Annotated in this window: 58 protein-coding genes, 1 tRNA gene, 1 other RNA gene and 1 riboswitch (1 of these 61 running past the window's edge); of the genes, 21 read left to right on the top strand and 39 right to left on the bottom strand. The window is 40.1% G+C overall.

Annotation, left to right across the window (positions count from 1 at the left end; all coding sequences use genetic code 11):
* Together KO530_RS19605 and KO530_RS19600 are read right to left on the bottom strand one after the other, a co-directional pair.
* Positions 1–412 carry the beginning of a glycoside hydrolase family 43 protein gene (locus KO530_RS19605; protein ID WP_216050144.1) on the bottom strand. It extends 668 nt beyond the left edge of the window, so 412 of the gene's 1,080 nt are visible here — the first part of the coding sequence; the start codon lies at positions 410–412; its stop codon lies beyond the left edge, outside the window.
* Positions 413–480: 68 nt separating this feature from the next.
* A complete protein-coding gene (locus KO530_RS19600) occupies positions 481–1,830 on the bottom strand; it encodes an MFS transporter (protein WP_216050143.1) in 1,350 nt (449 codons plus the stop codon).
* A 364-nt stretch (positions 1,831–2,194) separates the two neighbouring features.
* Here KO530_RS19600 and KO530_RS19595 point away from each other — a divergent pair, with 364 nt between their 5' ends.
* Positions 2,195–2,923, top strand: a complete 729-nt coding sequence (locus KO530_RS19595; RefSeq protein ID WP_216050142.1) for an NUDIX hydrolase — start codon at positions 2,195–2,197, stop codon at positions 2,921–2,923.
* A 156-nt stretch (positions 2,924–3,079) separates the two neighbouring features.
* On the opposite strand, the gene KO530_RS19590 is transcribed toward KO530_RS19595, so the two are convergent.
* Positions 3,080–3,673 (bottom strand): nucleotidyl transferase AbiEii/AbiGii toxin family protein, encoded by a 594-nt coding sequence (locus KO530_RS19590; RefSeq protein WP_216050141.1) that lies wholly within the window; start codon positions 3,671–3,673, stop codon positions 3,080–3,082.
* A gap of 8 nt (positions 3,674–3,681) precedes the next feature.
* Positions 3,682–4,518, bottom strand: a complete 837-nt coding sequence (locus KO530_RS19585; RefSeq protein WP_216050140.1) for a type IV toxin-antitoxin system AbiEi family antitoxin — start codon at positions 4,516–4,518, stop codon at positions 3,682–3,684.
* A 984-nt stretch (positions 4,519–5,502) separates the two neighbouring features.
* On the opposite strand from KO530_RS19585, the gene KO530_RS19580 reads away from it, so the two are divergent.
* The 9 genes from KO530_RS19580 to KO530_RS19540 all read left to right on the top strand — a co-directional run bounded on the left by KO530_RS19580 (position 5,503) and on the right by KO530_RS19540 (position 8,447).
* Positions 5,503–5,769: a helix-turn-helix transcriptional regulator gene (locus KO530_RS19580; RefSeq protein ID WP_216050139.1), complete on the top strand. Its 267-nt coding sequence runs from the start codon at positions 5,503–5,505 to the stop codon at positions 5,767–5,769.
* Between the two features lie 179 nt (positions 5,770–5,948).
* Positions 5,949–6,488, top strand: a complete 540-nt coding sequence (locus KO530_RS19575) for a hypothetical protein (protein WP_216050138.1) — start codon at positions 5,949–5,951, stop codon at positions 6,486–6,488.
* Positions 6,489–6,582: 94 nt separating this feature from the next.
* A complete protein-coding gene (locus tag KO530_RS19570) occupies positions 6,583–6,747 on the top strand; it encodes a hypothetical protein (protein WP_216050137.1) in 165 nt (54 codons plus the stop codon).
* Positions 6,748–6,782: 35 nt separating this feature from the next.
* Positions 6,783–6,947, top strand: coding sequence for a hypothetical protein (locus KO530_RS19565; RefSeq protein WP_216050136.1), 165 nt, complete (start codon positions 6,783–6,785; stop codon positions 6,945–6,947).
* Between the two features lie 37 nt (positions 6,948–6,984).
* A complete protein-coding gene (locus KO530_RS19560) occupies positions 6,985–7,149 on the top strand; it encodes a hypothetical protein (protein WP_216050136.1) in 165 nt (54 codons plus the stop codon).
* 37 nt (positions 7,150–7,186) lie between these two features.
* Positions 7,187–7,351: a hypothetical protein gene (locus KO530_RS19555; RefSeq protein WP_216050136.1), complete on the top strand. Its 165-nt coding sequence runs from the start codon at positions 7,187–7,189 to the stop codon at positions 7,349–7,351.
* A gap of 37 nt (positions 7,352–7,388) precedes the next feature.
* Positions 7,389–7,553: a hypothetical protein gene (locus tag KO530_RS19550; protein WP_216050136.1), complete on the top strand. Its 165-nt coding sequence runs from the start codon at positions 7,389–7,391 to the stop codon at positions 7,551–7,553.
* Between the two features lie 37 nt (positions 7,554–7,590).
* Positions 7,591–7,755, top strand: coding sequence for a hypothetical protein (locus KO530_RS19545; protein WP_216050135.1), 165 nt, complete (start codon positions 7,591–7,593; stop codon positions 7,753–7,755).
* Positions 7,756–8,189: 434 nt separating this feature from the next.
* Positions 8,190–8,447: a helix-turn-helix transcriptional regulator gene (locus tag KO530_RS19540; protein WP_216050134.1), complete on the top strand. Its 258-nt coding sequence runs from the start codon at positions 8,190–8,192 to the stop codon at positions 8,445–8,447.
* A 12-nt stretch (positions 8,448–8,459) separates the two neighbouring features.
* On the opposite strand, the gene rimI is transcribed toward KO530_RS19540, so the two are convergent.
* The 7 genes from rimI to KO530_RS19505 form a co-directional block, all read right to left on the bottom strand.
* Positions 8,460–8,909 (bottom strand): ribosomal protein S18-alanine N-acetyltransferase, encoded by a 450-nt coding sequence (rimI, locus tag KO530_RS19535; protein WP_216050133.1) that lies wholly within the window; start codon positions 8,907–8,909, stop codon positions 8,460–8,462.
* A gap of 6 nt (positions 8,910–8,915) precedes the next feature.
* Positions 8,916–9,413 carry a hypothetical protein gene (locus KO530_RS19530; protein ID WP_216050132.1) on the bottom strand — a complete coding sequence of 166 codons (498 nt, stop codon included), beginning with the start codon at positions 9,411–9,413 and terminating at the stop codon, positions 8,916–8,918.
* A gap of 22 nt (positions 9,414–9,435) precedes the next feature.
* Positions 9,436–9,512 (bottom strand) — tRNA-Trp (locus KO530_RS19525).
* An 88-nt stretch (positions 9,513–9,600) separates the two neighbouring features.
* On the bottom strand, positions 9,601–10,404 hold the full coding sequence (locus tag KO530_RS19520) for a phosphotransferase (RefSeq protein WP_216050131.1): 804 nt from the start codon (positions 10,402–10,404) through the stop codon (positions 9,601–9,603).
* A gap of 56 nt (positions 10,405–10,460) precedes the next feature.
* Positions 10,461–11,090 carry a nicotinamide riboside transporter PnuC gene (gene pnuC / locus KO530_RS19515; RefSeq protein WP_216050130.1) on the bottom strand — a complete coding sequence of 210 codons (630 nt, stop codon included), beginning with the start codon at positions 11,088–11,090 and terminating at the stop codon, positions 10,461–10,463.
* On the bottom strand, positions 11,090–11,347 hold the full coding sequence (locus KO530_RS19510; RefSeq protein ID WP_216050129.1) for a YkoF family thiamine/hydroxymethylpyrimidine-binding protein: 258 nt from the start codon (positions 11,345–11,347) through the stop codon (positions 11,090–11,092). The genes pnuC and KO530_RS19510 overlap by 1 nt, the downstream gene beginning before the upstream one ends.
* Before the next feature lie 18 nt (positions 11,348–11,365).
* The gene (locus KO530_RS19505; protein WP_216050128.1) at positions 11,366–13,429 is read right to left on the bottom strand and encodes a TonB-dependent receptor; all 2,064 of its coding nucleotides are present in this window, start codon (positions 13,427–13,429) and stop codon (positions 11,366–11,368) included.
* A 60-nt stretch (positions 13,430–13,489) separates the two neighbouring features.
* Positions 13,490–13,588, bottom strand: a riboswitch (TPP riboswitch).
* 314 nt (positions 13,589–13,902) lie between these two features.
* Here KO530_RS19505 and KO530_RS19500 point away from each other — a divergent pair.
* Positions 13,903–15,051: an iron-containing alcohol dehydrogenase gene (locus KO530_RS19500; protein WP_216050127.1), complete on the top strand. Its 1,149-nt coding sequence runs from the start codon at positions 13,903–13,905 to the stop codon at positions 15,049–15,051.
* A gap of 80 nt (positions 15,052–15,131) precedes the next feature.
* On the opposite strand, the gene KO530_RS19495 is transcribed toward KO530_RS19500, so the two are convergent.
* A complete protein-coding gene (locus KO530_RS19495; protein WP_216050126.1) occupies positions 15,132–15,548 on the bottom strand; it encodes an acyl-CoA thioesterase in 417 nt (138 codons plus the stop codon).
* Between the two features lie 69 nt (positions 15,549–15,617).
* Between KO530_RS19495 and KO530_RS19490 the strand changes: the two genes are divergently transcribed.
* The gene (locus tag KO530_RS19490) at positions 15,618–17,789 is read left to right on the top strand and encodes a GNAT family N-acetyltransferase (RefSeq protein ID WP_216050125.1); all 2,172 of its coding nucleotides are present in this window, start codon (positions 15,618–15,620) and stop codon (positions 17,787–17,789) included.
* Positions 17,790–18,108: 319 nt separating this feature from the next.
* On the opposite strand, the gene KO530_RS19485 is transcribed toward KO530_RS19490, so the two are convergent.
* The 7 genes from KO530_RS19485 to KO530_RS19455 all read right to left on the bottom strand — a co-directional run bounded on the left by KO530_RS19485 (position 18,109) and on the right by KO530_RS19455 (position 25,300).
* Positions 18,109–19,368: a tetratricopeptide repeat protein gene (locus tag KO530_RS19485; RefSeq protein WP_216050124.1), complete on the bottom strand. Its 1,260-nt coding sequence runs from the start codon at positions 19,366–19,368 to the stop codon at positions 18,109–18,111.
* Positions 19,368–19,982, bottom strand: coding sequence for an energy transducer TonB (locus KO530_RS19480; protein ID WP_216050427.1), 615 nt, complete (start codon positions 19,980–19,982; stop codon positions 19,368–19,370). Before KO530_RS19480 ends, KO530_RS19485 begins: the two co-directional genes overlap by 1 nt.
* On the bottom strand, positions 19,982–20,386 hold the full coding sequence (locus KO530_RS19475) for an ExbD/TolR family protein (protein WP_216050123.1): 405 nt from the start codon (positions 20,384–20,386) through the stop codon (positions 19,982–19,984). Before KO530_RS19475 ends, KO530_RS19480 begins: the two co-directional genes overlap by 1 nt.
* A gap of 11 nt (positions 20,387–20,397) precedes the next feature.
* The gene (locus KO530_RS19470) at positions 20,398–20,922 is read right to left on the bottom strand and encodes a MotA/TolQ/ExbB proton channel family protein (RefSeq protein ID WP_216050122.1); all 525 of its coding nucleotides are present in this window, start codon (positions 20,920–20,922) and stop codon (positions 20,398–20,400) included.
* A 1-nt stretch (position 20,923) separates the two neighbouring features.
* Positions 20,924–22,276 carry a MotA/TolQ/ExbB proton channel family protein gene (locus KO530_RS19465; RefSeq protein ID WP_216050121.1) on the bottom strand — a complete coding sequence of 451 codons (1,353 nt, stop codon included), beginning with the start codon at positions 22,274–22,276 and terminating at the stop codon, positions 20,924–20,926.
* Between the two features lie 6 nt (positions 22,277–22,282).
* Positions 22,283–23,044: a DUF3450 domain-containing protein gene (locus KO530_RS19460; protein WP_216050120.1), complete on the bottom strand. Its 762-nt coding sequence runs from the start codon at positions 23,042–23,044 to the stop codon at positions 22,283–22,285.
* Between the two features lie 429 nt (positions 23,045–23,473).
* Entirely contained in the window at positions 23,474–25,300 is a 1,827-nt protein-coding gene (locus KO530_RS19455) for a tetratricopeptide repeat protein (RefSeq protein ID WP_216050119.1), read from the bottom strand.
* An 85-nt stretch (positions 25,301–25,385) separates the two neighbouring features.
* Between KO530_RS19455 and KO530_RS19450 the strand changes: the two genes are divergently transcribed.
* Positions 25,386–27,005 (top strand): tetratricopeptide repeat-containing sulfotransferase family protein, encoded by a 1,620-nt coding sequence (locus KO530_RS19450; protein WP_216050118.1) that lies wholly within the window; start codon positions 25,386–25,388, stop codon positions 27,003–27,005.
* 50 nt (positions 27,006–27,055) lie between these two features.
* Here the strand turns inward: KO530_RS19450 and KO530_RS19445 are convergent, their stop codons facing one another.
* From KO530_RS19445 to KO530_RS19430, 4 genes are all read right to left on the bottom strand, one after another.
* Positions 27,056–28,219 (bottom strand): aspartyl/asparaginyl beta-hydroxylase domain-containing protein, encoded by a 1,164-nt coding sequence (locus tag KO530_RS19445; protein ID WP_216050117.1) that lies wholly within the window; start codon positions 28,217–28,219, stop codon positions 27,056–27,058.
* Positions 28,220–28,266: 47 nt separating this feature from the next.
* Positions 28,267–29,286 (bottom strand): sulfotransferase, encoded by a 1,020-nt coding sequence (locus tag KO530_RS22050; RefSeq protein WP_354667883.1) that lies wholly within the window; start codon positions 29,284–29,286, stop codon positions 28,267–28,269.
* Positions 29,267–30,172 (bottom strand): class I SAM-dependent methyltransferase, encoded by a 906-nt coding sequence (locus KO530_RS19435; protein ID WP_216050116.1) that lies wholly within the window; start codon positions 30,170–30,172, stop codon positions 29,267–29,269. The genes KO530_RS22050 and KO530_RS19435 overlap by 20 nt, the downstream gene beginning before the upstream one ends.
* Positions 30,173–30,268: 96 nt before the next feature.
* A complete protein-coding gene (locus tag KO530_RS19430; RefSeq protein ID WP_216050115.1) occupies positions 30,269–32,929 on the bottom strand; it encodes a TonB-dependent receptor domain-containing protein in 2,661 nt (886 codons plus the stop codon).
* A gap of 664 nt (positions 32,930–33,593) precedes the next feature.
* Here KO530_RS19430 and KO530_RS19425 point away from each other — a divergent pair.
* Entirely contained in the window at positions 33,594–33,866 is a 273-nt protein-coding gene (locus KO530_RS19425) for a late competence development ComFB family protein (RefSeq protein WP_216050114.1), read from the top strand.
* 40 nt (positions 33,867–33,906) lie between these two features.
* On the opposite strand, the gene ffs is transcribed toward KO530_RS19425, so the two are convergent.
* Positions 33,907–34,003, bottom strand: an RNA gene (gene ffs / locus KO530_RS19420) — signal recognition particle sRNA small type.
* 176 nt (positions 34,004–34,179) lie between these two features.
* Positions 34,180–35,232, bottom strand: coding sequence for a Glu/Leu/Phe/Val dehydrogenase dimerization domain-containing protein (locus KO530_RS19415; protein ID WP_216050113.1), 1,053 nt, complete (start codon positions 35,230–35,232; stop codon positions 34,180–34,182).
* Positions 35,233–35,454: 222 nt separating this feature from the next.
* Between KO530_RS19415 and KO530_RS19410 the strand changes: the two genes are divergently transcribed.
* Positions 35,455–35,922, top strand: coding sequence for an Lrp/AsnC family transcriptional regulator (locus tag KO530_RS19410; protein ID WP_216050112.1), 468 nt, complete (start codon positions 35,455–35,457; stop codon positions 35,920–35,922).
* Positions 35,923–35,929: 7 nt separating this feature from the next.
* Here KO530_RS19410 and maiA read toward each other — a convergent pair whose 3' ends face one another.
* The 11 genes from maiA to pspA all read right to left on the bottom strand — a co-directional run bounded on the left by maiA (position 35,930) and on the right by pspA (position 47,028).
* Positions 35,930–36,583 (bottom strand): maleylacetoacetate isomerase, encoded by a 654-nt coding sequence (gene maiA, locus KO530_RS19405; RefSeq protein WP_216050111.1) that lies wholly within the window; start codon positions 36,581–36,583, stop codon positions 35,930–35,932.
* A gap of 49 nt (positions 36,584–36,632) precedes the next feature.
* The gene (locus KO530_RS19400) at positions 36,633–37,652 is read right to left on the bottom strand and encodes a fumarylacetoacetate hydrolase family protein (RefSeq protein ID WP_216050110.1); all 1,020 of its coding nucleotides are present in this window, start codon (positions 37,650–37,652) and stop codon (positions 36,633–36,635) included.
* Between the two features lie 19 nt (positions 37,653–37,671).
* Positions 37,672–38,814: a homogentisate 1,2-dioxygenase gene (locus tag KO530_RS19395; protein ID WP_216050109.1), complete on the bottom strand. Its 1,143-nt coding sequence runs from the start codon at positions 38,812–38,814 to the stop codon at positions 37,672–37,674.
* Complete coding sequence (hppD, locus tag KO530_RS19390; protein ID WP_216050108.1) at positions 38,807–39,904, bottom strand: 4-hydroxyphenylpyruvate dioxygenase; 1,098 nt, start codon at positions 39,902–39,904, stop codon at positions 38,807–38,809. The genes KO530_RS19395 and hppD overlap by 8 nt, the downstream gene beginning before the upstream one ends.
* Before the next feature lie 206 nt (positions 39,905–40,110).
* Entirely contained in the window at positions 40,111–41,667 is a 1,557-nt protein-coding gene (gene tyrR, locus KO530_RS19385) for a transcriptional regulator TyrR (RefSeq protein WP_216050107.1), read from the bottom strand.
* A gap of 204 nt (positions 41,668–41,871) precedes the next feature.
* Complete coding sequence (phhA, locus tag KO530_RS19380; protein WP_216050106.1) at positions 41,872–42,672, bottom strand: phenylalanine 4-monooxygenase; 801 nt, start codon at positions 42,670–42,672, stop codon at positions 41,872–41,874.
* A 212-nt stretch (positions 42,673–42,884) separates the two neighbouring features.
* Complete coding sequence (locus KO530_RS19375; protein WP_216050105.1) at positions 42,885–43,937, bottom strand: YcjF family protein; 1,053 nt, start codon at positions 43,935–43,937, stop codon at positions 42,885–42,887.
* A gap of 4 nt (positions 43,938–43,941) precedes the next feature.
* On the bottom strand, positions 43,942–45,375 hold the full coding sequence (locus KO530_RS19370; protein WP_216050104.1) for a YcjX family protein: 1,434 nt from the start codon (positions 45,373–45,375) through the stop codon (positions 43,942–43,944).
* A gap of 259 nt (positions 45,376–45,634) precedes the next feature.
* Complete coding sequence (gene pspC, locus KO530_RS19365) at positions 45,635–46,087, bottom strand: envelope stress response membrane protein PspC (RefSeq protein WP_216050103.1); 453 nt, start codon at positions 46,085–46,087, stop codon at positions 45,635–45,637.
* Entirely contained in the window at positions 46,084–46,323 is a 240-nt protein-coding gene (pspB, locus tag KO530_RS19360) for an envelope stress response membrane protein PspB (protein ID WP_216050102.1), read from the bottom strand. Before pspB ends, pspC begins: the two co-directional genes overlap by 4 nt.
* Positions 46,324–46,350: 27 nt before the next feature.
* Positions 46,351–47,028: a phage shock protein PspA gene (pspA, locus tag KO530_RS19355; protein WP_216050101.1), complete on the bottom strand. Its 678-nt coding sequence runs from the start codon at positions 47,026–47,028 to the stop codon at positions 46,351–46,353.
* 316 nt (positions 47,029–47,344) lie between these two features.
* On the opposite strand from pspA, the gene pspF reads away from it, so the two are divergent.
* From pspF to KO530_RS19325, 6 genes are read left to right on the top strand one after another with little or no spacing between them, the layout of a single operon-like run.
* Positions 47,345–48,448, top strand: coding sequence for a phage shock protein operon transcriptional activator (pspF, locus tag KO530_RS19350; protein WP_216050100.1), 1,104 nt, complete (start codon positions 47,345–47,347; stop codon positions 48,446–48,448).
* Positions 48,449–48,452: 4 nt separating this feature from the next.
* Entirely contained in the window at positions 48,453–50,081 is a 1,629-nt protein-coding gene (gene sapA / locus KO530_RS19345; RefSeq protein ID WP_216050425.1) for an ABC transporter substrate-binding protein SapA, read from the top strand.
* Positions 50,081–51,112 (top strand): ABC transporter permease, encoded by a 1,032-nt coding sequence (locus tag KO530_RS19340; protein ID WP_216050424.1) that lies wholly within the window; start codon positions 50,081–50,083, stop codon positions 51,110–51,112. Before sapA ends, KO530_RS19340 begins: the two co-directional genes overlap by 1 nt.
* Entirely contained in the window at positions 51,099–51,992 is an 894-nt protein-coding gene (locus KO530_RS19335; RefSeq protein WP_216050099.1) for an ABC transporter permease subunit, read from the top strand. The genes KO530_RS19340 and KO530_RS19335 overlap by 14 nt, the downstream gene beginning before the upstream one ends.
* Entirely contained in the window at positions 51,992–52,987 is a 996-nt protein-coding gene (locus KO530_RS19330; protein ID WP_216050098.1) for a peptide ABC transporter ATP-binding protein, read from the top strand. The genes KO530_RS19335 and KO530_RS19330 overlap by 1 nt, the downstream gene beginning before the upstream one ends.
* Positions 52,984–53,766 (top strand): ATP-binding cassette domain-containing protein, encoded by a 783-nt coding sequence (locus KO530_RS19325; RefSeq protein WP_216050097.1) that lies wholly within the window; start codon positions 52,984–52,986, stop codon positions 53,764–53,766. Before KO530_RS19330 ends, KO530_RS19325 begins: the two co-directional genes overlap by 4 nt.
* A 79-nt stretch (positions 53,767–53,845) precedes the next feature.
* Here the strand turns inward: KO530_RS19325 and KO530_RS19320 are convergent, their stop codons facing one another.
* The 3 genes from KO530_RS19320 to KO530_RS19310 are packed head-to-tail and all read right to left on the bottom strand — an operon-like array spanning position 53,846 to position 57,053.
* Positions 53,846–54,976 carry a sodium ion-translocating decarboxylase subunit beta gene (locus KO530_RS19320; protein WP_216050096.1) on the bottom strand — a complete coding sequence of 377 codons (1,131 nt, stop codon included), beginning with the start codon at positions 54,974–54,976 and terminating at the stop codon, positions 53,846–53,848.
* A gap of 4 nt (positions 54,977–54,980) precedes the next feature.
* Positions 54,981–56,765, bottom strand: a complete 1,785-nt coding sequence (gene oadA / locus KO530_RS19315) for a sodium-extruding oxaloacetate decarboxylase subunit alpha (RefSeq protein ID WP_216050095.1) — start codon at positions 56,763–56,765, stop codon at positions 54,981–54,983.
* 30 nt (positions 56,766–56,795) lie between these two features.
* Positions 56,796–57,053, bottom strand: a complete 258-nt coding sequence (locus KO530_RS19310; RefSeq protein WP_216050094.1) for an OadG family protein — start codon at positions 57,051–57,053, stop codon at positions 56,796–56,798.
* Positions 57,054–57,671: the final 618 nt, after the last annotated feature.

Here is a 57,671-nt window from a genome sequence, read left to right as displayed (position 1 = left end):
AAATACCTTGTTGATCACGCGCCGGAAAATAAAGGTAATATTGACCTGATTTGTGTGCAGCATCAGGAGCCCACATTTGTTTACTCGCCCATTTAACATCATCAACACAAAGTGCTACACCGTGATCAATGGCTTTACCTGTGCTCTCATCGAGTGAAAATACATGGTAGTCACGCATTGCAAAATGATCGCCGTTATCATTGATCTCATTTTTTGATTCAATATCATGGGACGGATAAATATACACTGTGCCATCAAATACATGCGCAGACGGATCTGCGGTAAACATGTGATCAACTAATGGATTGTGATTCGGTATTAACGAGTTAGCTCGTTGTAAGTCTTTTAATTGTTTAAGTTCAGCGTCACTTAATCCATTGGATGATGGTGCTGTTTGCACTTTATTTTGCATATTCACTCCTAGTATTACCTGCACAATCAACGCCTTTATGAAGGATGAAATTGTGCAGAAAAATTAGTTTATTTTTTATTATCAGCCAGTTGCGTTTGAATGTACTTTACTTCTGGCTCAGTTAATTTGTAACGTGTTATAAAAATTAAGCATGCCACGGTACAAATCACTGGGATCCCAGCAAAGGCAAGTAAAATACCTGATAACGTATGTTCTGATTGTTCTTGATTAGGTACGTAAGCGTAACCAGACAATATCCAACCGGCGAGAGCACCGCCAATTGCAAAGCCAAGTTTGATTGCTAATAAATGCCCTGAAAAAGTAACCGCAGTAAGTCTGCGACCAATCTTTAATGCACCGTAGTCAACGGTATCTGCCACCATAGAAAACATAATTGGGGTAATAACCATATGTGCAAAGTTCGCAATAAAATAGACGATAAAAATAGTCACAATTGCATCGCTTTCAAGTACATAGAATAAGCTATGAGAAATAATCACAACCACTAAAGCAGTTTGAAAAAGTGTTTTCTTTTCAATGAATTTAGTTAAAAAGTTAGTAGAGACAGCCCCTAATACTGAGCCAATTGCAGACAATGTTAAAAAGTTAGAAGTAAGCGATTCCTCTCCTACATAGTACTTAATATAATGCGGTGCGACTGAAGCTCTAACACCAATTAAAATCAATGTTGCCAGGCTGATAACGGCTATTACAACCCATTGATCATTTTTAAATAAACTTAAAAATTCCATAAAGGCATTTTTTTTACCTTGTGCGAGCTCAACTTGCTTCGTTTCTTTGGTCATTTTAAAACACAGTAAGAAACACACTGCCGCAAGGCCACCTAAAAATACCATTGCTAGCGGATAACCAACAACATCATTACCATCACCAAAAAAAGCAACTAGCTTAGGTAATGCCCATACAATGACAAGTAATGCAGCCATTGCCATTGCAAATCGATAGGATTGTAACGAAGCACGTTCTTTAGGATCGTTAGTCATTACTGCGCCAAGTGCGCCATATGGTATATTGATGGCAGTATAACAAGTCATTAATAAGCCATAGGTAAAGTAGGCATAGATAAGCTTACCTGTGGCATCAAAATCAGGGGTTATAAACGCTAAACACGCAAACACACCATATGGCACAGCTAAAAATAAGATATAAGGACGATATGACCCCCAACGGCTTCGAGTTCTATCCGCAATGCTCCCCATAATTGGGTCGGTGATACCGTCAAATAAACGAACTGCTAACAACAAGGTACCAGCAGCGGCTGCAGATAAACCGTAAACATCGGTATAAAATATCAGCATAAAATTGGCGACCATCTGAAATACAATGTTACTGGCTGTATCACCAAGGCCGTACCCTAACTTTTCTTTAATTGTAAGCGTGTATTTTTTGTTGTTCATGTGTGCTCAAATTTTAACGCAAATCGATATAGTCAAAAATACTATATGTATTTTTAGCACATGTAAACAATTACGTTACATTTGCGTTACAATTTTAGGTCATTTGGTAAATTAGGTGATAGTCCTCGCCGATAAAACATCCAAATTGCTAACAATTGAATACATAAATAGATCAACAAATATATAACTAAATTGCTTCGCTCAACATATTCAATTAAATACCGCTTATAACGTAATAGACCAGGTTGATGTGATTGTTTTAGATGGAATTTATCCGCCTTTTCATTTGCACTTTAAGCTTATTTTATATAAGCTTAATAGTCACTATAACAATATCCGTTTTATAGTATTTTTCGAGTAATTTATGCACCATAAAACATCAAACATTTCTAACAATATTAACGAAGAATTGATTCCTGATGATTGTATAAGCAATCTAACAGTGGATAATATTGTGTTTGCTGTTCATGAAGGTAGATTGAAAGTTTTATTGGTTAAATATAATCAAGGCCTTGCAACAAGCCAATGGGGTTTGATCGGTCACTGGGTTCGTAAAGACGAAAACTTAGATTCAGCAGCCCTGCGGGTAGTTAAAAGTACCACTGGCGTTGAAAATCTATATTTAGATCAGTTAAGTGCTTTTGGTAATGTCGATCGTTACCCCGCCAGACGTATTATTACGATTGTTTACTACTCATTAGTTCGCTACGAGGAAACCAACTTAGTAAGTGGTGAAAACGCTTTAGAGTGTGAATGGTTTGATGTGAACAATGTGCCGCCTTTAATGTTTGACCACGCAGACATTCTAGCCAGCGGCTTAGATTATCTACGATATAAAGTAAGACACGAACCTATTGGTTTTAGCCTACTCCCTGAAAAATTTACACTTCTAGAGCTACAAGAAATTTACGAGTCAATTCTTAATAAATCGCTCGATAAACCTAACTTTAGACGTAAATTTCAAAAAATGAACCTACTTATAGACTGCAAAGAAAAACAAAAAAATGTCGCTCATAGAGCCGCGACCCTTTATCGTTTTGATATAAACGTATATGAAAAGCTAAGAGAATTTGGTTTTACATTTGAATTTTAAATACTCTGATAATTAATTGCTGACTCAAAATAAGCCGACCATATAAAATTAAATTACATACTGTAATTAGTATACCTTAAGTGACAGTGCAACAAGGATTATTCCAACAAAAGTGATTACATTTTTAGCTTAAGGACCGAAGACACAAACACAACTTCAGTTAAGCTTGTACCTGCTCCTCTGACAATAAAGACCATAGCCAGGCATAACCCCTTCCCTTTTTGTAATAAGTACACTCAGTCCATTTCGTTGCGAAGATGTAAAGGTATACTTATAGTTGCAACGATGATAATTTCCAGCATAAAGATCCGCTTGAGCAACAACAGACACTTCAACATAAGTAGATTCGTCTTCTATGGCCGCACACACTTTCATCAGCTTTGGTTCATAAACAGTACCGCGCAATACAGGTGATAGCTCGACTTTGATCTGCACACCGTTGCGAGCAACGATCAACCTTAGAGCATCGCGTTTTGAGCGATAGGCTTCCGTTAGCTCGATGTCTTTAAATGCTATTTTTAAATCTGAGCTAATAGCATCAAGTGCATCGCAAATTTCCTGCAAGGCATCATCACAGCTCTTCATTGGCAGATACACCAAATCAATATCGACCGATAAACGAGGAAAGTCTCTGACAAATAAATTGATTGCTGTACCACCTTTGAGGGCAAAGCATTGCTGTTTGGCAACGAAAGGCAATACCTGTATCAAAAGCTGTACTTGTTTGTAATAAATACTATTTCTATCCATCGCTGAACTTATCCTTTACTTGCTAACGCCATATGCTGAGGTACGGTTATCAGATACTCTGTATCCAGCTTCCCACCTTTAGCAACAACACGCTTACCTGAACCTAAGTCGTAATTTTCTACATTTAACTTATCAAACCAAGGATAAGCTTGGCGTTTTGCAAACCAAAAGAATAAGCGTTTGACCTTTACGCTTTTACACTCCTTTAAGAGCGCATCAAGCTTTCTTGGAGATAAGTTCACCAACCCCTGCATTAGCTCATCGGCATGTTCAAATGACACACTTTCAGGCAAATCCATCAACACTTCCAATATGGCTTTTTCCGGACATGAAAAATATACAGGTGGTAATTGCTCTCCCCATTCATGCTTTTTAACGAACGCTATATCTTGGGATAAGCTATCAGGCCACAGTTTACTTGTACTATGTCCTTCGAACTTAATTGGCAATGACAGTCTCGCAAGCCAGGAAGGAAGCTTTTTCGTTGCATATAAATGAATATGAGCCGTACTTCCTAATGATAAATATTGCGACAAACCAGATATGGACAATGCTGACAATCCACCGACCACGATAGACGGAAGTTGTTCATCGACACTTTTTTCCATCATACGCTGCATTGAAGCTACTACGCCTTCCCAAGTGACTGCTCGGGAATACTGACTGTAAACACCTGCAGCTAGTAGCAACAACGTATCGGTTTTGACAGCATTATCTAACGCATGAGCACTCAAGCCTTGCTCTGCAAGCCACTTCTTTGTAGCTAACATGCCATAAGGTAAAAGAGTTTTAAGAGATTGCTTATATGACTCTTTCACCGTTTCACGCTGGGAATGACTAACCATTTCTAAACACCAAACCCTTCTTCTAGTTTATCTCTTTAGGATTTCGCGGCGCAAATCGCCGTAAAACCTAGTTTTAATAAACTAACACAACAAAAGGAAGTTTACCATTCTTTCTATTTACGGCGCATAACGCCGTATAATTGCCATTTATTAAACCAGCCCAGCTATTAACCCAAGCGATAAAATATCAAGCCCCATCCGCAGAGGTACTTATTGGCTCAAACCTATGAATAACAAGGGCTACAAGGCGGTTTGTGTCATGAATAGCAATCAACATGCCTAACGAGAAAAATTTGTACACACTGTTTGTACACTCGCAACGATGACACATCAAAAACCACAATGACGAACCCTTTAAATTCATAAACTTACAAACATAAAACTAGAGATGATCGCATTTATTCCGCTTTTGTAATGTCGAAACCAAAGTACCAAAACCAGGAGGTGCTTTCTTCATCAAACCCAGTAACCACAAGGCCTACATCCAGATTTGTGTCATAGAACTTTCGCCAAAGGCACCTAAAACGGAATTTGTACTCAAGTTTGTACACACTTTCCGAGGTTACGCTTGAACATCATTGAAAAGCAAAGAAACGAGAAAAAGACAAAAAGCCTTTAAATTCAGTACGTAGAGATGTGATTGTGGTGTGCAATGAAAGGTGGTTTTAAGCGCTGAAAGGCTGGGCGGCATCAGGGTGAGAGATGATCGCAAAGGTGCGACGTTTATCGACTTCTTGCTGATATGACATGGGCCCTTCAATCTAGCTAAATTATTACAAAGAATTTCGGGCGCGAATTGTATATGAGATAGGCGAAAAAGTCCCGTTGCTTGTTAATTGTTTCAACTTTTTCAGTAAAATAACCCTAGATCTATAAAAATAAAGTAAAAAAATGAAATTTTAGATTTACTGTTAGATTTTTTTAGCTTATATTTTGGACTGGTAAGTTTTTTACCTACTCATAATTTTTTTACTGGAAGGTCCGATGTCACGAAGAAAAAGATTTAGCGGCGAGCAACTGCGTTCTTTGAGGAAAGAAGCTGGTTACACTCAAGAAGAACTTGGTCAGCGAGTTGGGATCAGCAGAGAGACTGTGTCAGCTATTGAAAATGACAAACCTGAAACGATGAACAGTATCGGCGTAGAAGTTATTAGTAAATGGTGGTCAGTATGCCGCCAAAGGGCCTCTGAACAAACTAGAGAGTCTTTTTTCTCAACAGTGATGGATTATTTCGGCTTTTCCCATAGCTGATGCTACTTTCCCACTATTTACCCAAATTGCTAACAGCCCTCCTAGGAGGGCTTTTTATCTTTGCGGGTATGTATACTTTTGGTAACCCCCTTTTATTCGACCGATTGTTTATTTGTATCCTTGTATTTACCGCTATCGTCTGTCGAAAAAATGTCAACGTTTTAGGGGTTGTCATTATTTTGGTAATTCAAAGACTGGTTGAAGAAACCGCATGGTCGATTAGCGAATTAGAATTTGCAGATCTAATAAAAGCCTCGTTTTACCTTCTTAGTATCGCGGTCTATTGGAAAATCAAATACGACAAAGCATCCAGGTTACTGCTTTTAGGTCTTATCATTTCTTTATCCGCTGAATTTTATTGGATATTGAATCAACAACTCGCCCCTGAAATCTATTGGTATATTACCTTACAGTCTTCCTATTTATTTGCGCGGCACCTTTTTTTCATGCGTGTTGCTTACATGTCAGATATTCTGCCCAAACAACAAATTGAGTCAATCAACCTTGATTGGCAGATGTATAAATTAAATGCCCTGTTTGCCGTACTTCAACTATTTATGATTTTTGAATACATAATTCGTAGTGTATTCGAATATAAAAAAGTACTGTTGATTTGGACTTCTTATCCATACCTAGCTCAACTTTGCTATACCTACCTTATCTGGATCGTTTTCTACGAAAGCTATAAATTGTTAATTCCTAAGCTACTTCGCGCATAAATCACTGCAAAATTGTTTAAAAAAAACGCATACTGTTACACTGTTGTGGATTTAAATCCACATTTTGCATTTTGATTAAAGATGAGGAAAAGCAATGAGAAGCGAAAATATAATCAAAGTCGCCCTGCTCACGTTACTACTGACCACCTCAGTTGTGGCTTCTAACGCTTATGCAGGTTCTAAACAAAAACCCCCTATAGCCGAAACAGTTAATGCAAGCGCCTGGTACGACAGTATTATTAGCTTGTTCAACTTCTAAGCCACCATATCCATTTACTAATTTAAGGAATAACCATGAAACACAACACACTAATCAAAGCCGCTATGCTAACGCTCGTTATGACCACCTCTGTTGCTGCCACCAGTGCACACGCAGGCTCAAAACAGAAGCCACCCATTGCTGAAACAACTCAAGCAAGTTCTTGGTACGACAGCATCCTTAGCTTTTTCAGCTTCTAAATCGTCATTAACTCATTTAACAAATTAAGGAATAACCATGAAACACAACACACTAATCAAAGCCGCTATGCTAACGCTCGTTATGACTACCTCTGTTGCTGCCACCAGTGCACACGCCGGCTCTAAACAGAAGCCACCTATTGCTGAAACAACTCAAGCAAGCTCTTGGTACGACAGCATCCTTAGCTTTTTCAGCTTCTAAATCGTCATTAACTCATTTAACAAATTAAGGAATAACCATGAAACACAACACACTAATCAAAGCCGCTATGCTAACGCTCGTTATGACCACCTCTGTTGCTGCCACCAGTGCACACGCTGGCTCAAAACAGAAGCCACCCATTGCTGAAACAACTCAAGCAAGTTCTTGGTACGACAGCATCCTTAGCTTTTTCAGCTTCTAAATCGTCATTAACTCATTTAACAACTTAAGGAATAACCATGAAACACAACACACTAATCAAAGCCGCTATGCTAACGCTCGTTATGACCACCTCTGTTGCTGCCACTAGTGCACACGCTGGCTCTAAACAGAAGCCACCTATTGCTGAAACAACTCAAGCAAGCTCTTGGTACGACAGCATCCTTAGCTTTTTCAGCTTCTAAATCGTCATTAACTCATTTAACAAATTAAGGAATAACCATGAAACACAACACACTAATCAAAGCCGCTATGCTAACGCTCGTTATGACCACCTCTGTTGCTGCCACCAGTGCACACGCTGGCTCAAAACAGAAGCCACCCATTGCTGAAACAACTCAAGCAAGTTCTTGGTACGACAGTATTTTGAGCTTATTAAAAGTCTAAAAATCAGTGATCTAGTTAGATATATGCAAACTTAAGAATACATGTTTAGAAATAGGTAAGTTTTTAAAGTAGTAACTTAGTTCCCATTATCGGTAGTAATAGTAATGAATAATTTCGTGTTTGAATTATTCGAACAAAGTGAAATCCTGTTGCTTTGATGCTCAATTCGTTTCAGAAAGGTGCTTGTTTGTCATGACAAAAGTACCTTCTTCCCCGTTTCAACCTGCATTTCAGCTAAAATTTGTTTAACGGTAAATTATTTACCTTTAAAAAACAAACAGTTATATATTTAGGATGTTTTTTTACACCATGTGGAATTCAATCCACAAAACGTTGCTTACAATATGTTGAAAATTAAGGCAGACAATAATTATTAATACGCCAATTCAATTGTTGTTTGCTACATATATAATAATAAATGGAGTAGGAACCTTATGTATATAACAGGTAGTGATTTGCGGAAAATGCGTTTAGAAGCTGGTTTAACAACTGTTCAAATGGCTAAACTTGCAAATGTTAAAACTAGAAAAACTTATGAAAATTGGGAAAAGAATATTGGTAGCCCAAGCATGAATCAATTCATCGCAATGTGTAATGGGTGTCAATTCAACTCATCAGCAATTGTTCAAATGGCAATGGATCGTTCAGATGCCAGCCAACAAATGAATTTAGAAAGTGCTGCAGTAAGATAAATTAAAATAAATTTATTTTACTAAAGTCGTTTTCATGATCAGGCCGTTTTCACGGCCTGTTTTAGTTGGGTAATAGTCTTTTCGAATTTCGATAAAACTAAAATTATTTTTTGAATAGAGTTGCACAGCCGTTTGATTGGACTCTCGCACTTCCAGCCATATCTCGTCACAGTTGCGTAGCTTACACTGTAGAATAAAATGCGAAAGTAACTGCTGACCTAAACCTTTTCCGCGGTAATCGCCACTCACCCCCAGATCCATCAATGTAGCTTCACCAGCCACATTAAGACCAATGTAATACCCTATTACTTCCTCATCAACTACCAGCTGATAAGCAAAATAAGGTTTTGTTAGACTGTCTAAAAAGACCGACTCAGACCAAGGATTAAGATGACAGGATTGTTGGACGCGAAAAACCGCAAAATGATTAGCTTTGTCTATTTGTTGAATTTGACTATTCATAACAAATTAAAATACTTGATGTAAAATTCGCCACAGTTGTCTTTTATCTTGGCTAGAATTTATTTTGTCCGGAGTTGGCGCCGTCAATACCAAGCCATTAAGAGATAGTTTATCACCTACTTGCCAAGCTAACTTAAAATCAACGTAATCGTTAGGATCAGCATTTTCTTCGAATATACAATGAGTGATAGATAAATCTGCATACAACAGCAAATCTGCTAACAGTTGGTTATTCGCGGTCTCAGGCATACACAACAACAGACCGTTATTAGCAGATTTACGCTTTGATTCAATTTGTTGTCTTAGTCTTTGCAAGCCTGCTTGCTTTTGCTCTTGGCTAGGTAATTGAAGTGCCGAACTTGAAACATTGCTTTGAGTCGTTACTTCACTGTCTAACTGAGCCACATCTTGACTATTAGTTTTTAGTTGCCACGGTACAATTCCCATGTGAGTGAGCATGGCTGCTTGATATTTGCTGAGTGGTTTTGGGGTAGGCTCGTTCATTCTTCAAGACTAACAGAAAAATTGGCAGGGGTGGAGAGATTCGAACTCCCAACCGTCGGTTTTGGAGACCGCTGTTCTACCAATTGGAACTACACCCCTGCAGAAGAAGCAGCATTATACTCATGGAAAAAAAAAGGTAAAGTAGTTTGAAGTGCTAATTAGCAGAAATTCTTCACTTTACTCGAACTTAGCTATTCCCATCGTCTAATAAAACCGTTTTTGCCGCTTCTTTCCAAAGGTCATAAGTTAATTGCACAATAGGAAATTGTTTTTGAAACTGCTCGAATACATAATCTTCACTAAGATCACAAAATTTTGCATAACTGTGCTGTAAAATTGACATTTCGTGAAGCTCCATATTGTTAATAAATGCACATGAAGCTAGATCAAAATACCGATTTCCTAAAGAAGCGTACTCCCAATCAAACACTAAAGAAGACTCTCCTATTGCAACATGTTCCATGGCTAAGTCATTGTGACATAAGACCTGGTCGCATTTATGGGTCTCAATCCAATCCGGTTTACATTGGTCAATCCGATTCTGCCAATAATCGAGATCTGAAACGCTCGCCGCATTTAAATACAATATCCAGTCTTTGGGCAAATCGATTGAAGTCGCGACTGTCGGTAAGTGGTGGATATCACTCAATACTTTAGCTAATAACTGAATTTTCGCGGATTTTGGTTTGTTGATATTGAATAGTGAAACGTGCTCTACCCAAGACTCAACCTGAAAATCATGGGCTTTAGACAGGTAAATAGGTGTTGAGGTTATGCCAAGTTCACTCAGTTGTTGTTGCTGCATAAACAAGGCTTGCCGATCGGTTGGTGTAATATGATTTAATTCAAAGGTTTTTAAAAAGTAAACTGCAGATGATGTAGTGAGGCGATAACTTAAGTTTACCACCCCACCCTTTATAGGCTCCAAAGACAAGTGTTGTCCAAACAGTTGACTGGCTATTAACTCATCGATGATTCGGGCCTTTTTCATCTTCTTTCCTTTAATCTGACATTCTGAGCATACTCTTGCTATGCTGCCGACTCAAGTTAGATTTTTTGGTAGGCTTCCTCTGGCAAAGATTCGACTTTATAGGCTTTTTTCCATTTAATATATCCATAAATTGCTAAGCCAAAATACCAAATAAACATTACGCCAGTCAGTAACAATCCGTTGATGAAATATAGATATGCTGCGAATGTATTGATGACAATCCAAAATAGCCAATTTTCAAGCACCTTGTTAGCCATTAAATAGGTGGCATAGACACTGAAAACTGTCACAAAAGCATCTAGATACAAATCACTTCCTTGCCATGAAAGTGTTACAAGATGAGGCAATGCCAACCCCATAACAACTAACAAAGAGACCATCCATAAATGCACGACCAGCGGAACCTCGGACACTTTAAGCACATCATTCTGAGTTGTTTTTTGCCATCTCAACCAACCATAAATTGCCATCACTAAATAATACATATTAAGCAGGCTATTGAAGGGCAAACTGACTTCCCAAAAAATATAAACGTAAAGAGTGGTACTAATCAGAGCAGCCGGCCAACACAATATATTTTGGCGCGCCGCTAACCAAGGGTAGAGCAGTGAAAAAGTCACTGCTACTACTTCTAGTACCGATTGTTGTCTAACCTGTTCGACTAGCACAACATACAGGTCTTCCATTACTTAGACTCACCCATAGCATCGCCATTTAAGAATTTACAAACAAATATCGCTTGACCAACTTGTTCATAGGTTTTTTGCATTTCGGTATTCAAGATGCCCATTAACTCAGTCATATCTCCGCGCACTATGGTGCTGGTATCACTCGTTGATGTCGTCAACTGCGAATAACTATTGAGTCGGTCAATAAAGTCTTGGATTGGTGCTAAGTATTTTTGGTTAAGTGGATATAACGAGATTTCAACTACTGATTTCATAATTAGTGTCCAATTTGATTAATAACGTAAGCTTGCGGTAAGTCCGAATTGACGACCATCGCCAAGTTGCAGGTAAGGTTGAGGCGTCGCATATCCGTCTCGCGGATCATTACTAAAACCACCGAACCCTCTAACGTAATGTTCGCGGTCCAGTATGTTTTTACCCCATAGAGAAAACGTCCAATCCTGCCAATCTAAACGTAATTGCGCATTTACTAAAACAGTGAAAGGTGATTCCACATCGTGCCCATCGGAAAAACGATAGTTGTCTTTGCCATCCGCTTCTAAGCGCACACTTACAGTTTGAGATAAATACCCGACAGCAGCTAAGTTAAATGAATTTTTTGGCGCTTGGGCTTGCCATTGTTTATCAATATAGGTGCCGTCGGCCTGGGTATAACTTCCAAAATAAGCGTCTAGATAACCATAATTAGCAGTCAGGTTTAACAACTCGGATACTTGCCAATCAAGTTCTACTTCTAAACCTTTGTTGGTTCCCACATCTGCGTTGCCGATGATATCAATAAAACTCGGAATACCTTCTTCGCTGATTTGCACGTCATAGTCACTAACTTGGGTGTCTTCTCTATCCATGTAGAAAAGTGCAACTCGCATAAAGAGTTGATCGTCAAAGGCTTGTCCTTTAATGCCAACTTCGTAGTTCCAGTTGTACTCAGGAGAAAATAAACGACTTGCTTCGCTTACCCGTTGGTCAGGGTTGAATCCACCTGCTTTATACCCTCGCGAAACACTCGTATACACAGATGCTTGATTTATTGAATATTTAAGAACAACTTTACCACCTAGCATGGTATCCGTTTGCTGCTCGATATAACCGTCATTGTTGATATAATCCATCTCAAAACGATCCGCTCTAAGACCAACGCTTAAATTTAGATTTGACGTAAGCTGGGTGTCGGTTTGACCATATACCCCCAAATTTTGAGGTTCATATTGACTGGTGAAGTCTTGCTCTGCATAGGTATAATTTCTGCGCGTATTTTCATCAATATCACGAGCAAAAAAACCAATTAGCCACTGCGTGCTATCATCAAAAATCAATCCGTTGTCATTTGAAACAACTCTCAAATCAACACTGGTTAAATCCCTCTCACGATAATAGTAATCAGTCGAGCTGTATTCCCAAGGGTGAAAGCCCACATAAGTCCAGTCTTCATCATAGCCGTACACTGAATCTGATGTAGTGTGGTTCAATGAACCAATAAGTGTAGATTTTGCAAATTCAATCTTCGCTTTTATGCCAAAAGCATGGGTTTCTTGAGTATCAACACCAGGCTCATCTGAGCGAGTAACCCCATCATTATCAAGTGAAAACGCATCATAGCCATTATCAATATCAAAATACTGATAATTAAAATCGATGGTTGTGTTATCGGTTGCTAGAAACTTGAGCTTCAAACGCGCAGTCAACTCATCTAAGTTATCGGTATCATCTCTATCTAAAAATTGATTGTAGATAAAACCGTCACTTTTAAACTGGTTGATGGCAACACGATAGAAAAGTTTATCAGTAATTTGATTACCGTAAGCTGCACCAATATTCCAAGTATTTTGCTGAGCAACAGTGGCAAGAAATTTTGTTTGTTGCTGCTCATTTGCCTCGGCGGTTTTGATTTTAATTGTTCCAGCCATACCCGCAGCGCCAAACTCAGTAGCCTGCGGTCCACGCAAAATTTCTACTTGTTCAACATCGAACAGGGTGCCGATGCCGGCAAATCCAGAAAAATCAAAATCATCTACTAACAATCCTACTGAGGGATTATTAGGTTCAGAATATTGACTACGTTCACCAATTCCACGTATTTGTATAAAACGTCCTCGGGAAGCGCCACTGCTAAAGTTAATATTGGCACCTACCCCTAAAATATCCTCAAGATGAAAGCCATTGCGTTGTTCAATCACCTCTTCAGATATCACACTGACACTGGCAGTGACGTTCTGAATATCGTTTTCTCTGAAGTCTGAGGTAACAGTAATCACTTCTAGATTTTCACTTGCTAACGCGTATGCAGGAATTGCACTTAATAAGGTTGTGTAAAGTAAAGGAAATTTTAATTTCATTTGGATCTCTTCTAATTAATGAAAAGATCCGGTATTTCGGCAGTAAATGGAGAGCTTTAAGAAGTTCTTGATGACCATTCCTACGCCGGTATTATCCGGATCAGGTATAAGGGTTTCCAATAAATTAGATCTCAGCAAAGAGCACCCCTTGGTGTAACAAGTTAGTGTTTAACTTGAACGGCGAGATGATAGCAAGGGCGTAATGGAATCGCCATGAATATATTGCTGTTTTTTGAAATTGGTATGGATTGCGCATGCAAAATTAATAAAGTCGAAAGCTTCGGACTCCCCAATTAAAAACGCAAGTTAACTTATTGAATATTTTGAATTTGTAAAACTACGCTGCCAATTAGGCAAATCATAGAACTGATGAATGACGGTTAATTCATACATTCAACTTGAATTTCTCACTTAGTGGTTCAATATAGTTAATCGACACTTTTCAGCTTCTTTACATAATTTCGGATTTGAAAATGCAAAATTTTATCTACTACAATCCCACTAAAGTTGTTTTTGGAAAAGACAGTATTAGTAAATTATCCACTTTACTACCCAGTGCCAAAATCATGTTGATATACGGCGGTGGAAGTATCAAAAACAACGGTATCTATCAACAAGTTATTGAACAACTTGAGGGGCACGATTGGTGTGAATTTTCCGGGGTGGAGCCTAACCCCGAATTTGAAACATTGATGAAAGCCGTATCAATGGTGAAATCAGAAGACGTAGAATTTATTCTCGCAGTTGGAGGTGGCTCAGTCATCGACGGAGCTAAATTTGTCGCCGCAGCCACAGATTTCGAAGGCGAACCTTGGGACATTTTAGCTAAGGGTGCAAAAGTTAAAAGTGCTAAAAGTCTTGGCTGCATATTAACACTCCCAGCGACAGGTACTGAAACCAATACCAGCTCAGTGGTAACTCGTCGAGAATATAATCTTAAATTACCCTTCATGTCGGAACATGTTAGACCTCAATTCGCGGTACTAGACCCAGAAGTCACCTACTCTTTACCGGAACGCCAACTGGCAAATGGTGTGGTAGATGCATTTGTACATGTTATTGAGCAATATCTAACCTACCCCGTAAATGCGAGTGTTCAAGACCGATTTGCGGAATCGATCTTAAGCAACTTAATTGATATCGGGCCGCAGGTGCTCATGTCTAAAGATTATGAATTGCGTGCGAATCTAATGTGGAATGCGACACAAGCGTTAAGTGGACTGATTGGCGCTGGAGTACCTCAAGATTGGTCTACCCATATGATAGGGCATGAGTTAACAGCCCTTTATAATTTAGATCATGCCGTTACCCTTGCAATTATTTTACCCCGTGTAATGCAACATCAGCGTGAACACAAACGGGAAAAACTGCTTCAATATGCAGAGCGAGTTTGGGGATTAAGCCGCTATGATGAAGAAGGGGCAATCAATTTAGTTATTGAAAAAACTGAACAATTTTTCCGAGATATGGGAATCAAGACCACCCTATCTGAATATGACATTGATAGTGATGTAGCCGAAAAGGTTGCTTCGAGACTCGAAAAAGCGGGCAAAACTAAAATAGGTGAAAGGCAAAACATTACGCCTGAAGATGTTAGAAAAATAGTTACCGCAAGTTTATAGAATAAAAAATGCCGCTAACTTCAAAACGTCAGCGGCATTTTTATCTCAAACAAATTGAGTTTGGATAACGTTACAAGAAACTAATCACTTAAATTCAATGATCTTAATTCTTGCTGGGTTTGTTGTTCCAAATCTTTAATCGTTTTGCCATGAGGCACAGGCTCTCTGGTAGTTGGATCTAAACTGACAAATACAATATCATCCGCCACGCATATGGTTTTTTTGGTCACCTTATTGCGAACCATGCAGGTTATAGTTATCGAAGTACGCCCAACTTTTTTAGTCGCCAGACCAAATTCTACTACATCTCCTTTTAACGCTGGAGATTCAAATGTAATTTCACCAATATGCTTTGTTACCAACACATTCGTTTCTAACTGACAAATAGCATAGATAGCAGCTTCTTCATCAATCCATTCCAATGCTCGACCACCAAATAACGCGTCAGCATAATTTAAATCTCCTGGCATCACTAACCTTCGAGATAGAAAGCGCATTCGTATTCCTTAAATTTATTCAATACACTAGGGAGTTGAACTATATCAAGAATTCAACTAAAAAAGCATATGACATTAGAAGTATTAACTTGGCTTGAGAAACGCAGACGCAATATCGGTCACCGACAGTTGTTGGTTATATCCGGATCGCAGGAGTGGGTTAAAGAATCGATAACAAATATACTTACTGCACATGCTCCAACATCGAGTATTTGTGTCGGTGATATTGATTCTGTAAAAAATATTGAATCAAAGCAATATAGGAGCGTTTTAGGTCAAGAATTCGAATGGGTGGTATATGATGGCTTTGCTGATATTAGAGGCAATGCCCTACTCGCTTTGAGCGGCTGTGTGAGTAAAGGCGGCTTGATGATATTACTTTGCCCAGAACTAGATGCTTGGTCACAAAATGGCAATACGCAAAGTACAGTTCAAGGATTAGTGCCTAATACAAGCCGTCCTCACTCGCCATTTATAGAATGGTTAGTGGAGCATATTAAAACCTTCCCTGGCGTTTCAATCTGGCAACAACAACAATTGCAACTAACTCAAGCAGAAACAACCGAATTGAGAAAAAGCCATTTTCAAGATGAAGTATGTATGACTGCTGATCAGTTTCAGTTGGTGGAATATATCAAGTTTGCATATTCTAAAGATAACAATCAGATAGTCGTTCTTGCAGACAGAGGCAGAGGAAAATCATCTGCTTTAGGAATTGCAGCTGGACAATTAATCATGTCAACGAATACCACATTTTTAGTGACGTCAGCCCATCGTTCCATGACTCAAAAAATATTTGAACAAGCTTCGAAAATTTTAAAAACAAATGACCCTAGCCGAGATATTAAACAAATTTTAGCGAATCACTTGGCGTATGTTCCTTTCGATAAAATTATTCAAACCCAACCAAAAGCCGATTGGTTATTCGTCGATGAAGCCGCCTCATTGCCCTCAGAAGTGTTAGAAAAATTAGTTCAGCTTTATCCAAACGTAGTTCTCAGTACAACAGTTCATGGTTATGAAGGCAGCGGCAGAGGCTTTGAGTTACGCTTTAAATCTTTTTTAAGAACCTATTTTGCACACTTTCGTGAATTCATGTTGCACACACCTATTCGCTGGTTCGAAAATGACCCTCTTGAAGCCTTTTGGCATAAGGTCATGGCGCTAAAAACCACAACCCAGAGTTCGGTATCCAAGCGGTTGACTGAATACCAGAGTATTTCCAACTCTTCCAATGAATTGGTTTACGAGGTTTATAATGGAGCACAATTAATCAAGCAGCCATCGCTATTACAAGGGGTATTTGAATTGTTAGTTGATGCCCATTATCAAACTTCACCAGACGATTTGGTTAGAATGTTGGATGGAGATCAACACATTCACGTGTTTAGTAATCAATATGCAGAGCCAATAGGAGTCGCCCTCACCGCCTTAGAGGGAGGGGAAGATCTAACTCCAATTGCAATAGACATTGCCCAAGGCAGTAGACGCATCCTTGGCCACTTAATTCCGCAACGGTTAGCATTTGATAATAATAATCCAGAGTACTTGTTAAAGCGCTATATACGCGTGATTAGAATAGCAGTCAAACAAGAATATAGGCATAAAAAAGTGGGCTCGCAGCTGTTAGCCCATATACAAAGATCTGCAGAAGAACATAAGGTAGATTTTTTAGGTAGTTCGTTTGGAATAACAAAAGAGCTCGCGCTATTTTGGTACAACAATGATTTTCAGTTGGTAAAACTTGGTATTAAACAAGACGCTTCAAGTGGAGAATTCAGTGCAATTATGCTCAAACCATTGTCTTGTAATGCTAACCAGATTAGCAAATTTTTAAACCTAATTTGCACTCAGCAAATACACTATCAAAAAGATTACCGCCTAAAAACGCTTTCCCCTGCTTTAGTTGAACTAATATTCAACAACCTTAAATTAAAAAAATCTGCACAGCCATATGACAGTCATAAAATGAAAATGTATTGGCGTAATTTAATGACCCAATTTATTGCAGGTAATCGCCCTCTGTTTGCAGTTGAGTTTGCTGTATTCAATTGGATAAAAAGTCTTTCTATAAATTTGCAGACTCTAGATGAAGAGGCCATCCATGGGTGGAAATTTATTAATGATGTGATAGTCGCTAAAAACAGCTATCCTCAGCTATGTACTAACTACAAGTTAGCAGGTAAAAAACAAATTGAAAGTTACTTTCGAGAACAATTAAAAAAACTCATTAAAAATTAAGCTCTACTTCCATTAAATATCGCTAAGATAAACACGGTTCTTTCAGCATCATCCGCTAACTTGATTTCAACAATCCGAATTAAACAACAATAAATTAGAGTAAACGACAGGCCGATGAAGTGACCAAAAAAAAACAGAGATGAAAAAAATTAGATAAGATTGAGGACATTTAAAAACCATCAGCTATCAACAATAAACCTAAAAAACCTACAAAAATCTTTTAATTAGGCTTACATTTATGAATAGTGAGAGAGCAATAAAAAAGGCTTCTATTAAGAAGCCTTTTAAAGGTAACAATATTGCTATCGAGATCTTAAAGTTAAACTTTAATACCGCGATTTTTCGCTTTTTCTTTAATATACGGTTCCCAAGCTCTAGCAGTACGTTCAACGTTTTTGTCTTTCTTCGCTTCACGAACATGAACCATAGCTTGACGGAAGTTACCGGTATAAATATTTGCTTCCATCATCGCGATATGAATTCGACCAGTTTGGTCTGCTCCATTATCAAGCGCTTTTTGTAAAGCATTTATTGAACCTTTGTAATCTTCTGCCGCAAGTAACAATATACCTTGCTTGCGATATAAATCAGCGTCGTTTTCTATCTTAGCTGCCTTTTCATAATAGCTAGCTGCCGTTTTATACTCTCTTGCTTGATGGTAAGAGTTAGCAAGACTCGATAAAGTCTGTTCACTCTCTTCTATCAAACCTGACTTCATATACTTTTCCAAAAGCACAGCTGCTTTATATGGAATTTCATTAGTCGCGTATAATTGTGACAATGCTTTTATTTCAGACTTTTTAGCCAAGTAACCCTGATTGTATGCAATTTCAAATGTAGAAAGGGCTTTTTTATAGTCCTCAACTAACATGTAGAAAAAGCCTAATTGTGACCACCACTGTTTGCTTTCAGGAAAAGTACGCACTAGCTCTTCAGCAACGGCGACAGTTTCCGGATACATTTTACGTTCGTAAAATGATTGCAACTTTAAAACATAAGGGTTTTTGTTAGGTTTTTCATACAAAGCAATCGCTTTATCAGCAGGTGGAACCATCTTAGGAAGATCTTTTAGCTCATAATAAGCTTGAGACATACGTGTATAGATGTCTGGATCTTCTTTACAAGTGAAGGTCATCCACTGCTCATAATACTTAACAGCTTTAGCATATTCCTTCTCTTGCATACTAAGGTCTGCAACAAGTCTCACAGTGTTAGCATGCTCAGAGTCGTTGAGTGCTTTTGGGTTAACAGATCCTTCAAGATACTCAAGAGCCTTAGCTCCTTTACCATCCTGACCTGCCAACATTTTGCCGATAAAATTATCAGTAAACGCTTTGTCGTATCCGTCTTTAGCATCAACTTCATAAAGAATAGCTAAAGCTCCATCGATATTATCGTTATTATACTCTTCAAGCGCTTTCTGAATCTTTTTACCAACGCGCTCACCAACGATATTGGTTGTGCCACGCTTGTAATCTGCACAAGCTACCGGTGCCGACTGAGCTGCTGCTGTGTTTGATAGCAATGTAGCGGCACCTAGAGTTGCTATCGCAGTAACATTTATTACAAACTTTTTCATTAGCCTTGATCCAATTTAAAGTCCAATTGCACTTTCATATTGAACTGTTTTTCAGGTTTCCCATCGACGATTTTTGGCTTGTATTTCCACTTACGCAATGCACGTTTAGCTTCACGGTCGAAGATACGTTTAGGATCTGCATCCAAAACATCAACATCGTCCACGCCGCCTACTTCGTTGATAGTGAAAGATAAAATAACCCATCCTTCCTTACCATCTCGAGCGGCTTGCACTGGGTACTTAGGCTCAATACGAACAATCGGAGTTGCTTCACCATCGCGTTGCATATTACCAACGCCACCGATATCAATTGATGCGCCACCAACATCTACAGCTGGCATGTTAAAGCTTACGCCATCAGCATTTGCGTCTTCCACATCAGGTTCAACCGGCTGAATTTTAGGCGGTTGCTGAGGAGGAGGAGGAGGTGGTGGTGGAACACGTTGACGAGTTTGTGTTGCTTCGTCTGGGTCCGACATTACAATATCAATAACAGGTGACTCAGGTACTTCACTTGCTGGTTGCGAAGAATTTGCAACCAGCTTAGCCATTACCACAAAAAGGGCAAAAGCAACGACGGCACCAAGCAATATAGAGAAAATTACTCGCATGATTATGATGCTCCTCTAGCTGCTACTGAGATTTGGTCGATACCTGCGGCTTTGATTTGATCCATCACTTTCACCACAATACCATGTTCAGCTTTTTCATCTGCTTGAATAATCACAACATCTGAAGGCTGTTCGGCCAAAAGCTTTTCAAGGTTCGCTTGAATAGATTCAACCTTAACTTCGCGCTTATCCATCCAAATTACACCGTCTTCCGTGACAGCAATAAAGATATTAGCGTTTTTAGATAAAAACGCCTGGCTAGCGCCGGGTTTATTCACCTGTATCCCTGCTTCTTTAACGAAAACAGTGGTTACAATGAAGAAGATAAGCATGATAAACACGATATCGAGCATCGGTGTCATATCAATCGCTGCATCTTCCTCTGGTACACGTTCTTTACGAGCCATAAACTTCTCTCTTAATGGTGAGGAAGGCTGTCAATCAGCTTCTCTTTGGCGATTTTAACTTTTGATTCCAAACGAGAACTAAAGAAAACGCCAGACAAAGCTGCAACCATACCTGCCATAGTAGGAATTGTTGCCATTGAAATACCAGCTGCCATCAATCGAGCATTACCGGTTCCTTGCGTCGCCATAGTTTCAAATACGTTAATCATGCCCCAAACTGTTCCTAGCAAACCAATTAGAGGACACATTGCCACTAAGGTTTTAATCAGTAACATGTTACTGCCTAGTTTGTCTGAAGCCTGTGAAATCCAAGCATCACGGATTCTATGCGCATACCAGGAGGTGGTATCAGTTCTAGCATCCCAATCTTTGATGATATTTTTTCTCATCTTAGGATACACAGAATTTAAAAACCAAAAGCGCTCTATCATTAACACCCACATGAGAAAGAGCGCTAAAGCGACGAGGTATAACACCCCGCCTCCTGTCGCGATAAACTCCCTGACAGAATCCCATAATCCAATCAGGTCAGCCATATTATGCTTTCTCCGACTCTGCGTGAGCAGCTACTATGCCCGCAGTTTGTTCGTCAAGGATATGCACGATTGATTTACTACGACCAGCAACGATGCTGTGCATAAGGATTAGCGGAAGAGCCGCGATAATACCTTGAGCTGTAGTTACCAATGCCATTGAAATACTTCCAGCCATCAATCTTGGGTCACCAGTACCGAACAACGTAATTTGTTGGAAGGTAGCGATCATACCAAGTACCGTACCTAGTAGACCTAGTAACGGAGCGATAGCAGCAAAAATCTTAATGATGTTAATACCACTTTCAATAGAAGGAAGTTCTTTAAGGATAGCTTCATCCAACTTCATTTCTAAGTTTTCAGTGTCAGCAGTTTTGTTTTCGTTGTAAACCTTTAATACACGTCCAAGTGGGTTGGATGATGAAGGAGAACCAGGATTATTTAACTGTGAACGCATTTTGCCACTGATAAGTGTAAGTGTGATGATTTTGTAGAAACCAATCAACAAACCAATCACCAACATTACAGTGATTGTATATCCAACTGGACCACCTGCATGGTAACGCTCTTCCCATGTTGCTTTCTGTTTCAATAGGCCAAGAATCGCACCGCTTGAAGGGTCAACAAAAGTAGGAATAATTCCTGAAGTAGAAGCGTATAGTTCGCGAGCTGTTTCAGCTTGGAACTCGTCTGGTTGACGACCTAAAGGTTGAACTTTTTCTTCTTGATCATCATATACCAAGTAACCTACTTCACCGACCAAGTTAAATGCACCAACGCGCACGACTTCTTGTTGTGAAGAACCACCTTCAAGGTTGATTACTTCAGTATTGAAACGAGCAATTTTACCTGACTCAGTCATTTCAGTTTGAAGAGCAATCCACATATCTTCTAATTCGCGGATATTTGGAAGACCTTCAGACTCTTCTGACATTCTTTTTAGGAATGCAGCACGACCAGGGAACTGAGCACTAACAATTGATGTAGCGATACGTCCATAAGACTCAGATGCAGCTTGGCGAACAACACCAAACATTTCACCAAGGTCACCAGTTGCCATGTCTAGTTCTGTGCTTTTTTCTGTTAACGTCACTTCGTTATCAGAAAATTGCTTAGCGAGACGATCACCACGAGCTTCTTCGGCTTTCAATGCTGCTTGAGCACTTCTTAATAGAGCTTGTTTGTCTGCACGAGCTGATTGGAACTCAGCTTCACGTTTTTTATCAAGTCTGGCTTCAGAAACACGATTCTGCTTCACTTCATCTAGTAATTGATCAAGTGTTGACTGAGCGTGCGCACCAGATGCTAAAAGTGTTACTGCTGTTGCAGCGAATACGGATTTAAATGTTAATTTCATTTCTTATTACTCCGCAGCTGGAATGGGTAGTTTAACTAGATTAACTGGCAATTGTTTTCTTGCCATACGAACTGCTGCGATACTAGATTCTAAGTACTCGCTGCCTAGCTCGACCCAAGTGCGTTCTGCAGTGTCCCACATCCATGCATTCTTTTGGTCTAGAGATAAAGCGATTAATGCGGTGCGACCTAGGTTAAAGAAATCAACCGTAATGTCAGTACCGTTATAAGTCATGTTGCCTTGGTAAGCTGAAATCTTCGAACCGTAATCCAATTCAATTTGGTAAGCTTCGATAACTTGGCGGAAACGCTCTGAAACAGTAACGTTAGAGTTACCCATAACATCACGTAAACGTTCTACACGCGCTCTGCGCTCTGCCATTTTAATTGGAACATCAGCTTCAATGAATTTTTCAAGACTGTCGATCATTCTGAAAAGTAAAGGAACGATACCGCGCTTAGTTTCATCAATTTGGTCGATTTGTCTTTGCAAAGAATCGATACCGCGTTGTTGGTCAGCAACTAGAGTTGCAACATAATCATTGTAAACTTTCAGATTTTCTGTTTCGTCTACAACTGCACGATAATCTACTAAAAGTTCTTGTGATTGTTGAAAGAGATTATCAATTTTCTCTTGAGATTTTGCTGCAGCAACATGGATTTTAGCTTCTTCTTTATGAAGATCATTCAATGTATCTGCAGAGACTGCACTACTACCAAGTACAAATGCACCCATAACGGTAGAGGCAATAAGGGTTCTCTTGCTCATTTTGGACATAGTTCCCAACCAATTTTCTTGTTATGAATCCCAGTCTAGGTGAAAAGTTCACTGACAAGGGGCTATATAATTATTTTTAGGATTATAGTGTTATTCCTAAACAGATTTAACACTATTGCACTCGAATGGTCACACGGAAGTTATCGAGTTGTCAAGATATCGTATGCCACACTTTAGCATTTAGTGACTAACGGTAGTTTTTATAATCAAAGAAGCATAAAAAAAACCGCATTACCACAGTATATAGGACTTCGAGCAGCATTTTCATATTACACTTTCTATAAAAAATTCAACTATTTTGTGAATAAAAATAATGTAATTACGACAATTTATTCAAAAATAGCGATAAAGAGCTGGTAAGACCATTTATACGAAAGTCTATAAACTTAGTTTAGGTCAGTTTTTCATCTAACGCATAATTCATTTTGCTGAATTATTGGGCAATAAATCAAACGCCACAGACATTCTTTCTTGCGTATCATGAAAAGGTTCTGTGCCATGCCAAAAATAGGATGGGAATAAAACTAACTGGCCCACTTCAGGTTTTACCCATTTCTGAGCTTCAAGTGCATTCGCTAATTTAATACCAGGTTTGCCAAAATGCAACCAGCCTTGTTTACTAGAATCATTGACAACCGGAGGGATATGTACATAAAAAGCACTACTGAGCCAGCCTTTTGGATGCACATGAGAAACATGAAAGCCTTTATCGGTTAACTTAACCGACCAATTTGCCGAAAACTCAATACTTTTGCCAGCATGTTTATAAAATGGATGATTGGGATCTAAAACCAGATTAACCAATAAAGCATCTATCGTTCGTTTCAAAGCCGCCCGGAGTTCTTGAATAACCGGGACTTGATGTCCAAACAGATTGCCCATGGTTTGTGTTCCATGCCGCAAAGATTGATCAAGAGGATTCCGCTGGCTTACATGAATTTCATCTAACGCAACACGTAAGCGCTGACTAAATTGTTCAATACTCTCATTATGATCCGCAAGCATTAAAGGGTGTTTGAATACCATATTTTGATAATCACAAAGACGCTCATATTCAGGACTTTTTAACTGTCTTAATGCCGTGGTTTTAAGCGCCCAAAGCAATTGGTCATCAGGCGCTGATAGGAGCATCTTATCCAGCAATTTGTTTGCCTGCTGATTTTCATCTAAAGCCAGATAGGCCTTAACCAATATTTCATTTTCAGTCATCGACAACGCTGTTTTCGATGACTGTTTAGCGTTTAAATAGCTAACAATAGATTCGTGTTTGTTTTCTTTTTCCCATAATATTAATTGCAGACTATTAGCTACATGCTTTTTATCTGAATTAAGTTGTAGCTTATCAACAAGCTGATTAGCTAGCGCAAGTTCATCGACTTTCACTAATCCAACTATATAATCGACAATTAATCCGTCCGGCATTGTTTCGATTGGCTGTCGGCTATAGTGAGATAGATGATTATCATCATTCATTTCATATTTTAAGGAACTAAATACTTGGTTCAGTTTACGATTATCTGGCGATTTTTCGATACCTTGTTGAAGAATATTCAATGCTTTTTCCGGCAAGTTTAAATCTAAGTATGCCAGTGCCAAGTCTTCATAAGATTCAGGATTTTCAGGGGCGATAGTAAGCCTTTTATAGAATAACTCCGCTGCTTGTTGATAGTGTCCTTGGTGTTTCTTCAACCAAGCTAACTCAGATACAACCAGTAAATTATTAGGCTCTGTTTGTAAAAGAGAATGTAATAGTTTTTCGGCAGTAGCGTGTTCATTGCGCTGTTGTAAAATACGACTTCGCCCGAGCTTTGCGTCAACACAATCCCTTTGCATATCCTCACATTTTAAAAATGCCTGCTCTGCTAATTCCAGCTCATGCAAATAGAAATAAGTCTGTCCTAACTTTAGCCAAACTTGCGGACTTTTATTATCCAATGACAAACACTGTTTGAAGTGATTCAGGGCTTGCTTAAATTGGTTAGCGCGAAAAGCGATTTTGCCTAGCGCATAGTACAAATCCACTTGTTTCGGGTTGCCCAGCAAAGACTCGGAAAAATACCGCTTAGCGTCAGTGTCTCTGCCTAAACGCTCATATGCAGACCCCATGGCTCTGAATAATCGAAAGTCTTTAATGCCCAGATCTTTTAAAATCAAGAAATGAGTTAGAGCTTGTTCAAATTGGCCTTTATGCATTAACTGCATGGCCATGTTCAAACGTTGTTGCGCGCCTAAATTTGGATTTTGCATAAGAATCAGGTAATAAAATCAGGTAATAAAATCAGGTTACAAGTGGCTATCAACCGAGTTGCGAATCAAGGTAAGATACCATTTAATGAAATCCAACCCAAGATTAAATCCAGAGTCTATTTTGTCGCAAAGAACCCTACAACTATTACATGACGCACAGCAATTATTAGCCAACGGCAAACTTACTTCGAGCCGGTTAGCAGTGAATAAGATTTTGCGTAAAGAGCCAAAACAAACAGATGCATTGATAATCAGATATCAAATTGAGGCTGCAGAAGGCCAATTTGACACTGCTTTGGATCTGCTAATAGGGTTAGTGGATGAACATGATTTAAGTGAACGCCAATTAATGACTTTGGCTGGGCACTTAAATAAGTTGGAGTTGTATTTTTTACTGAATAAAGTCCTGGATAAACTCATTGCGTTGCATCCACAAGATATGAAAATCAAATACAATCAGAGTTTATGCTTAAGTAAAATAGGACAGATACAAGCTGCTATTGAGCTTGCTTTAGTTTGCGAGCAAAACAATTTTGCAGATCCACTATTACTGCTAAATCTTGGGCATAATTACAAAGCCTTTGGTGACACCCCAAAAGCAGCTGAATATTATCGAAAGTATATTAACCAAGATCCAGCTAACAGTGGCTATGGTTATTGGGGTTTAGCGGACCTTAAAAATTATGTTTTCAGGTCACAAGAAATTGAGGATATGCAGGACAAGCTGGCAAAAATCGCACAAGGACAGCCAGAAAATAAGCCAGAATTAATCGAGTTTGCGTTAAGTCATGCTATGGCCCAACAGAAGTCGTACTCACAAGCTTTACAGTTTATGACAGCCGCCAACGCTAAACTGTCGCAACTACGTCCTTTTAAACAACATGGCTACCTCCAGTTAATAAACGAATTGAGTCACTATACTCCGGTATCACAAAATATAGAGGTGTTAACTAGAGAGTCTGTGACTCCCATTTTTATAGTCGGTATGCCTCGCTCTGGTACGACTTTAACGGAACAAATTTTGGCTAGCCATTCTCAAGTAGCGGCAACCGATGAACTCCCCTACATTGAAAGAATCGCCATGCAACTGAGTCGCAAACAAGGCTATTCACAAAGCCTGTTGAACATGACGGATGAGCAACGTTTACGCTATTCTGGATTTTACCTAAAGCAAGCTAAAGCTTATTTAACTGAAGAACATCCGTACATTATTGATAAAAATCCCACTAACTATTTACACATTGCCTTAATTTTAGCTTTGTTTCCAAATGCAAAAATCATCAATTTAATTCGAGATCCTTTCGATAATGCGATGAGCGTCTACCGTCAGCATTTTAGCCATGGAAATGACTTCAGTTTCAATTTAGCAGCAATTGAAAGTTATGTATCTGGGTACGTCAAGATAATGGGACATTGGTCTAAGCAATTCCCCGAAAAAATATATCATTTAGATTACGCTAAGTTGGTATCCGAGCCGCAAAAGAATATTACTGAACTGCTCGAATTCTGTGGTTTGCCAGTAGAGAATGCATGTTTTGAATTTTTCAAATCGGATAAGCCAGTGTTAACGCCAAGCGCTAGCCAAGTTCGCCAACCAATTCATAAAAACGCCCTTGGAAGTGCTGATGCTTATGCTCAATATTTACCGCAATTTAAACAACAAATGGACTCGTTGAAAGCACTCATTCAATCAACGTTGAGATAGAATACTGCCAAAGTAATCAAGCACTTGAGCACAGATAATCACATTAAAGGCTAAGTAAGTTTACCGTGGCAGTGTTTGAATTTGCGCCCAGAGCCGCAATGACAGATATCATTCCTACCTAACTTTGATTTTTCAGGAAGGTCATTTTTTTTATTTTCATTGTGAGCAGAAGCCTCTGCAGACCTGCCCTGTTGTGACGTATTTTGGCCAACATTTATGTTGGGATTGTCATCGGCTGGGCTGCCTAGATAACTGTCTTTTACTTCCACATTTAACGCCGGATCAATCATACAATGCAAAAACATGCGCGTCGCCTGAGTGCCGTTACTAAGCTCTAAGCTGCTTTCAAGATGCATAACACCTTCATAGGCCTGCTGACGTAATTTGTGATATGAAGGCCAGCCTTGTTCTGTCAAACCATACAGGCCCCACAGTTCTCGCCATTGATAGCAAAATGCTTGGACTTTATGAATCATCTCATCTCGTTGCTGACGGGGATTAGTTTCCACACAGCGCAAATCTGAAATAAGATCATTAGCCAAGCCTTCCATTTCACCGGGAGAAAGGACTAATGGCGTGTTAAAACGTTCGCTTCTAAAATTCCCGTCACTGTGCGGATTAAATGCCACATGCTTAATCTGCTCTTGGGTAAAAGCATCATTCAGCCAGGGTACATGACCATTTTCAACCATATTCCAAAAATTACTCGAACCACAGATATCAATAACAAGATGTACCCTAAATAAGTCACTTTGATTATCAACTCTGTGGTACTTCCACGAATCAAAAATCCACGCTTCGCCGGCTTTCATATGCACTTGTTTATCACCGCAATAAAAGACCACATTAGGATCAGTCACAATGGGAATGTGAATACGGACGCGTTTATACCAATGGTAGTTAATATCTGAATGCAAAGGCACTTCGCAACCACTTTCCAACCCCATCAGACGCGAGCGACCTATCACTTCTCCAAAACTGGCGATAACCTGCTTTAAATAAGGAGTCTCAGCCAATACAGACGTAGCGGCCATAGGTCCCTTAAACAGATTATTAAACTGACCGTTCAACGACACTAGAGGGATAGAGAGGTTACCTTTAAACCCTTCGTGATGAGGCGCCCACAAACTGCGATCAAGCTGATTGATTTCCGTTTGTAAACGCTTTTCGTCAAAGTGCAAAGGAAGCTGAATGAATTCGTGTTTAAGTTTCAAAGCTGTCTTTCCATTAGTGTTATCTTACTGCTTAGCTAGCTGACGGTTTATTTTACAATAATACCGTGACATTGCTTATATCTTTTCCCTGAACCACAAAGGCACAAAGCATTGCGAGATACTTTGGGGAATTCTGGACTGTTTTGTATTGCTGCGCTCGGTCTTTGGACTACAACAGCATCAAAATTCGTATCAATTAGATCAAGTTGACTTAATCCCCTACATTTCAGCAAGCTGTTAATTTTAGTCAATGTATTCTGTAGATGTGGTAATTGCTGTTGGACTTCAATTTGATTGCGCTTCCACTTATTTTTGTTAGGCGGCGATAATGTGTAACGAGATAAAGGTAAGCGTTGCAAACTTTGGGAAAACGGTGATAAATGAGAAAATTCGGTCAATCTAGCAATTACTTCCATTGGCTGTGTAACTAAATCTTGATAGGACACGACTTCAAACTGATTTGTTGGTAGCTGCAATAAATTGTTGAGGATGGCATCATTAGCGGCTTGCCACTGAAACCGCGCTACTTCGGCTTTACTGGCTGCTTTATAATCTTGCCAACCATCGGGCAACAAAAATGACCATCTAGAATCCGTAGCTGTAATATCGGGATAGGTCACAAATCGACCGGAGCGCCAGCCATCCATGATGCTACTAATATTTTCACGCGGATCTCTTACTAGATAAATGAATTTAGCATCAGGGAATACCGAAAGTAAAAACGGAATACGCAGCGCATTTTTTGGGGTTTTTTCAAGTAAGCGAATTTGCTGCTCAGAACCTGCGTTAGTCTGTCCATTTGCTTTTCTTGCTGCTTGGTAAAACCTTGTTTGTAGGGTTTGAATCGTATCATCATCCGCATCATCACTATCTAGTCTATTCGATACATATCCTCTAGCAACCGTACTCAGCGCTGGTATATGTTCGATAATTTGATGACTCTCTCCTCCAACAGTCCAAAGATCGGGATGCTTAGCCAAAGTTTCAAATAATAAAGTGCTGCCAGCTCGAGGCGCCGACAAAATAATAATGGGTTCAATAAGTTTATTAGTTTGCTTTAGTGCCACTTATATATCGCCCTATCATTTTACCATTCTCAAAAATGTGTTCGTCATTCAGTAAATCCAGACCATATTCTTTTAGCAGTGTAGTTAATTGAAGATGTTTTGTTTCGTTCATTGCAGCTTCAACAAGATCGGAAAGCCTGACAATTTGACCGTCTAATTCATTTAAAAATATCTTCAAATCACTTTTACGTTGTTTCAACTCAAAATTGGGATTCATCACATGCTTTAGGAAAACGGGAAAGTTTGTACCGTGCAAGCCAGAAGCGTGTTTTGCTGCAATACTCGCAATATCAGAATTTAATTTTTGTCTTAGCTGATCGGTAATTGCAGATTGTTGTCCATACTTCGCAAGTCCATTAAAGAGTTTTCTAAGACTATCAATAACCTCACTATTTAAAAGCGCTTTGCCGGCATTAAGAATGTGTATATTTGGCTTAACGATAGTCGAATCACATTCATGTACAACAAAGTGAAATTGCCCTGCTGGTTTGATTACCCTTGATACCTCAGACAAACTTTTCGGTAAACTAGAATATTCAATCCCGAATTGAGATACCACACAATCGTAACTCTGGTCTTGCAAGGGCATGTCTTCAGCTGAAGCTTCTTCAATGAAGTCTACCTTGTCTAAGTTCTGAAAAATCTCAGGTAGAGATAATTTAGCGCTGTCCAAACCAGTAAAATATAAATTAGGATTAATTTGGATACCTAACGCAATAATAGAACCATTACCCGTACCTATATCCAAAACCTTGTTGTTGTGTGCTACTGCTTTGAACACCTCCTCCCAAAGGGATTTTAGTGCACCTGTATAATTGTCAGAAAAATCATTGCCAAAAGACGTCATATGGCCTTGTTGCCAATATTGGCTCCAATAACTACTCAAAGGTTACCTCACTATAAATTTTCAATAAAAAAGGCCGATATAAATCGGCCTTTTCAATTTTAACACTTGGTTTCTAGCGTATTAGAAACTATCGAATTAGAAGCTAATTGTATAGTTTATACGGTAGTCACGACCAAAGTTGTTATACAAGTCTTGGTCATCCCAAGTACCTGCAGAAGACAACACTGGATCTTCGTCAGTCAAGTTGTTAACAGTTAGGGTAATCGCACCATACTCACCAGCGTTATACGTGTAAGTTACGTTGTGGATTAACCAGCTATCAAGCTTACCTGAAGTTAACCATACACTGTTGTCAGTAGTAACATCGTCATCTGGGTCAGATAAAACTTCTGCTTCAGTAGTACTGTCAGTGTAAGTAGCATTCCAAGCTAGAGAATGATCGCCAATAGACCAAGAAACTGTAGCTACAGATTTGAACTCTGGTTGTCCAGACCAACCCGCAGTATCAACAGTAACGCCACCCAACTCTTCTTCATAGGTCAAGATAAAGCTGTTAACGTTGTTGAAGCGGAAATCACCGAATTCAGTTTCAAACATACCAGTGAAAGTTAAATCAACACCTTCAATTTCAAAACCAGTTCCGTTGAAATAACCAGTACCAGCTTCTAGCAAACGACCGCCATCTGCGCCGTCAACACGAATTAAGTAGAATGTGTCGCTATCAACGTCGTCGCCAGGTGATTTAGCTGTAATCAAACCAGCCGCTTCATCAAGTAAAAGACTATCAACAGTTTTAGTTTGGATAACGTTATCGATAGATAGCTTGAAGTAATCTACTTTAACAGCAAATTCATCAGTTACATCCCAAACTACACCAAGGTTCACATAATCAGATTCTTCAGCACCTAGCGAAGAGTTTGATTTGTAGTAAGTATCGAATTGACCTTCGTTACAGTTAACAGCTTCTATGCCGTTAGCTTCACATTGACGGTAATCGGTTGCAGCTTCAGCACTAAATGTTGTAGCAGCATTCAATTCATCCAAGCCAGGAGCACGGAAAGATTCAGAATAAGATGCACGAAGTACAACGCCATCTGCTACTTCCCAACGAGCTTTAACAGAAGGAGAAACGTTATCACCAAAATCTGAGTAATCATCGTAACGAACAGCGAAGTTAACTTCCACTTCGTCAGTTACTGGTAAAATTGACTCATAGAACAAAGAAGTGATATCACGCTCACCTTGAGCACTGTTACCAGCAGAACCACCGATTAGACCAGCTTCAGACTGACCGTCGTAAATATCTGCATAAGTTTGTTCCATATATTCAGCACCAAAATAGTGAGCTACAGCGCCACCATTTAGTTCGAACATATCAAAGCCGATACCAGCATACCATTGGTTAAACGTTGACTTAGAGTTTTGCAAAGTAGTTGCTTTCATGTTTGCAACACCTTCTTCAGAACCTAGGTCGATATCGTTAGCTTCATTGTAAGCTAGACCGCCGTAGCTTAAGTAGTACTCACCAACAGATTTGTTGTCAGCAACGTTATTGTGGAAGTAAACTTCCCAAGATGCGTCATTCCAATCAAGGTTACCACGAAGACCAGTAGTATAATCTTGGTTGTAGTCATCAACGTTACCGTCACGAGTACCGATATCAACCCAACGGAAATAACCGAATACTTCTTCGCCGTAAGGGTTATGAGGGCTATCAGCAGGTACGCCATTCCAAGGAGCAGCTGGAGGAGCATAACGTCCGAAAGAACTGTTTTGTACAAACATTGCTTGACCGAACCATTCAATGTCTTCAGCAACTTCATAGTTAGCGTTTACGTATACTGTATTACGGTCAACAGATGCTGTGTTGAAAGAAACGTTAGCATAACCATAGAAACAACCAGTTGAACCTGGGCTATATGCTTGGTCAGCGTTTGCTTTGATAAACGCATCGCCATATTCGGAGATTAGGTCATCACAGATAAGAGACGCTTGCATTTGGCTGCCATCTGGTGAAACTAAGTTAGCACCGTAGAAAGAATAACCGCTTGTCTCTTCATACTGAATTACACCGTCGCCGTTTAGGTCAGATGCTTTTGCTTTAGTATAATCACGAGCACCGTCAGAGATACCTTTACGCTCTTGGTGATCGAAAGCAAATGTGATGTTACCTTTATCGTTAGACACACCGCCTACGATTGAGAATTCTTTAGAAGTTGTGCCTTCGTCGTTATCACGGTGACCTAAACCACCAGAGAAAGTCAAACCTTCATAGTCATCTTTCAAGATAACGTTTACAACACCAGCCATTGCGTCAGAACCGTATACCGCTGAAGCACCTTCAGTCATGATATCGATACGCTCAACAGCAGCAAAAGGAATTGCGTTAAGGTTAGCAGAAGCACCACCTAGCGTAGGTGAACCTGGGAAACGACGGCCGTTTAATAGAACTAGAGTACGTCGAGAACCAGCACCACGAAGGTTAATTGTTGCTTGTGATTGCGCAGAGCTACCAGAACGCTCTGAGAAAGAACCGAACGAGTTCAAAGAACTGCTACGAAGTGCGTCAGCAACTGAGAAGTCACCTTCCATTTTAATATCAGCAGCGCTGATAGAAATAACAGGTGATGCACCTTCAAGGTCGGTACGTTGGATACGAGAACCGGTTACAGAGATTTTCTCTACGCCAGCTGAATCTTGAGCAACAGCTGTTGCAGGAGCCAATACTGCTGTTGAAGCAGCACCGACAGCTAGAGCCATGCGAATTGACTTCGCTAACTTTGAATTTGTATACATGTATGTCTCCCTGGACCACTATTAAATAGTGTTAGTTTTGTCGCTTATGCGACTTTTTATTAGTAAGGTAGTGAACCTCGCACTGAATAATAAACACATCGTAGTGCTGTGGTCAACTCGTTGTATTAGCCTATTACATAAAAGTTCAATATATTTCATAAGGGAATAAGTAACTAAAAGTTTACGCTTTCAATAGTGGTTAATTTGAAAATATTTACTTGATTTAATAACAACCAAGTATTTCAAATAGAATTCTATTCAATTTATTAAGTACCTACCTATATAACCAAGCCACCACCCCAATAGTAAAAGCCGACAACTGAACAACGTAAACCCTTGATATTATATAAAATAATTTTATTTCCAGATTTTGCAAGCGGGGCTTTTTTAAGTGTTTTTTAATTTGAAATAGGTCAATTTCAATACTCAGATATTATTAATCGCCCCTTATTTATATAAGATTAAACGGGTGTTAAAAGCGTGTTAACAGCAGGTTTGCTCATCAAAATTTATTTTTTACTGATTTGGACAGGCTAATTCAGCTGATTATTGATATTGATTATTATTTGTTCACACCACTGTGTTAGAAGAAAAGCGGTTGGTAATATTAATTGATTCAACTAAGCTAGAGCTTCATAGGATATTTAGGTGAGAACAAGCAATAATGAAACTAGATGATGACATCCATAATTATTATGAACATCTTATTTTAGAAAGAATCGAATCAATGGATCTAACGTCCAACAAATCCTCAGACTATATAGCTGACTTATGTTGCCTAGCGCTGAATCAACTTCCACCAAGATACATACGTTTCGACGTAGACATGTCTTTTTATCTTCCACAAAATGAACGTCAGCAAATGGAAATGAATGTAGTTAATGCGGTATCTAAAGCAATGAGCTACTTAGATAATCCTAAACCAGAAAAGTCTTAATGCTTGGACTAAATAAAAGAAGGGGGAAAGTTGGGTGGCGGCCCCTCAGCCACATTCCGGCACATGAGTCGTCTGCTACGGCTGCTCCCTTCCGGGCCTGACCGATTTCACAGAGTATCATTGCGGAAGGACCAAAAGGCCACCATAGAAACTCGAATTCAGTAACCTTAATAAGAATTAAGAGTCATTGAATCGGCGCGCATTATGACCAAAGCCGTATTAATATGCAAGGTTGAATTCACCTACTTACAACTAGTTGCTGAATTTTCATCCTACAAGTTAGCAAAAGCCACATTGCGCACTGTGCAATTGATTATTCTGATAGAAAGCGTTCTTCAGCCATCCGATTAGAAATCACATTGGTTGGTTGCTGTTCTGCTTCCGCGCGTTCATATATTTGCGTTAACGTATCAGCTATACCTTCAATGTGGCTGCGCATCGCTTCTGCAGTGCTGAGCATACGTTGGTGGTAAATGTCGATAACACCACCAGCATTAATAACGTAATCAGGGGCATAGAGCACGCCTTTTTCACGCAATAGCTCCCCCATCGACTCCCGCGCCAATTGATTATTTGCCGCACCAGCAATGACTTTCGCTTTTATTCTGTTCAAGGTTTGTTGATTGACAGATGCTCCCATGGCACAAGGCGCATAAACATCCACATCAAGATCAAAAATGTCATCCGGACTAACCGCTGTTGCTGCAAACTTTTCAACGGCCAAATTAACATTATCAGGATAGATATCCGTCACATAGAGTTCTGCGCCATGCTGATATAGATGCTCAGCTAAACGAAAACCCACATGTCCCATCCCCTGAACTGCTACTTTTACCCCTTTTAAATCCGAACCTAACGCATATTTAACTGACGCTTCCAAACCTTTAAACACACCGTAAGCTGTAGAAGGCGCTGGGTTACCATCGGCTTCACCACCGTCAACACGGTACTTTGCTTGAATTCCAGACACATGAGCCGTATTTTCAGCCATGATCTTAATGTCAGATACCGCAATACCAGAATCTTCAGCAGTGATGTAACGTCCGCCCATTTGCTCAACAAAGGTTCCCATAGCCGCCATCAGCTCGGGACTTTTTTGTTTTCGGGGATCACCTATGATGACCGCTTTGCCACCGCCCAACTTTAATTGCGCCATGGCTGCCTTATAGGTCATCCCTTTTGATAATCTCAGTACATCATTGAGTGCTTCTTCACTGCTTGCATAAGGCCACATTCTGCAACCACCTAGAGACGGACCAAGGTTTGTATTATGCACCGCAATAATTGCCTGCAAACCGGTTTTTTTGTCTTTAAAAAACGCCACTTGTTCATGGCCATCAAATTCTAAGTGATCGAACACTGACATTGTGAAACCCTATAAATAGATTGTTATTTTTCAGTATAGTAGCGCAACGTGCTGAGGATATGTTTTGCTAAGATTTTTACACTGACAGAAAAGACGCAATCCTGTAACGATTGGATTCCAACATTTAGGATAATTATCCTAGTATCTTCTCTTGAAAAAGATAGAGATTTTGCGCATGCTCCACTATTAAATAAAATAATCCACTTTTGACAAGACCACCTTATGAAGTTTGATAAATTTGACCGTGAAATTCTACGAGTTTTACAAAAAGACGCCACTGTATCTATGGCCGAATTGAGCCAAAAAGTAGGCCTGTCTCACACGCCTTGTTGGCGTCGCGTAAAACGCATGGAAGCCGATGGTATTATCAAGCAGAAAGTTACTATCTTAGATAACAAAAAACTCAACCTTGGGGTATCCGTATTTATTTATGTGACCTTGAAAAATCACGATGGTGAGTCCCTCAACGAATTTGAAGCTTCAGTGCAAAGCATCGATGAAATTGTTGAATGTCACACCACCAGTGGTGACAAAGATTATTTATTAAAAGTCATTGTTGAGAGTATTGAAGAATATGAACATTTACTCAAAAGTAAGCTCACTAACTTGCCTTTAGTTGATCATCTTAGCTCTACGTTTGCCCTCAAACAGGTTAAGAACACCACAGAGCTACCAATTAAAAACATATAAGTTCAACTTACATAGCATCAACCTGGTTTTCAGGTTTGGCATCGATAAATGCCTGTAGTTGGTTACAATTGTTAGCGACACGCTGAATCAAAGGGAACTGATTCATGTCTACACCATATCGTTCAGCGTTGTAAACCTGAGGAATTAAAAATACATCAGCCATGCTCAGATCGAATCCAAAACAATAATCAGCAACGGTATTCGTCAGTCTTTTTTCAATTCCTTTGAAACCCGTTTCAATCCAATGTTTACACCATTTTGCCGTGTCTTTATCATTAGCTTGAAAAGTTGTTTTCAGGTGGCGCAATATTCGCAGGTTAGTAACCGGTTGCACATCACAAGCAATATCCTGAGCAAATGCGCGCACTCTCGCCCTGTCTAAACGATGAATAGGTACTAATTTTACCGGCTCTTCATAACGTTCATCGATATATTCAATAATCGCCATCGATTGATTGAGAAAAATATCTTCATCGTCGTCTACAAAAGTTGGAACCAACTGGGCTGGATTGAGAGCTGTGTATTGCTCACTAAATTGCGAACCACCATCTTTTGCTAAGTTAACCGGCACATAAGTATATTCTAGTTGTTTTATATTAAGTGCAATTCGAGCTCTATATGAAGCAGATGAACGCCAATAACCATGTAAATATAAACTCACTTGTTTCTCCTCGAAGCAACGATATATGCAAATGTCATAGATTCAGGTATTAACATAACTCAGCCTCAACAATTTGTTGTTCGATGCTGCCGAATATATTGTTTCCATGCTCGTCTTTCATTTCAATTTTGATGTGATCACCAAACTTCATAAATTCAGTGCTAGGCTCGCCATCTCGAATGGTTTCGATCATCCGCACTTCTGCAATACAAGAATAGCCCACACCACCTTCAGCAATGCTAGTCCCGTATTCGGTGCCTTGCTTGTTAGAGACTGTGCCCGAACCAATTATAGTCCCAGCACTCAAATTACGACTTTTGGCTGCATGGGCAACTAACTGGGAAAAGTCGAAAGTCATATCAACACCGGCTTGAGGGCAGCCAAATAGTTCGTGGTTATATTCAGAGATCAGTGGCAAATGTACTTTATTATCAACCCATTTATCAGCCAATTCATCAGGCGTAACGGCCACAGGCGAAAAAGCAGAAGCAGGTTTGGATTGAAAGAAGCCAAAACCTTTGGCTAACTCGCCAGGAATTAACCCACGCAGAGAAACATCATTAACTAACATAATTAATTTAATATGTTGCCCCGCGTTTTCAGGAAGTGTTCCCATGGGCACATCATCAGTGACTATTGCCACCTCAGCTTCAAAGTCTATTCCCCATTTATCACTGGGTAATGGAACATCGTCGGTTGGGCCAATAAAGTCGTCAGAGCCACCTTGATACATTAGCGGATCATTCCAAAAACTCTCTGGAATCTCAGCACCTCTGGCTTTTCGAACTAACTCCACATGATTAACATAAGCGCTTCCATCTGCCCATTGGTAAGCTCTAGGAAGAGGAGACTTACATTTTTTACTGTCAAAGGGCAAGGTATCTGTGAGCTTTGAGGCATTTAATTGTTGATATACTGATTCGAGTTTAGGGCTTGTCTGCGCCCAATCATCCAAAGCCTGTTGCATAGTGCTAGCAATTTCAGTCACTAAAACACATTGGGTTAGCGTTTTATTTACCACCACTAGTTGACCGTCGCGGCTGGCATTTTTATAACTTGCTAATTTCATGGCAATCCTTTTTAAATAATTATTTCACTTGCCAACTATTTACATAGTCGGGGTTTTCAACCAATGAAGATATTTCAGAAACTTCCAAAGCGTCCCTCGTATCCAACATCACAGCCACTTCATCAGTGAAGGTTTTTTTATGCGCTTTGCCAGCAGCAAATGCTTTAGGATGCGGTCCGTGAGTAAAACCAGCAGGGTGAAAAGTCACCATACCTTTTTCGATATTGTCACGGGAGAAAAAGTCACCTTGGTGATAAAACAAGACTTCATCGTAGTCGTCATTGTTATGGTAGAACGGCACTTTCAATGCACCTGGATCACTTTCTATTGGTCTTGGAACGAAGGTACAAATAACAAACCTACTTGCAACAAAGGTGGTGTGGGCCGAAGGCGGTAAATGATATCGATGGCTCATTAATGGTCGAATATCTCGCCAGTTAATGCGCACTACGCTCAAATCACCGTGCCAGCCTACCGCATCGAGGGGGTTAAATGGGTAAGTCACTTCGGATATTTGATTGTGGCGCTTTATTTCCACTTGCCATCTTTGTTCGCTGTATTGCGCTTTGAATTTTTGGTTTATCCCAGGGACATCTAACATCCCAGCGTCAAAAATAGCATGGGGACCAACCAAGCCTTTTTCAGGCAATTGATAGCTATCGTTGGTCGCTTCAATCATCAGAATCTGCATATCTGAATCAGGTTCAATACGCCACAAAGTTGCACGAGGAATGACCACGTAATCGCCCTGAGTTATACTCAAATGTCCATAATCACAATATAATTGCCCTGCTCCTTGATGAATAAATAACAATTCATCACCGTCGGCATTTCTGGCTAATTTTTGCATTGCTGTGTGACAATGCCACATACGATATCGACAATGGGCATTGAATAATATTTCAGCAGCGCTCCACGGAGAATTTCCGTTCATCTCAACATTTTTGTGTTGCAACAAATTTAAATCAAACGCCCTTGGCCGCAATGGACCTTGCCATTCAATCCAACCGGTCGGTGCATGGGTGTGATGCAAATGTGTGGCTGGTCCAAAAAATCCGTTGCGGCCAATTTCCCGTTCAAAAATAGCTTGTTCGGGAAAATCAGCATGGGCTTGGCGCGAGCAAGTTCCCTCTTGCCGAGGAAAATGAATCCATTTACGCATCAGATTTTTCACCGTTATTTTCGATCACACCTCGTCTAATTTGATCTTGTTCAATTGATTCAAACAAAGCTTTGAAATTGCCTTCCCCGAAACCTTCATTACCTTTGCGTTGAATGATTTCAAAAAATACGGGACCAATCACAGTGTCAGTAAAAATCTGTAACAAAATCCCATCTTTCATTGGCGCACCATCGATCAGTATTTTCAGCTCTTGCAAGGTCGCGAGATCTTCACCGTGCCCCTCTACTCTGTTATTTACATTCTCATAATAGGTATCAGGAGTATCCATAAATTTAAGACCGCGGGCTTTCAAGGTTCGCACGGTTTCATAAATATCTTCGGTAGACAAAGCGATATGCTGGATCCCTTCGCCATTGTATTCGCGGATGAACTCTTCAATTTGAGATTTATCATCTGATGATTCGTTAATAGGGATACGTATTTTGCCGCAAGGAGACGTCATGGCTTTGCTGACTAATCCGGTCAATTTGCCTTCAATATCAAAATAACGAATTTCTCTAAAGTTACCTATACGCTCATAAAAATTCGCCCAAACCGCCATATTCCCGCGTTTAACGTTGTGGGTAAGATGGTCAAGTACAGCTAAACCAGCATTGGCACTTTGCATACGCTCTTGCCAATCCGGATAGAACTTGAAATCAATGTTATAAATTGACTCATCACCGTAGCGATCGACAAAGTACAGAGTACTTTCGCCAATCCCATAAACTGCTGGGATATTTAATTCCATCGCCCCCAAATTACCAACAAATTGCTTAGCACCATTTTTCACGGCATGCTGCAATGCTTTGCCTGCATCTTTGACGCGAAATGCCATGCCACAAACACTAGGACCACGTAACCGAGCAAATTCCTCTGCTTGCGACGCGGGCTCTGCATTGACAATAAAATTGATATCACCTTGTTTGAACAACCAAACACGTTTGGAACGATGCTGTGCAACTTCTGCAAAACCCAGCGATAGGAATAAATCTTTAAGATCCTGAATGCCCTTATCATCAGCTGCGGTGTATTCCACAAATTCGAAGCCGTCACAATGCAAAGGGTTATAATGAATGTCTGTTGTCATAGGTATTTCTCGCAAAAGTTAAACAAGTAGATGTCTATACTTAAGCCTATTATTTAGCAGAACAGAAGTATCTGCTTTACAATAGCTTTTTACTGAAAACCTCAAAATTTGTAACGTAATTTTTACATTTACCTGCAGGCATTAAAAAGCCGCTAAAAAGCGGCTGTTTATGTCAACAAAAATGAACAGTACAAAAATAACTGTACCTAAATTTTTACAGTCTTCTTATTGATGCCATATTCGCGTAATTTGTTTGCAATTGCGGTATGGCTCAAACCTAACTTTTTAGCAAGTTGACGAGTGCTGGGATAAAACGGATAGAGCCGTCGTAACAAGCTTTTCTCGTATCGCTTCACTTCTTCTTCCAACGAGCCTTCGAACTCTTCAGGGATAAAGTTTAGGTTTGTTGAACTGCTCGGCAGTTGAATATGCTCCTTGCACATTTCATTACCTTCCAGCAAAGACAATGCGCGATAAAGGGCGTTTTCAAGTTGCCTAACGTTACCTGGCCAAGAGTAAGATTGTAAATAATCGACACATGACTTACTTAATTTAGGCGCTCGACGACCCAATTTCATGCAATGTTGCTTAATGAAGCGATCAGCTAAGGGAATGATATCGGATTTTCGTTCACGCAACGAAGGCACGGTTAAACTCAACACATTGAGACGATAATAGAGGTCTTCTCTAAACTGCCCTTCTTCAACTAACTTAGCCAAATCTTTTTGAGTTGTACAAACGATTCTGACGTCAACAGTCACCTCGTTGCTATCTCCAACCCTGCGAAATGTTCCATTTTGCAGTACTCGCAGTAACTTAGACTGTAAGTGATCTGACATATCCCCTACTTCATCTAAGAAAAGAGTTCCACCTTTGGCTTGTTCCAAAATCCCCGCTTTACCTTCGGTTTGACCAAATTCTCCTGGGGCATAGCCAAATAACTCTGTTTCAGCCACATTATCCGGTAATGATGCACAATTGAGCGGCAGAAATTGCCCACTGGCTCGACGACTTGCCTCATGGCAGGCTCTTGCTAGCATTTCTTTGCCCGTTCCTGTTTCGCCGAAAATCAAAATAGGCCCATCTAATTCGGCCATCCGAGTGGCTTCTTTGACGACCTTTTTCATTACATTGCTGCTGGCCTGCACAGAGGCGAAACTATCATTGCTGATTTGGTGGAATACGGTAAGTTGTTGCTCCAATCTAAATTCAGATTTAAGCATTAGCAAAGCGCCGGCTAAAATAGACGAGCCACCAGCATCCGGTATCATGACAGGCAATATATCAGCTAAAAAATCTTGTTCTAAAAAACTAACTTTCTGGGTCTGTGCGGTAGCAGGATTCCCTTCAAACCATTTTTGAAAAGTAAAACCACGCACAAATTCGCCAATCTCTTCACCCAACAAACTTTCAGAGCTTTGTTCGACACTTGCGGTAACGGCTTCGTTAACCAGCAAAATACGCCCTCTAGTATCTAAAGAAAATATGGGATCGGGTAGAGTTTGCAGCAATGCGCGAAGCTGATTTTGCTCCCTTTCTATTGGCATGAAAGGCGTTGTTTTAACGTCTTCAATGCCTTTAATACGCCGGATTTCTGGCATAAACTGCTGAAAATCCTCAAACTTAATATTCGGGAAGTTTAAGAAAATTTTTCCCGCAATATCAATTTCAATGCCACGTAAATCAATTTCGTAATTAACTAATATGTCTAATACATCTTGCGCTATGCCCAATCTGTCCTGACAAATAATTTCCAATCGCATGGGGTCACGATCCATAATAAAAGGTGTAAAGATATTATTACAAATTATAGGGGTTGTCTTCAAATTCAGTGAGGTGGGTAACCTAAATTTAAGACAAAAGGTGAAAAACGCTCCAGTTTTAACATGAAGCGTTATTTTTAATAGAAAGTATCATTATCAACCAATCGAACAATTCTTAGGTGTATATCTAAAACTATTCGAGAGTTAACTAACTAACTTATCTTTGCTTTCAAAAAGCGGCGCTTTCAAACCTAATTTTTTCGCCGTATTCACCAATGCCATAATATCGAGCTGGGTTAATTCAAACAATTGATCAAAGTGATTTAATGTGAAATAAACCGGTTGCATGATGTCAATGCGATAGGGAGTGCGCAGTGCCTCTAGTGGCACCATCTCTTGTCTTATTGGTTTCTCACTTTCTAAGGCATAAATTGTTTCACCAGGTGAAGATAAAATCCCTCCCCCATAAATTCGCGTCCCGTCTGCTGTGTGCAACAAACCAAACTCAACGGTGAACCAATATAATCTAGCTAAGTATGCTCTATCCTGTTTATTCGCTGCCAACCCCAACTTTCCATATGTATGGGTGAAATGTGCAAAAGATGGATTGGTTAATAATGGGCAATGGCCAAATATTTCGTGAAAAATATCCGGTTCCTGAAGATAATCAAAATCCTCACGATTGCGAATAAATGTGGCGACCGGAAACTTTTTATTGGCTAATAAAGTGAAAAACGCATCAAAGTTAATCAGTGACGGAACCTGTTCCACCTGCCAACCTGTGGTGGCTGCTAGAACCTGATTCACTTCGCCTAATTGCGGAACTCTATCGACAGGCAAGTCGAGTAATCTAAGTCCTTGCATAAACTCATCACATGCCCTATTTTGAATAATCGCAATTTGTCGTTGGTATAAGTCTCTCCAAACCAAATTCTCACTTTGTGACCAGTCAACAAGGCCATTTTGATCCATACTTCGAGAAGAATATTTAGTTGTTTTTGGCATTTGTATTCCTCGACTTCCCATCTTGCAAAAGTCTTATTCTGTTCGTTTTTCTTTCAATCTAGATGAAAGAAAAACGTGCAATTTGCTAAATCTCAATGTCTTTAAGTCTACTTAATTAAGATTAAAGGAACAGAAGTCGAGGTATATAGAGTTTTTCAAAAATGTAACATTAATTTTACATAAGAACAGAGTTTTCCATTAAATACAAAAACTTATGATGTTACCTTTTTCAAGTCAGCAAGTAATTGTTGGGTAAGTTTTGACAACCCAGGAGGTTTACTTGCAATCCAAGGCAAGGGACGACATGCATGCATTGCCTTTATTCCAATTCGTGTGGTTAACACGCCCGCGCCTAAACCTTGAGCGACTCTTGATGATAGTTTACCCGTTACCCCAGCGCCAAGTGCATAATTTCCTGCGTCACTTATAATCTCCGCAGCGCCAGCGATTAGCATTGATTTAAACACTCGTTTAACCAAACTAATTCGTCCCCAGTATCCTAACTGAATCCCGTAACATTGGCTCACTTGTTTAAGCATGACTAAATTGCGCCACAAAACCACTGCCATGTCTAATAACGCAAAGGGACTCACGGCAATCATAGCGGCCGAAGCAGAAGCATGTTTAGTCACGCAAGCTAAGGCTTTTGGGTCTACTTTTTGGAGCACTTTTTGATCAAATAACTGCAAAACTTCACTATCAACATGATGTGCCTGTACGGTACTTTTCCATTGACCAATTTCCGCTTCATATTCATTTGCAGGCAAATTCGCGATCAGCTTTTCACAAAATCCTTCTGACTGTCCTATGGTTGGTGCCGCGAGCAATTGCAGTGCTTGTTGTTTAAATTCATCATGCCGTTTGAGGTGCGCCAGTCCGCGCCATTGGGAAAATAACTCTTTTGCTGCCATCACTACAATCAACGAAAACAAAATAAGCCAAATAGCCGACAAAAAATCTTCAGTTAAATAAACTTCGCGAATGAACAAAGCGAGTTCGGCGCAGCCAAGCCCTAAGGCCAACAGCAGTAACCAGAATAATTTAGAACTCTTTGCTGTTTTTAGGTTTTGAGGATCATCAAAATCATCGGTTTGCTCTGTTTCGGGGCTGCTTTGCTCCCAAACCACATCAGCTTGCAAAAGCGTGGCAGGCTTAATTTTATGGGACGACTCAACTGTTGCTTGCTCTGCCCCGTCATTTTGCTCTTCTGTCAGTATTAAACTAGATTGAATACTGTCCTTAGCAGGTTGTTCTGATTGACTCATAACTTCACTCCAGTTTGTCACCTAACACAAATTCCAATACATGGTCTAACCGTATATGTGGAAAGGCACTTTTGTTGTCGCCTTTTGGCATCGGACGAAAATTCGGAAAAGCAAAACCTTGATGCTGCCAAAATGACTGTGCAGGGCATTCTTTAGGCACTTCTCCTGGAAACAAAGTAATTGCTTTACCTTCAATAGTGGTGCCTTTAAGCACTTGAACAGCCTCCCCATTTAGTATGCTACTGCCTACTTGTGAGGTACGTATGGCGCTAAAAGCAGTGGATTCGGTTGCGACTCCTTCATATTGAATATGCTGTCTAGCCTCATGGATCATTGATTCTAAAAGCATCACCAAATTAGGTTGTTGCTCTGGGGTTATATGGTCTGATTTACTCGCAGCAAACATCAGTTTGTCGATGTTAGGTGAGAATATTCGTTGTAAAATATTACTGGTACCATAGTGAAAACTGCCTAATAACCAATTGATGGCTTTGCGTAAATCATTAAAACTATGGGCTCCCATATTCAAAGCAGATAAACAATCGACCAAAATAATTTGTCGATCAAAACGTTTAAAATGCTTTTTGTAAAACGGTCGAATGACTTTTTTCTGATATTGTTCAAAACGGCTGCTCAGCAAATCCAATAATTCAGAGTTTTCACCGTTAGCTTGATTGTCAGACGCTAACTTCAGTTGCGCTGGATTTAACGGAAAGAACTGCAACACAGGCGCCCCCACTAACTCGCCCGGTAGCACAAAACGACCAGGTTGAATAAGTTGATAACCTTGAGCCTTACACTCATGAAGAAACTGGGTAAACAGGTTGGAAATATGTTGAATTTGCATCTCATCTGCAGTCCCAGTCAAATCTAAGTTATTCAATTCAGATTTAAAATCCTCAGCCAGTGAACTCTTAGTTGGATCGTGCAAGTCGTCCCAAAAATTCTGGCACCACTGCACATAATCCAATTCTAATAACGGTAAATCGAGAAGCCATTCTCCGGGATAGTCAGTAATATCCAATGTTAAGGTACTGTATTCGGATACTAATCTGCGCAGTCGTGACTGATTGCGATATTTAATTAGCAGCCGCACCTGAGACACTCCACTGGTAGATTCTGGCCACTTTGGTGGTTCACTGTTTAGGCTTTCTAGCCCCTGTTCATAGGCGAAACGGGCAACGGTTACATCTGGCTGAACGTCGCGCTTAACACCAATTAGTCGATTCTCAGATACCACCGAGAAAAACGGCAAATCAGATGACTCTCGAGCATTCAGTAATTGATTTACCAAAGAAGTGATAAACGCGGTTTTACCACTTTTACTCAGGCCCGTCACCGCTAGACTCACGTGATGATCCATCAGCCGGTTCCCCAACACTTTGGCTTGATCTTGAAAACGTTGCACTGAAGAGTTTTGGGTTATTTTAGATAGCAATCAAATGACTCCTGAGATGACAAAACAGGTTAGCGAGCGAAGTACAATAAAAGGATATTACCTGTGTTTAATTTACAAGCAAAATCTGACTGATAAGTTAATCACGATGTATGCAAGGGTTTTTAATGGGATGATCAACTACCAGACTCTGGTTATTTGCCAAATAGTAAGCAAACCAACCTACATAAAACTGCACCAAGCATTGGTTTAAACAAGGTGCAGTTTGAAAAAACGACTAGCTTAATTGCTCATTAAACCGCTAGAGTTTGTTAATTTCGCGATTCAACTGAAATTCAGATGAAGTAACATAGGTTTCAATCTTTCTCAAACGCGCTTCCGTTCGTAAATATTGCTGTTTGATATCATAAAAAGCTTGCTTTGGAGGCTCTCCAGCCTGCCAAACCTTTGACTTAACCGCTACTTTTTTATCTGCATCATCAATATCGTTATGCCAACCTTTTACACCAGACTTGCCATGAAAGTGATGTTGGCCTTGTGAACTATGTTTAGATTCAGGTGTTTTTTTATCTAAAATGAACCAAGCAGCGATGTAAAATACTGGAATAAATGGCCCAGCGAGTAACAACATGGCGGCGACTGCAGCAATTCGAACTAGCCAAGTCTCTATTCCAAAGTACTCAGCAATCCCTGCACAGACACCGGCAATTTTTCCATTTTCCGAATCGCGCTGTAATTGCTTGCGTGGTGTCATGATTTATTTCTCCAATCTGGTGATTCCGCATCCAAAATGGCTTCTAAAGTCTGGATACGATCTGCCATCATTTCAGCCTTGTTGGATAATTCCTGTAATGACTTATATTCATCTTCAGATAACCCTTGGCTGACCTGCTTTTTACTTCGGTAATGCAGAATCAACCAAATAGGTGCGACAATTATCATGAAAATAATAGTAGGTACGCCTACCGTCACAATCAATATATCTTCCACGGTGTTACTCCTTCCTGGCCACTACTTTTATTTTTTAGCTTTACTATTTTTAGTCTGTACTTTTTTCTTAAGCGCTGCCAGTTCATCGTCAATCACATCATCAGATGCTAAATCAGCAAATTCATCAGCTAAAGTTTTCTTACCTAAATCATAGGAATCAACCTGTGATTCCAAATCATCAATTTTACGCTCGTATTGTTCGAAACGTCCCATCGCTGCATCAACTTTGCTGCTATCTAAGGTGCGTTTCACTTCAAGACGAGAGCTCACTGTCTTCTGACGCATGATAATCGTTTTTTGACGAGCTTTTGCATCGGCTAACTTATCTTGCAATTGGCCAATTTCGCCCTGTAGCTTGCTGATTTGTTCATCAATAAGCGCTAATTCCTTAGCTAAAGAATCACTGTGTTCAACACACTTTTTCTTTTCTTGTAATGCAGCTCTGGCAAGATCTTCACGATCTTTACTCAATGCCAGTTCAGCTTTAGATTGCCAATCTTCAGCTTCATTGGTTAATTTTGTAATCTGTGAGCTAATATCTTTTTTATTAGCTAGGGTCTTAGCTGAGGCAGAACGCACCTCGACTAATGTATCTTCCATTTCTTGGATAATGAGGCGAACCATTTTTTCTGGATCTTCAGCCTTATCAAGTAATGAATTAATATTTGAGTTCACGATGTCTGTAAAACGCGAGAAGATACCCATAATCTTTTCCTCTACTTCAAGTTATCGAATAAATAAATGCTTTTGGCATTTGCTGTAATTGATTATTCAATATACGGGCCAACTAATTAAATCAGTTTAACCTTATGATTTTTAAATAAAAACAATTTTATTCCTTAACTTTATGATTTTAGCGTATTATGATTATCAACCACATATTAGCGAATTCGACCACTTTTTACTTTGATGAACAAATACGTGAGCTAAAACTAACTATTTAGTAAAGGTTTAAACGTTAATTGCATCGTCGAATATAGTAGTCTAACAGCTACAATTTTCAAATAGAGGAAATGTGTCAATGAGCCGATTTCGTCAACAAGACAATCTGCTAGGACAGTCCAATAGCTTCCTTGAAGTGCTTGAACAAATATCTCAAATTGCGCCTTTGAACAAACCTGTTCTAATCATTGGTGAAAGAGGGACTGGTAAGGAACTAGTGGCAGCTCGTCTGCATTATTTGTCTAAGCGTTGGGAACAAAATTATTTAAAGCTCAATTGCGCAGCGCTAAGTGAAAGCTTATTAGAAACTGAACTGTTCGGATACGAAGCTGGCGCGTTCACTGGTGCTCAAAAACGACGAGAAGGTCGTTTTGAGGTCGCTAACAATGGCACCCTTTTCTTAGACGAGCTGGCCAACACTTCAGGTCTGATTCAAGAGAAACTGCTAAGAGTTATCGAATATGGTGAATTTGAACGGGTTGGCGGTTCTCGCTCCGTAAAGGTGGATGTGCGAATTGTAGCGGCAACCAATGAAGATTTACCCTCATTAGCCGCCTCAGGTGAGTTTAGACCGGATTTACTAGACCGACTCGCATTCGATGTTATTACTCTCCCTCCATTACGTGAACGCCTAGAAGATATTATGATGCTGGCCGAACATTTCGCGATTAATATGGCGCGAGAATTAGAAATGGAGTTATTTAGTGGCTTTACTGAGAAAGCCAAACGCACTTTGCTCGAATATGAATGGCCGGGCAACATTCGTGAACTGAAAAACGTTGTGGAACGAGCAGTCTATCGAAGCAATAACCCACATGTGCCAGTCCATCAAATCGTGTTAGATCCCTTTGAGTCTGTTTTTCGACCAAAAGGCAGAATTAAAACCCAAGACCGGATTACCGCAGTGGTGCCACCAGCAGCAGTAACGCCATCAGCTCCGACAGAAAGCGCAACAAATACGGACGAACCTGTTAAAGCAAAACAGAAAGCCTTTCAGTTTCCTGTTGATTTGAAAACACTGTCACAAGAATTTGAGGTCGACTTAATTAAACAGGCATTATCTGATAGTCAATTTAATCAAAAAAAGACCGCAGAGAAGTTATCTTTGACCTATCATCAATTACGCGGTTATCTAAAAAAATATAATTTATTGGACAGTTCCCCAGAAGACATAGAAGATTAAGGTGATGCATCCTAAAACTCCCAATCGATTGTTTCGCTTCACCTTAGCAGTGCTGCTTGCGCTGAGTGTTAGTGGTTGTTTTGATGGCACAACAGCAACTTCCTCTGTGACCGGTGTCATTTATTGTTCGGAAGGCAACCCAACAAGCTTTAATCCACAACTTGACACCTCAGGCACCACATCTGATGCATCCTCTCACCAAATATATGACCGCTTACTCAATTTTGACCCACAATCTGGAAAAATTGTGCCCGCATTGGCCAGTAGTTGGCTAATTAGCCAAGATGGATTGACATATACTTTCCAACTACGCAGAGGCGTAAAGTTTCATAACACCGATTATTTTACGCCTACTCGAACCTTTAACGCCGATGACGTTATTTTCAGTATTGACCGCTGGCGTCTAGACAGCCATCCGTATCATTACGTATCGGGTGGCAACTATCCTTATTTCACGAGTATTGGACTCATCGACTTAATTTCAAATGTGAAACGAATAAATGGTTACCGAGTAGAAATTACCTTAGCCCGCCCTGACAGTTCTTTTTTAGCCAACTTAGCCACTGATTTCGCGGTTATTCTGTCAGCTGAATACGCACAAAAATTAATCTTAAGTAACCAACAAGAACGGATTGATAATTATCCGATTGGCACAGGGCCATTCAGATTTAAAGAGTATAAAAAAGACCATTACATACGTTATAGCAAGCACCAAGACTATTGGCAGCATAAAAACGCACCGAACAAACTTATCTTTGACATTACAACAACGAGCTCGCTCAGGTTAGCTAAACTCATGACAGGTGAATGTGATGCCATCGCATTTCCTGCGCACAGCGAGTTGGATACCATTCGTGAAAGGCCAGACCTTACCCTTGATGGCAGGCCTGGCCTCAATGTGGGGTTTTGGGCGTTCAATACGTCGAAATATCCTTTTGATAACCCAAAAGTAAGACGTGCCTTAGCCATGGCGATTGATAAAAATACCTTACTTGAAGCGGTTTATTACGGTAGCGCCGTAAGTGCAAAAAGTCTGTTACCTGAATCATCTTGGGCGTATCAGTCTGATGTGAGTGAAACCAACTATAATCCTGTAATGGCCCGTAAGCTATTACGAGAAAGCGGCATAGACGAAGGGTTTACCATGAATATATGGGCAATGCCCGTTGAAAGAGCGTACAACCCAAATGCCCGTAAAATGGCTGAATTGATGCAAAATTACCTCAATCAAGTAGGCATTCAAGTGAATATTGTTAGTTATGAGTGGACAACATTTCGTGAAAAACTAAAAGAAGGGCAGCACGACTCTGTACTTATCGGTTGGTCAGCAGATAATGGCGACCCAGATAACTTTTACCGTCCTCTGCTAACCTGTTCGGCCATTGAATCTGGTACAAACCGAGCGATGTGGTGTTCTGAGGAATATGATTCCTTGATAAATCAAGCGTTACGATACTCGGAAATAGCACAACGTATCGAATATTATAAATTGGCCAATAAATTGATTGCTGAACAATTACCTTTAGTTCCTTTAGCTCATGCGTATCGTTATCGTGCGCACCGCCGCGAGCTTAACGGATTAGTGATTAATCCGTTTGGTGCAATTCGATTTGGGGACGTAGAGAAACAATGATGTTGATGCAAATCATTCGAAAATTTAATTTGCTTATTCTCACCTTGTTTGTGCTAAGCGTATTATCCTTTGCGTTAGTTTATTTATTTCCTGGCGACCCAATCGTAAACTTAACAGGGTTAAAACATTCTTCTCCTGAAAACCATCAATATCTCATAGAGCTTCATGGTTTTGACCGTTCATATGTCTATCAATATTGGCTTTATTTAAATAATCTATTAGAAGGTCAATGGGGGCTAAGTTTTAGCTCTGATAATCCACTTTGGATGGAAATATCACAAACTTTACCCGCGAGTATGGAACTAAGCGCTTACGCTTTGTTGCTCTCTTTACTAATCGGTGTGCCTTTGGGTTTTCTGGCAGGCTTTCAGCATTACAAGCTATCGGATTACAGCTTATTAGCCGCAAGTGTTATTGGCTATTCGACCCCAGTCTTTTGGCTGTCACTCATCATGATTTTGGTGTTTTCATTGCAACTTGGCTGGTTTCCACTGTCCGGCAGAATTAGTTTACTTTTCGATATCCCTCATCAAACTGGTTTTATGTTTATTGATATTTTATTAAGTGATTTTGAATTCAAAAATGCCGCCGTTAACAGTGCTCTGCAACATCTTATTTTACCAACCTTGTCTCTGACAATTGTAACCGCATCAATTATATTTCGAATTACACGCCGTTCGGTTATCGATGTGATGGCGAGCCAATATATATTAACCGCCTACACTAGAGGACTAAGTGGATGGCAGGTGGTATTCCGACACGGCGTCAGAAATGCGCTACTGCCGATTATCCCACTGTTTGGTATGCAATTCGCTGTGCTGCTGACAAATGCCATGATAGTCGAAGTTATTTTTTCCTGGCCAGGGATTGGAAACTGGCTAATTCAGGCAATTTTTCAACGGGATTACCCTGCGATTCGTGCGGGTATGTTAGCCGTATCTACAATGGTTATCATTTTAACAGTCTGCACCGACTTGTTAGCCAAGCTGATTAACCCAGCACTAACGGGAGAACGTCGTGCCCAAATTTGATATTTATCAGGAAGAATTCCATCCTTCACCATTGATACATACTTGGTGGGAATTTCGCAAAAGCCATATTGCCGTCTTGGGCTTATGGATATTGGGATTTTTTATATTCCTCGTAGTGTTCGGCCCGCTCATTGCGCCATTTGATCCTTTGCTACAAAACCCCAATGCCTTTCTGGTTAAACCATCGTGGGATGTAAACGGTTCAATTCGACATTTATTTGGAACCGATAGCATAGGACGGGATCTACTCTCGCGGTTAATCTATGGTTGTAGAATGACCCTTGGGATAAGCTTATTATTGGTTCTATTGGCTATGCTAGTTGGCGTAGCATTAGGGGCATTGGCGGGCATAACTCACGGCGTACGGTCTAGCGTATTAAATCATTTATTGGACTCAATTTTAGCAATACCAACCTTGCTTATTGCCATCGTCATTGTTGGTATTTTAGGTGTTGGTTTGGTCAACAGTATGTGGGCAATAAGTTTGGCACTCATCCCCCAGTTTGTGCATAACACGCGAGAAGTCGTCAGAACCGAAATGGCCAAAGAATATATATTGGCTTCTAAATTAGACGGTGCTAAAAATACCTACCTGTTTTTCTATTGTATTTTGCCGAATATGTACGAAATGTTAGTTGTACAAGGCACAATGGCATTGTCTATCGCAATTTTGGATATTAGCGCCTTAGGATTTTTAGGGTTGGGGGCGCAAGCGCCAGCCCCTGAGCTAGGCACTATGCTCTCTGAAGGGCTGCGAGTTGCTTACAAATCGCCATGGAGCATCGCACTACCAGGAAGTGCAATATTTTTAATGGTGTTGTCAGTAAATGTGGTGGGTGACGGTCTTCGCTCAGCACTTCGAAATAGGCTGCAACGTTAATGGCATTGCTAGATATTAAAAATCTAACCCTTGAAATCAACGGTTCAACGGGCTGGATGAAAGCCTTGGATAAAGTGAACTTACGCATTGAAGAAGGCGAGATACGCGCTTTAGTGGGTGAGTCCGGCTCAGGTAAGAGTTTAATCGTCAGAGCCGTTGTTGGGGCGATTCCTGAAAACTGGCGATTAACCGCAGATAGGCTCACTTGGAAAGGTCGAGATTTATTAAAAATTAGCCAAGCCGAACGACGCAAAATAATGCGCAGTGAAATTGCCGTTATTTTTCAAAATCCGATTGCATCATTAGACCCCTCATCCACCCTTGGTGAGCAGTTAATGGAAAGTATTCCTGGACATATTTTGAAAGGGAAATGGTTTTGGCAAAGGAGCAAACAACGACTTCAGATAGCCATCAAACTATTACACAAAGTCGGTATTAAAGATCATAAAAAGTATTTACAAGCCTACCCCAATCAAATTGCCGATGATATTGGTCAGAAATTTTTAATCGCATGTGCTTTGGTCTCTTCACCGCAACTGTTGATTGCCGACGATCCTACCCGTGGCATGGAGATTACGACCAAAATACAGATATTAAAACTGTTGTCGCAACTTAATAAGACACGTAATTTGAGCATTTTATTTGTTAGCCACGATTTGATCGCAATATCGAGTATGGCAAACAAGATGACCGTTTTATATTGTGGTCAAACGGTAGAGGATGGAAAAATGGCGCAACTACGCAAACGCCCGTTGCATCCTTATACCAAAGCGCTATTAGACAGTGCCCCTAGTTTCAGGAAGGATTTGCCGCCTAAATCGCCGCTATCCACCCTCGATGGCACCATTCCCACATTGCAACATTTACCCATAGGCTGTCGACTAGGTCCTCGCTGCCCTCGTGCACAAAGGGAATGTGTTAAGGTGCCTGAACTTAGATATGTACAAGATCATTTCTATAGTTGCCACTTTCCCTTAATACGAGAAAAAGAATGACGGCTTTATTAAAGGTTGAAAACCTCGAGTACACCCAAAAACCGACTAGGAGTCTGTTTAAGAAGCGCTCTGGATTCACGCTAAGTAAAGTGAGTTTCGAATTGAACAGTGGCGAAACCTTAGCAATTTTGGGGGAAAATGGCTCCGGAAAATCCTTGTTAGGAAAACTTTTGGTTGGCGCTGAGATACCAACTGGAGGCAATATATTTTTAAATGGTCAAAAGTTATCGCCACATAATTTACGACAACGCTGTCTTAATATTCGAATGATTTTTCAACACAGTAATGAGTCGCTAAATCCTGGTATTAATATCGCCAAAATTTTGGAAGGCCCTTTAATCCTTAACACCCAATTAAGTTCAACTGAACGGTTAAAGAAAATAGAGCAAACCTTAAAATTAGTAGGGTTGTTGCCCGATCACATGTTTTTTTATCGACACATGTTATCTGATGGTCAACGACAACGTTTAGCCTTAGCCAAAGCGCTTATTCTCGATCCACAAGTTATTGTTGCTGATGAACCTTTTGCTGCATTAGATCCCTCGGTTCGCTCGCAGACCATAAACTTGATTATGAAACTACAAAAGGACCTTGGTTTAGGATTTATATTTATTTCTCATAATTTAGGGATTATCAGGCACATCAGTGATCGGGTATTAATTCTGCAAAACGGAAACTTAGTGGAGACAGGTAAAACTGACGTGGTATTCAATTGGCCAAAAAGTGAGTACACCGAAAAGTTAGTTAAATCCCACCTATCACTTATTACCCCAAATTAATTTGAACATAAAAAAACCCGGAGAGAGTGAGCCTCAACGGGTTTGTTTTAACTTTTTACTTTCTCGCTGAAGCGATAACCTAACCCACTAAGGCTAACAAGATACCGGCCGCTACTGCTGAGCCCAATACTCCTGCCACATTAGGTCCCATTGCATGCATCAGTAAGAAGTTATGGGGGTTGGCTTGCAATCCAACTTTGTTTACTACCCTTGCGGCCATAGGAACGGCTGACACGCCGGCTGCGCCGATTAAAGGATTGATATCTGCTTTGCTATACTTATTCATCAGTTTCGCCATTAGAACGCCTGTGGCTGTTCCTATAGCAAATGCCACAGCACCCAATGCAAGTATACCCAATGTTTCTGCTTTCAAAAATTTATCAGCAGACAACTTCGAACCAACAGCCAAACCTAAGAAGATAGTGACGATATTGATAAGCTCGTTTTGCGCAGTATTGCTCAAACGATCCACCACACCACACTCTTTCATTAAGTTACCCAAACAAAACATACCTACTAGCGGCGTTGCCGTCGGCAAAAACAGGATAGTCATTAGCAACACAGCTAATGGAAAAACGATTTTTTCTCGTTTAGACACTATACGCAACTGACCCATTTGAATTTTTCGTTCTTCAGGGGTCGTTAACGCTTTCATTATTGGTGGCTGAATAATAGGTACCAATGCCATGTAAGAATAAGCAGCAACAGCGATAGTGCCTAATAATTCAGGGGCTAATTTCGATGCTAAGAAAATTGCCGTTGGGCCATCCGCGCCACCGATTATGGCAATCGCTGCAGCATCTTTTAAGGTAAATTCAAGACCTGGAACAAAGTTTAGTAAAATCGCCCCTAACAAGGTGGCAAATATACCGAACTGTGCAGCGGCGCCAAGCAACAACATCCGTGGGTTAGCAATAAGCGCGCTGAAATCAGTCATTGCACCTACTCCCATGAAAATGAGCAGAGGGAACACCCCTGTATCAATTCCAACGGCATAAATGTAATGCAGTAAACCACCCATTTCGCTAAAACCAGCCAATGGAATATTGGTCAATAACGCACCAAAACCAATGGGCAACAATAATAGCGGTTCAAATTTCTTAACGATGGCCAAATATAGTAACAACAGGCCAACAACCATCATGATCACTTGACCAGCCTGGAAGTGTGCCAGCGCGGTGCTTTGCCATAGGATTTCTAACTTCTCCATGAAATTATCCTAAACTCAATAAAGCTTGACCTGATTGGACTGCATCGCCTTCTGATACAAGTACATCAGTCACGATACCGCTTTCGATAGCACGTATTTCTGTTTCCATTTTCATCGCTTCCATGATGATGACGACATCACCTTCGCTCACTTCGTCTCCTTCGCGAACTAAGATTTTGAATATATTACCCGCCAATGGTGCGTTTAATTCAACACCTTCGTCAGAAGATGGGGTGGCAGTTGGCGTCGCCGCTTCAGTGCTTTTAACTGAAGAAAGTTGACCACTTGGGGCAACCTCCACTTCATAAGACTTGCCATCAACACGCACAGAATAACTTTCTGCTTTACCTTGGGCTGGCGAAGATGCAGCTGACGAAGTTGCAGGTTTTGCTTCAGTCTCGCCTGTAGGAGCAGGTTCAAATGCGTCAGGATTCCCTCTATTTTGCAAAAACTTCAAGCCGATTTGCGGGAATAATGCATAGGTTAATACGTCATCCACTTTTTCCTCAGCCAACTTAATATTTTGCTGTTGCGCAATTTCAGTCAATTCTGTGGTTAAGGCAGCTAATTCAGGTTCAATCAGATCAGCGGGTCGACAAGTAATAGGTTCTTGGCCATCTAATACTCTAGCTTGTAATTCTGCATTCACTGGCGCTGCGGTTGCGCCATACTCACCTTTAAGAACACCTGCAGTTTCCTTAGTGATGCTCTTATATCGTTCTCCGGTCAGCACATTTAATACAGATTGAGAACCAACGATTTGCGAAGTTGGAGTCACTAATGGAATAAAACCAAGATCTTCCCTTACTTTAGGAATTTCTTTGAGTACTTCATCCATTTTATCTTCAGCACCTTGTTCACGAAGTTGGTTTTCCATATTCGTCAACATTCCACCAGGCACTTGAGCAATTAATATTCGTGCATCAACGCCCTTCAAGCTACCTTCAAATTTAGCGTATTTTTTACGCACTTCTCTGAAGTAACTCGCGATTTCAGCCATCAGATGCAAATCTAAGCCGGTATCTCGGTCAGTACCTTCCACAATCGACATAATGGTTTCAGTTGCACTGTGCCCGTACGTCATACTCATAGATGATACCGCGCAATCAACCATATCAATACCCGCATCAATGGCTTTTTGATAGGTTGCGGTGCTTAGTCCAGTGGTTGCATGACATTGCATGGCAATAGGCACACTTATAATTTCTTTCAAGCGAGTAATTAGTTCTTCACATTCGTAAGGTTTCAACAACCCTGCCATATCTTTGATACACAAAGAATGTATGCCCATATCCTCTAAGGACTTAGCCATGTCTAGCCAACGCTCTAGGGTATGCACTGGACTTACTGTATAGGAAATCGTGCCTTGGGCATGTGCGCCTACAGAAACCACAGATTTAATCGCTGTTTCCAGATTTCGAGTGTCATTCATTGCATCGAAAATACGAAACACATCAACGCCATTGGTATGCGCTCTTTCTACAAACTTTTCAACTACATCATCTGCGTAGTGACGATACCCCAAAAGATTCTGCCCTCTTAGCAACATCTGCTGAGGTGTATTAGGCATGGCCTTTTTTAATTCACGGATACGATCCCAAGGATCTTCGCCAAGATAACGAATGCAAGAGTCGAATGTAGCGCCTCCCCAAGATTCCATTGACCAAAAGCCAACTTTATCTAATTTCGCTGCGATGGGTAACATATCATCCAATCGCATTCTAGTGGCTAATAAAGATTGGTGCGCATCACGCAGTACCAATTCAGTTATTTTAAGGGGGTTGCTCATGGAAACTCCTAAAAAATCGATTTATTTAGACTATCTATTTTTTCGATATTGGTGAACTGCGGCGGTTATTGCCGCAATAGGCACGGAAGAATTTGATTTGTCATTAGACACTTTCCTTTGTGTCCTAGCAGGATGCGCAGGGACAACTTCTTCAGGAAATATTCGGTTAATTGCAGCAATTAAGTTTACTGCGCCGATTAGTAGTGTAAGGAAAACAAACACCACAACCATACCCACTACCATTAGGTTGGCAGCTTCAATTAGTAATTCAGAAATGGACGTTTGCATATAATTCACACTGTTATTAGTTTAGGTATCGATAAGTATCACTTAAGCATTGAAAACTCAACCAAAATCCACAAAGCAAACTGTATTTTTAGGGTACTTATTCAACTATTTTGAATTTTTACCCACTCAAGTCGCTGATTAGGCGTCTCCACCAATCATTTAGCCACTTTATACTGTAAATCTGTTCGAATACTTTTAGCGTTAGCTATAAAGTTAATTTAATGCAAAGCAGCGCTATCATACCAATCGTCACGTTTAGATTAATATTACTTATTGGTAATTACTTATAAATATTTAATTTAACTTCGGGCATAAAAAAACCGCTTATAAAAGCGGTTTTTTTATTGCTTATACTTCAAATCATTTACGTCGATTTTATATTTCTAACTTCTCGAGATACGTTCTTTAGCAAAACGCTATTCAAGCACAAAATCGTAGTTTTGATTTTCGAACCTCCTGCGGAGCTTCGATTCAAATATGGCGCGTGTGGAAGGATGATTTCAGGCATCCTGCCTTACACCCCTTCGGGGCCGTGCTGCGCACGTTCAAAATCGTTCCTGACGATTTTGTCGAACCTCCTGCGGAGCTTCGATTCAAGTATGGCGCGTGTGGAAGGAT

Source organism: Aliiglaciecola lipolytica (assembly GCF_018860635.1).
In the GTDB taxonomy this organism is placed as follows: Bacteria; Pseudomonadota; Gammaproteobacteria; order Enterobacterales; family Alteromonadaceae; genus Aliiglaciecola; species Aliiglaciecola lipolytica_A.
The sequence above is the reverse complement of the archived record's forward strand: the minus strand, read 5'-3'. Positions and strand labels throughout refer to the sequence as shown.

What these genes read in the sequence shown, in the direction of transcription:
- KO530_RS19600 (WP_216050143.1), bottom strand. Translation starts at nt 1,830, where the DNA reads ATGAACAACAAAAAATACACGCTTACAATTAAAGAAAAGTTAGGGTAC.
- KO530_RS19595 (WP_216050142.1), top strand. Translation starts at nt 2,195, where the DNA reads ATGCACCATAAAACATCAAACATTTCTAACAATATTAACGAAGAATTG.
- KO530_RS19590 (WP_216050141.1), bottom strand. Translation starts at nt 3,673, where the DNA reads ATGGATAGAAATAGTATTTATTACAAACAAGTACAGCTTTTGATACAG.
- KO530_RS19585 (WP_216050140.1), bottom strand. Translation starts at nt 4,518, where the DNA reads ATGGTTAGTCATTCCCAGCGTGAAACGGTGAAAGAGTCATATAAGCAA.
- KO530_RS19580 (WP_216050139.1), top strand. Translation starts at nt 5,503, where the DNA reads ATGTCACGAAGAAAAAGATTTAGCGGCGAGCAACTGCGTTCTTTGAGG.
- KO530_RS19570 (WP_216050137.1), top strand. Translation starts at nt 6,583, where the DNA reads ATGAGAAGCGAAAATATAATCAAAGTCGCCCTGCTCACGTTACTACTG.
- KO530_RS19565 (WP_216050136.1), top strand. Translation starts at nt 6,783, where the DNA reads ATGAAACACAACACACTAATCAAAGCCGCTATGCTAACGCTCGTTATG.
- KO530_RS19560 (WP_216050136.1), top strand. Translation starts at nt 6,985, where the DNA reads ATGAAACACAACACACTAATCAAAGCCGCTATGCTAACGCTCGTTATG.
- KO530_RS19555 (WP_216050136.1), top strand. Translation starts at nt 7,187, where the DNA reads ATGAAACACAACACACTAATCAAAGCCGCTATGCTAACGCTCGTTATG.
- KO530_RS19550 (WP_216050136.1), top strand. Translation starts at nt 7,389, where the DNA reads ATGAAACACAACACACTAATCAAAGCCGCTATGCTAACGCTCGTTATG.
- KO530_RS19545 (WP_216050135.1), top strand. Translation starts at nt 7,591, where the DNA reads ATGAAACACAACACACTAATCAAAGCCGCTATGCTAACGCTCGTTATG.
- KO530_RS19540 (WP_216050134.1), top strand. Translation starts at nt 8,190, where the DNA reads ATGTATATAACAGGTAGTGATTTGCGGAAAATGCGTTTAGAAGCTGGT.
- rimI (WP_216050133.1), bottom strand. Translation starts at nt 8,909, where the DNA reads ATGAATAGTCAAATTCAACAAATAGACAAAGCTAATCATTTTGCGGTT.
- KO530_RS19530 (WP_216050132.1), bottom strand. Translation starts at nt 9,413, where the DNA reads ATGAACGAGCCTACCCCAAAACCACTCAGCAAATATCAAGCAGCCATG.
- KO530_RS19520 (WP_216050131.1), bottom strand. Translation starts at nt 10,404, where the DNA reads ATGAAAAAGGCCCGAATCATCGATGAGTTAATAGCCAGTCAACTGTTT.
- pnuC (WP_216050130.1), bottom strand. Translation starts at nt 11,090, where the DNA reads ATGGAAGACCTGTATGTTGTGCTAGTCGAACAGGTTAGACAACAATCG.
- KO530_RS19510 (WP_216050129.1), bottom strand. Translation starts at nt 11,347, where the DNA reads ATGAAATCAGTAGTTGAAATCTCGTTATATCCACTTAACCAAAAATAC.
- KO530_RS19505 (WP_216050128.1), bottom strand. Translation starts at nt 13,429, where the DNA reads ATGAAATTAAAATTTCCTTTACTTTACACAACCTTATTAAGTGCAATT.
- KO530_RS19500 (WP_216050127.1), top strand. Translation starts at nt 13,903, where the DNA reads ATGCAAAATTTTATCTACTACAATCCCACTAAAGTTGTTTTTGGAAAA.
- KO530_RS19495 (WP_216050126.1), bottom strand. Translation starts at nt 15,548, where the DNA reads ATGCGCTTTCTATCTCGAAGGTTAGTGATGCCAGGAGATTTAAATTAT.
- KO530_RS19490 (WP_216050125.1), top strand. Translation starts at nt 15,618, where the DNA reads ATGACATTAGAAGTATTAACTTGGCTTGAGAAACGCAGACGCAATATC.
- KO530_RS19485 (WP_216050124.1), bottom strand. Translation starts at nt 19,368, where the DNA reads ATGAAAAAGTTTGTAATAAATGTTACTGCGATAGCAACTCTAGGTGCC.
- KO530_RS19475 (WP_216050123.1), bottom strand. Translation starts at nt 20,386, where the DNA reads ATGGCTCGTAAAGAACGTGTACCAGAGGAAGATGCAGCGATTGATATG.
- KO530_RS19470 (WP_216050122.1), bottom strand. Translation starts at nt 20,922, where the DNA reads ATGGCTGACCTGATTGGATTATGGGATTCTGTCAGGGAGTTTATCGCG.
- KO530_RS19465 (WP_216050121.1), bottom strand. Translation starts at nt 22,276, where the DNA reads ATGAAATTAACATTTAAATCCGTATTCGCTGCAACAGCAGTAACACTT.
- KO530_RS19460 (WP_216050120.1), bottom strand. Translation starts at nt 23,044, where the DNA reads ATGAGCAAGAGAACCCTTATTGCCTCTACCGTTATGGGTGCATTTGTA.
- KO530_RS19455 (WP_216050119.1), bottom strand. Translation starts at nt 25,300, where the DNA reads ATGCAAAATCCAAATTTAGGCGCGCAACAACGTTTGAACATGGCCATG.
- KO530_RS19450 (WP_216050118.1), top strand. Translation starts at nt 25,386, where the DNA reads ATGAAATCCAACCCAAGATTAAATCCAGAGTCTATTTTGTCGCAAAGA.
- KO530_RS19430 (WP_216050115.1), bottom strand. Translation starts at nt 32,929, where the DNA reads ATGTATACAAATTCAAAGTTAGCGAAGTCAATTCGCATGGCTCTAGCT.
- KO530_RS19425 (WP_216050114.1), top strand. Translation starts at nt 33,594, where the DNA reads ATGAAACTAGATGATGACATCCATAATTATTATGAACATCTTATTTTA.
- KO530_RS19415 (WP_216050113.1), bottom strand. Translation starts at nt 35,232, where the DNA reads ATGTCAGTGTTCGATCACTTAGAATTTGATGGCCATGAACAAGTGGCG.
- KO530_RS19410 (WP_216050112.1), top strand. Translation starts at nt 35,455, where the DNA reads ATGAAGTTTGATAAATTTGACCGTGAAATTCTACGAGTTTTACAAAAA.
- KO530_RS19400 (WP_216050110.1), bottom strand. Translation starts at nt 37,652, where the DNA reads ATGAAATTAGCAAGTTATAAAAATGCCAGCCGCGACGGTCAACTAGTG.
- KO530_RS19395 (WP_216050109.1), bottom strand. Translation starts at nt 38,814, where the DNA reads ATGCGTAAATGGATTCATTTTCCTCGGCAAGAGGGAACTTGCTCGCGC.
- hppD (WP_216050108.1), bottom strand. Translation starts at nt 39,904, where the DNA reads ATGACAACAGACATTCATTATAACCCTTTGCATTGTGACGGCTTCGAA.
- tyrR (WP_216050107.1), bottom strand. Translation starts at nt 41,667, where the DNA reads ATGCGATTGGAAATTATTTGTCAGGACAGATTGGGCATAGCGCAAGAT.
- phhA (WP_216050106.1), bottom strand. Translation starts at nt 42,672, where the DNA reads ATGCCAAAAACAACTAAATATTCTTCTCGAAGTATGGATCAAAATGGC.
- KO530_RS19375 (WP_216050105.1), bottom strand. Translation starts at nt 43,937, where the DNA reads ATGAGTCAATCAGAACAACCTGCTAAGGACAGTATTCAATCTAGTTTA.
- pspC (WP_216050103.1), bottom strand. Translation starts at nt 46,087, where the DNA reads ATGACACCACGCAAGCAATTACAGCGCGATTCGGAAAATGGAAAAATT.
- pspA (WP_216050101.1), bottom strand. Translation starts at nt 47,028, where the DNA reads ATGGGTATCTTCTCGCGTTTTACAGACATCGTGAACTCAAATATTAAT.
- pspF (WP_216050100.1), top strand. Translation starts at nt 47,345, where the DNA reads ATGAGCCGATTTCGTCAACAAGACAATCTGCTAGGACAGTCCAATAGC.
- sapA (WP_216050425.1), top strand. Translation starts at nt 48,453, where the DNA reads ATGCATCCTAAAACTCCCAATCGATTGTTTCGCTTCACCTTAGCAGTG.
- KO530_RS19340 (WP_216050424.1), top strand. Translation starts at nt 50,081, where the DNA reads ATGTTGATGCAAATCATTCGAAAATTTAATTTGCTTATTCTCACCTTG.
- KO530_RS19330 (WP_216050098.1), top strand. Translation starts at nt 51,992, where the DNA reads ATGGCATTGCTAGATATTAAAAATCTAACCCTTGAAATCAACGGTTCA.
- KO530_RS19325 (WP_216050097.1), top strand. Translation starts at nt 52,984, where the DNA reads ATGACGGCTTTATTAAAGGTTGAAAACCTCGAGTACACCCAAAAACCG.
- KO530_RS19320 (WP_216050096.1), bottom strand. Translation starts at nt 54,976, where the DNA reads ATGGAGAAGTTAGAAATCCTATGGCAAAGCACCGCGCTGGCACACTTC.
- oadA (WP_216050095.1), bottom strand. Translation starts at nt 56,765, where the DNA reads ATGAGCAACCCCCTTAAAATAACTGAATTGGTACTGCGTGATGCGCAC.
- KO530_RS19310 (WP_216050094.1), bottom strand. Translation starts at nt 57,053, where the DNA reads ATGCAAACGTCCATTTCTGAATTACTAATTGAAGCTGCCAACCTAATG.